General features: G+C 65.1%; 32 protein-coding genes. 23 read left to right on the top strand and 9 right to left on the bottom strand.

Going from position 1 to position 41,455, the window contains the following annotated elements; translation table 11 throughout:
* Nucleotides 1-73: 73 nt before the first annotated feature.
* Together ACN0X7_RS19645 and ACN0X7_RS19650 are read right to left on the bottom strand one after the other, a co-directional pair.
* The gene (locus ACN0X7_RS19645; RefSeq protein WP_417520177.1) at nt 74-820 is read right to left on the bottom strand and encodes a sulfite exporter TauE/SafE family protein; all 747 of its coding nucleotides are present in this window, start codon (nt 818-820) and stop codon (nt 74-76) included.
* Between the two features lie 4 nt (nt 821-824).
* Complete coding sequence (locus ACN0X7_RS19650) at nt 825-1,610, bottom strand: SDR family oxidoreductase (RefSeq protein ID WP_417520178.1); 786 nt, start codon at nt 1,608-1,610, stop codon at nt 825-827.
* Nucleotides 1,611-1,725: 115 nt separating this feature from the next.
* Here ACN0X7_RS19650 and hemH point away from each other — a divergent pair, with 115 nt between their 5' ends.
* Nucleotides 1,726-2,757 (top strand): ferrochelatase, encoded by a 1,032-nt coding sequence (gene hemH, locus ACN0X7_RS19655; protein ID WP_417520179.1) that lies wholly within the window; start codon nt 1,726-1,728, stop codon nt 2,755-2,757.
* A 24-nt stretch (nt 2,758-2,781) separates the two neighbouring features.
* Here hemH and ACN0X7_RS19660 read toward each other — a convergent pair whose 3' ends face one another.
* From ACN0X7_RS19660 to ACN0X7_RS19670, 3 genes are read right to left on the bottom strand one after another with little or no spacing between them, the layout of a single operon-like run.
* The gene (locus tag ACN0X7_RS19660) at nt 2,782-3,651 is read right to left on the bottom strand and encodes a GNAT family N-acetyltransferase (RefSeq protein WP_417520180.1); all 870 of its coding nucleotides are present in this window, start codon (nt 3,649-3,651) and stop codon (nt 2,782-2,784) included.
* The gene (locus tag ACN0X7_RS19665) at nt 3,648-4,088 is read right to left on the bottom strand and encodes a hypothetical protein (RefSeq protein ID WP_417520181.1); all 441 of its coding nucleotides are present in this window, start codon (nt 4,086-4,088) and stop codon (nt 3,648-3,650) included. The genes ACN0X7_RS19660 and ACN0X7_RS19665 overlap by 4 nt, the downstream gene beginning before the upstream one ends.
* 59 nt (nt 4,089-4,147) lie before the next feature.
* Nucleotides 4,148-4,912, bottom strand: a complete 765-nt coding sequence (locus ACN0X7_RS19670) for a polysaccharide deacetylase family protein (protein ID WP_417520182.1) — start codon at nt 4,910-4,912, stop codon at nt 4,148-4,150.
* Nucleotides 4,913-4,942: 30 nt separating this feature from the next.
* Between ACN0X7_RS19670 and ACN0X7_RS19675 the strand changes: the two genes are divergently transcribed.
* A complete protein-coding gene (locus ACN0X7_RS19675) occupies nt 4,943-5,377 on the top strand; it encodes an acyl-CoA thioesterase (protein WP_417520183.1) in 435 nt (144 codons plus the stop codon).
* A gap of 10 nt (nt 5,378-5,387) precedes the next feature.
* On the opposite strand, the gene ACN0X7_RS19680 is transcribed toward ACN0X7_RS19675, so the two are convergent.
* Nucleotides 5,388-5,957 (bottom strand): carboxymuconolactone decarboxylase family protein, encoded by a 570-nt coding sequence (locus ACN0X7_RS19680; protein ID WP_417520184.1) that lies wholly within the window; start codon nt 5,955-5,957, stop codon nt 5,388-5,390.
* 147 nt (nt 5,958-6,104) lie between these two features.
* Here ACN0X7_RS19680 and ACN0X7_RS19685 point away from each other — a divergent pair, with 147 nt between their 5' ends.
* The 14 genes from ACN0X7_RS19685 to ACN0X7_RS19750 all read left to right on the top strand — a co-directional run bounded on the left by ACN0X7_RS19685 (nt 6,105) and on the right by ACN0X7_RS19750 (nt 26,980).
* Nucleotides 6,105-6,899 carry an FAD binding domain-containing protein gene (locus ACN0X7_RS19685; protein ID WP_417520185.1) on the top strand — a complete coding sequence of 265 codons (795 nt, stop codon included), beginning with the start codon at nt 6,105-6,107 and terminating at the stop codon, nt 6,897-6,899.
* Nucleotides 6,896-9,655 (top strand): molybdopterin-dependent oxidoreductase, encoded by a 2,760-nt coding sequence (locus tag ACN0X7_RS19690; protein ID WP_417520186.1) that lies wholly within the window; start codon nt 6,896-6,898, stop codon nt 9,653-9,655. The genes ACN0X7_RS19685 and ACN0X7_RS19690 overlap by 4 nt, the downstream gene beginning before the upstream one ends.
* A 241-nt stretch (nt 9,656-9,896) precedes the next feature.
* Complete coding sequence (locus ACN0X7_RS19695; protein ID WP_417520187.1) at nt 9,897-11,333, top strand: 6-hydroxynicotinate reductase; 1,437 nt, start codon at nt 9,897-9,899, stop codon at nt 11,331-11,333.
* Nucleotides 11,333-12,292 carry a UPF0280 family protein gene (locus ACN0X7_RS19700; RefSeq protein WP_417520188.1) on the top strand — a complete coding sequence of 320 codons (960 nt, stop codon included), beginning with the start codon at nt 11,333-11,335 and terminating at the stop codon, nt 12,290-12,292. Before ACN0X7_RS19695 ends, ACN0X7_RS19700 begins: the two co-directional genes overlap by 1 nt.
* A complete protein-coding gene (locus tag ACN0X7_RS19705; protein ID WP_417520189.1) occupies nt 12,279-13,331 on the top strand; it encodes a Rieske 2Fe-2S domain-containing protein in 1,053 nt (350 codons plus the stop codon). The genes ACN0X7_RS19700 and ACN0X7_RS19705 overlap by 14 nt, the downstream gene beginning before the upstream one ends.
* Nucleotides 13,328-13,753 (top strand): MarR family winged helix-turn-helix transcriptional regulator, encoded by a 426-nt coding sequence (locus ACN0X7_RS19710; RefSeq protein ID WP_417520190.1) that lies wholly within the window; start codon nt 13,328-13,330, stop codon nt 13,751-13,753. Before ACN0X7_RS19705 ends, ACN0X7_RS19710 begins: the two co-directional genes overlap by 4 nt.
* Nucleotides 13,754-13,868: 115 nt before the next feature.
* Nucleotides 13,869-15,902, top strand: coding sequence for a hydantoinase/oxoprolinase family protein (locus ACN0X7_RS19715; protein ID WP_417520191.1), 2,034 nt, complete (start codon nt 13,869-13,871; stop codon nt 15,900-15,902).
* A 239-nt stretch (nt 15,903-16,141) separates the two neighbouring features.
* Nucleotides 16,142-17,917, top strand: coding sequence for a hydantoinase B/oxoprolinase family protein (locus ACN0X7_RS19720; protein WP_417520192.1), 1,776 nt, complete (start codon nt 16,142-16,144; stop codon nt 17,915-17,917).
* Nucleotides 17,918-18,003: 86 nt separating this feature from the next.
* Nucleotides 18,004-18,273: a 30S ribosomal protein S20 gene (gene rpsT / locus ACN0X7_RS19725; protein WP_417520193.1), complete on the top strand. Its 270-nt coding sequence runs from the start codon at nt 18,004-18,006 to the stop codon at nt 18,271-18,273.
* 520 nt (nt 18,274-18,793) lie between these two features.
* Nucleotides 18,794-20,146 carry a chromosomal replication initiator protein DnaA gene (gene dnaA, locus ACN0X7_RS19730; RefSeq protein WP_417520208.1) on the top strand — a complete coding sequence of 451 codons (1,353 nt, stop codon included), beginning with the start codon at nt 18,794-18,796 and terminating at the stop codon, nt 20,144-20,146.
* Nucleotides 20,147-20,295: 149 nt separating this feature from the next.
* The gene (gene dnaN, locus ACN0X7_RS19735) at nt 20,296-21,408 is read left to right on the top strand and encodes a DNA polymerase III subunit beta (protein WP_417520194.1); all 1,113 of its coding nucleotides are present in this window, start codon (nt 20,296-20,298) and stop codon (nt 21,406-21,408) included.
* A gap of 10 nt (nt 21,409-21,418) precedes the next feature.
* Entirely contained in the window at nt 21,419-22,570 is a 1,152-nt protein-coding gene (recF, locus tag ACN0X7_RS19740; protein ID WP_417520195.1) for a DNA replication/repair protein RecF, read from the top strand.
* 18 nt (nt 22,571-22,588) lie between these two features.
* Complete coding sequence (gene gyrB / locus ACN0X7_RS19745) at nt 22,589-25,027, top strand: DNA topoisomerase (ATP-hydrolyzing) subunit B (RefSeq protein WP_417520196.1); 2,439 nt, start codon at nt 22,589-22,591, stop codon at nt 25,025-25,027.
* A gap of 45 nt (nt 25,028-25,072) precedes the next feature.
* Nucleotides 25,073-26,980 carry a transglycosylase domain-containing protein gene (locus ACN0X7_RS19750; protein WP_417520197.1) on the top strand — a complete coding sequence of 636 codons (1,908 nt, stop codon included), beginning with the start codon at nt 25,073-25,075 and terminating at the stop codon, nt 26,978-26,980.
* Nucleotides 26,981-27,070: 90 nt separating this feature from the next.
* Here ACN0X7_RS19750 and ACN0X7_RS19755 read toward each other — a convergent pair whose 3' ends face one another.
* Together ACN0X7_RS19755 and ACN0X7_RS19760 are read right to left on the bottom strand one after the other, a co-directional pair.
* Nucleotides 27,071-28,429, bottom strand: a complete 1,359-nt coding sequence (locus ACN0X7_RS19755; protein ID WP_417520198.1) for a PleD family two-component system response regulator — start codon at nt 28,427-28,429, stop codon at nt 27,071-27,073.
* Nucleotides 28,430-28,447: 18 nt separating this feature from the next.
* Nucleotides 28,448-28,813 carry a response regulator gene (locus tag ACN0X7_RS19760; RefSeq protein WP_417520199.1) on the bottom strand — a complete coding sequence of 122 codons (366 nt, stop codon included), beginning with the start codon at nt 28,811-28,813 and terminating at the stop codon, nt 28,448-28,450.
* Between the two features lie 162 nt (nt 28,814-28,975).
* Between ACN0X7_RS19760 and ACN0X7_RS19765 the strand changes: the two genes are divergently transcribed.
* The 5 genes from ACN0X7_RS19765 to ACN0X7_RS19785 are packed head-to-tail and all read left to right on the top strand — an operon-like array spanning nt 28,976 to nt 33,244.
* Nucleotides 28,976-29,248 (top strand): DUF3572 domain-containing protein, encoded by a 273-nt coding sequence (locus tag ACN0X7_RS19765; protein ID WP_417520200.1) that lies wholly within the window; start codon nt 28,976-28,978, stop codon nt 29,246-29,248.
* Between the two features lie 16 nt (nt 29,249-29,264).
* Nucleotides 29,265-30,431, top strand: a complete 1,167-nt coding sequence (locus ACN0X7_RS19770; RefSeq protein WP_417520201.1) for a serine hydrolase domain-containing protein — start codon at nt 29,265-29,267, stop codon at nt 30,429-30,431.
* Between the two features lie 21 nt (nt 30,432-30,452).
* A complete protein-coding gene (locus tag ACN0X7_RS19775; RefSeq protein ID WP_417520202.1) occupies nt 30,453-31,106 on the top strand; it encodes a hypothetical protein in 654 nt (217 codons plus the stop codon).
* A 3-nt stretch (nt 31,107-31,109) separates the two neighbouring features.
* Nucleotides 31,110-31,982: an ROK family protein gene (locus ACN0X7_RS19780; RefSeq protein WP_417520203.1), complete on the top strand. Its 873-nt coding sequence runs from the start codon at nt 31,110-31,112 to the stop codon at nt 31,980-31,982.
* On the top strand, nt 31,982-33,244 hold the full coding sequence (locus ACN0X7_RS19785; RefSeq protein WP_417520204.1) for a DNA polymerase IV: 1,263 nt from the start codon (nt 31,982-31,984) through the stop codon (nt 33,242-33,244). Before ACN0X7_RS19780 ends, ACN0X7_RS19785 begins: the two co-directional genes overlap by 1 nt.
* Nucleotides 33,245-33,268: 24 nt before the next feature.
* Here the strand turns inward: ACN0X7_RS19785 and ACN0X7_RS19790 are convergent, their stop codons facing one another.
* Entirely contained in the window at nt 33,269-38,068 is a 4,800-nt protein-coding gene (locus ACN0X7_RS19790; protein ID WP_417520205.1) for an NAD-glutamate dehydrogenase, read from the bottom strand.
* A gap of 289 nt (nt 38,069-38,357) precedes the next feature.
* Here ACN0X7_RS19790 and gdhA point away from each other — a divergent pair, with 289 nt between their 5' ends.
* Nucleotides 38,358-39,716: an NADP-specific glutamate dehydrogenase gene (gdhA, locus tag ACN0X7_RS19795; RefSeq protein ID WP_417520206.1), complete on the top strand. Its 1,359-nt coding sequence runs from the start codon at nt 38,358-38,360 to the stop codon at nt 39,714-39,716.
* Nucleotides 39,717-39,795: 79 nt separating this feature from the next.
* Nucleotides 39,796-41,268 (top strand): adenylate/guanylate cyclase domain-containing protein, encoded by a 1,473-nt coding sequence (locus tag ACN0X7_RS19800; RefSeq protein ID WP_417520207.1) that lies wholly within the window; start codon nt 39,796-39,798, stop codon nt 41,266-41,268.
* Nucleotides 41,269-41,455 lie beyond the last annotated feature (187 nt).

Raw genomic sequence — 41,455 nt, forward strand, 5'->3', positions numbered from 1 at the left:
CATGATTCGTCCTCCTCCCAGAGAATGAATCACGCTTCCTCATAAATGGGAATCCATTTAATGAGTTCATGACCTAGCGCAGCGAGCCGGCCAGTCCATAGACGGCGATGATCGCCAGCAGGATCAGCGCGATGCGGCGATAGAGATGTTCGGAGGACTCCCGGAACAGGCGGCTGCCGAGCCACGCACCCGCCAGATAGGTCGGGCAGAAGAACGCGCCCATCAGGAAATACTCCATGTCGAACAGGCCGCGCACCCACAGCGCGATCAGCACCGCGATCTCGATCACGGCAAAATAGACGATGATGTTGGCGCGCACCTGTCTCGCCGTCTGCGATCCGGCCATCATGTAGATCAGCAGGGGCGGTCCGCCGACCGACGTGCTGGCGATCAGCGCGCCCGACAGGCCGCCGATGCCGATCGTGATGGGCAGCCGCTTCGGCCCGGCATAGCGCCAGCCGGTGGCCAGCACGATCACGAACGCCAGCACCATCAGCGAAATGAAGGCGGAAATGATGTTGCCGTCGATGGCCGACAGCGCCCAGATGCCAAGCGGAATGCACAGGATCGCGGCGATGATGACGGGACGCAGGAACGGCCATTCGACGTCCTTGAGCGCCTTCGGCACGAGCTGGATGCTGACCACGATTTCCATGATGCCGATGATCAGCACGGCGGCCAGCGGGCTGTAATACAGCGACAGCAGCGGCGAGAGCATCATCGCCGAGCCGAAGCCCGCGAAACCGCGCATCAGTCCGGCACCCGCCGACATGGCCAGCATGATCCAGAACAGAGTGTCGAGTTCGGGCATGAATTCCATGCTGTCAGTTCCCTTCAGGTGCGGCGGCGGAACCGGCCAGCAGGCCGCCGTCGACGGTCAGTTCCGCGCCGGTCATGTAGGCCGCCTCGTCGGATGCCAGCAACAGTGCGACCGAGGCGATTTCCTCGGGGTGTCCGAACCGGCGCATCGGCGTGTCCGCAACCAGCGCGGCCATCCGCGCCGCCCGGTCTTCGCCGTTGCCCAGCATCGGTTCCCACATGGGCGTCAGCACGGCGGCCGGGTGGATCGAGTTGCAGCGGATATTCAGGCCCTGCTCTGCGCAATACAGCGCCACGGTCTTGGTGTGATTGCGCACGGCGGCCTTCGATGCGGCATAGGCCGCGGCGGCGGGAATGCCGACCATTCCCGACCGTGACGAGATGTTGATGATGGACCCGCTGCCCCGCGCCCGCATCGCCCGGATGGCATAGCGGCACCCCAGGAAGGTGCCGTCCAGGTTCACCGCGTGCACATCCCGCCAGTCCTGAAGCGTCGCGTTCTCCGGGTCGTGGGCGACCGCGCCGGCCTCGAAACCGGTGATGCCGGCGTTGTTCACCAGCACATCGATGGCCGGATGCGCTTCGGCAAGATTCTGCCAGTCCCGCTCGGACGTGACATCCAGCGGCAGGAACTCTGCCGAAAGAGCCTCGGCGGTTGCCCGTCCCGCCTCGACGTCGATATCCGTGACGATCACGACCGCGCCTTCGCGATGGAAGGTCTCGGCGATGGCCTTGCCGATGCCGCGCGCGGCACCGGTGATGACACAGGTGCGACCGGCAAGCCTGTTCATGAGCGGATCTTTCGTTTTGTCTACGCGCTGAACCCTTTTGCCTTTCCCGGCGTAGGAACAGGCTGTAGGGCAAGAGACACCTGACCCCATGACCGATGATCACGGAACTGAAGACATGAAGACAGACACCACGCATATGCCCGACGGGCACCCGAAGATCAATCAGGGCCGTGTCGGCGTGGTACTGATCAATCTGGGTACGCCCGACAGCACCAGCGTGTCCGATGTGCGCCGCTACCTGCGCGAGTTCCTGGGCGACCCCCGCGTGATCGAGGTGCCGCGCCTGATCTGGTTCTTCATTCTCAACCTGATCATCCTGACCTTCCGCCCGCCCAAGACGGCGAAGGCCTACGAAAAGGTCTGGAACACCGAGACCGGCGAAGGCCCGCTGCTGGAATACACCCGCAAGATGACCGAGGCGACCGCAACGCGGTTTGCGAACGACGACAGGGTGATGGTCGATTTCGCCATGCGCTACGGCAATCCGTCGATCCCGTCGGTGCTGGCACGGATGCAGCAGCAGGGCGCGGATCGTATCCTGATCCTGCCGCTCTATCCGCAGTACAGCGCCACCACGACGGCGACGGTGGTCGACAAGGTCGGCGACGCCCTGCGCGGGATGCGCTGGCAGCCGACGATCCGCACGGTGCCGCCCTATTACGACGACCCCGCGCACATCGAGGCGGTGGCGAAGTCGGTCGAGGCCGACATCGAGGCCCACGGCCGGCCGGACACGATCATCGCCTCGTTTCACGGTCTGCCGCAGGACTATTTCGAGAAGGGCGATCCCTATCACTGTCATTGCGTGAAGACCGCGCGTCTGGTGCGCGAACGGCTGGGTCTGGGCGAACATGAGTTCCGGCAGACCTTCCAGAGCCGCTTCGGCCCGCGCGCATGGTTGCAGCCCTATACCGACAAGACGCTGGAGGCCCTGCCGGGCGAAGGGGTGAAGTCCGTGGCGGTCGTGACCCCGGGATTTCCCGCAGACTGTGTCGAGACGCTGGAAGAGATCGCCATCGAGGGAAAGAAGTCGTTCATCGAATCGGGCGGCGAGAACTTCCGCACGATCCCCTGCCTGAACGATCAGCCGGTCCATATCGACATGCTGGAAACCATCATCCGCCGCGAACTGGGCGGCTGGATCTGAGGCCTGCGGGGCGCGTCCGCAGGCTCACCCCAGCTTCAGATCGATCAGCAGGGTTTCCGTGTACAGGTGGTCCACCCGCCAGTCGGGCAGGGCCGGTGTCGCGCGCCGGACCATGCGGCGATAGGTCAGCGGCGTGACCGTGCCGCCGGTCGGATGACCGTCGAAGAAGCGCTCGTCCGCCATCAGGCGCGCGCGCGGATCATCGCCCAGGATACGCGGTGCCGCGGCATCGATCATTGCCGCCAGCTTCGCCGGATCGCCGGTATAGATCAGGTCGTGGCACAGACCCTGGTCGCCCCGGTCCTGCTGCAGGAAGAAGGTCAGCACCTCGCCCGCATCGCCTGACAGCAGCACCGGAAAGGCCTTCATGTCCCGGTGATCGTGCAGATAGCGCTGTTCCTCCGCCGAGACGCGGGGCGCGATCCGGTCGGGGTCGCGCACGATCTCGACGTCACCGGCCCTGCCGCCCTGCGCCCAGACGACCCGGTTCATATCCAGATCCCGGAAGCCGCAGTCTTCCAGAATGCCGTGCACACGCTTCGACGGATCGAACACGGTATAGGTGATGTCGGGCCGGTCCTCGTAGGTGTGCATCATGCGATAGCCCAGGTTGGCCCCGCGCCAGTCGCGATGGATGTACAGCGAGGTGAAACTGCCCATCACGTGCGGCACACCGTCGAAGAAGCGGGTGGAGTAGACATTGCCGTGGAAGCCGACGATCTGCCCGTCCGCCTCGACGATCATGCCGATGTGGGGCTTTTCCCCGGCCCAGTCGTAATCCATCAGCCGCCGGAAGGTCGCTGCAGGCACCTTGCGGTTCATGTGCCGGTGCAGCAGTTCCGAGACCTGATCGATGTCGGCGTCGGTGCCGGGCCTGAAGACCGCTTCCGTCACGCGCGGTTGTCACCGCAGCGCTTGCGGTTCTGCTGCACCCACGGATTCGCGATCACGCCGGTGCCGTCGCGGCCGATCCGGTCGTTCAACTCCACCGACTGCTTTTTCACGCGCTCGGTATAGTTCTCGAAGGTCTCCTTGAACGCTTCGGCGCGGCTGGTGCCTTCGGCGGCCATGCGCATCTGGACGGCGCGATCCATCAGGAACTCGGCGCGTTTCCTGAACTCACCGGCGCGCGGTGCTTCCTCTGACAGGGCGTGGACCGAAGATGACAGGTTCGCCGACACCGCCATGTTGAAGGCGGCGCATTCCTCATAGTTCGAGACGGCCTCCATCTCCTTGCTCTCGATGCCGAACACCTCGCCCACGGACGAAAGGGAAGAACAGCCCGAAACGGCGAACAATATTGCGACGATGGCACCCTGGTGGATCTTCATGGAATTCCTCTACCGAAATCTGGAACGCTTCGAACCAGAGGCTTATCGCGAACCGGTCGTCAGGAACAGGATTCAATGCCGTCGCGATCCAGCCACGTCCCGGCAGGGTGTGCGTTCACGACCCCGATCACGGCTTCGATGGCGGCCCAGGCCGGTTCGTCGTTGATCCAGACATGGGTCAGCAGGCCCGTCGGCTCATCCTCGACCTGACCGGCGCGGCGCGCGGCGAGATGCTCGACCAGCCGGTTCGCGGTCTTTTCCGCACCGATGAAGCTGCGGTCCCGCTTCCACGAAATGATGTCGCAATGCCCGTTCACCTGGCGCAGGCCGGGCGCGGCCATCGGTGCCGGGCGCGGCGCGAAGGTGGACAGGATCTCGAACCCGATGCCGGGCAGGTCGTCGTAGAGGCCGGGATCGATGCGGTTCCACGGCGGGCCGAGCATGGGCTGGAACCGGTCGCCGAACAGGTCGGTCATGCGGGTCCAGCCCCGGCGCAGCTCGTCCAGAATCTCCCCCTTCGGGCGGTGCAGCCCCAGTTCCCATTTGCCCTTCACGTCGGCGGGCGAATGGTCCTGATGCGCGAAACCGTGCTGGAACGGCACGGCGGTCGCGCAGTCCAGCATCGGCTGGCTCAGCGCATCGACCGCGCGGTCGGGAACGACGGCAATGAACACCGGCGCGCCTGTCTTCGCCGACAGGTCCAGCATCCGCATGACCGGACCGTCGGGGGCTTCGGCATCATCGTCGCGCCACCAGAAGGTGGCCACGCGATCCGCCTCGGCCCACAGGTCGAGTTCGGCCCGGAGGCCATTGAGTTCTTTCATCCGTCTACGCCCTTGTCTATCTAGTCGCGCATGACCGAACCAAAGCCCGATCTGACCACGCCGTCCATCTTTCATCACTGGTCCGAGGACACCATACGTTTCGGCGATATGGACGCGACCGGCCACGTGAACAATGTCGCGTTTGCCCGCTATGTGGAAACCGGCCGCGTGCCTTTCATGCGATCCGGGCTGCTGCCTGCCTATGATGACCGGCAGCGGTTCGTGGTCGGTAACCTGTCGATCCGCTTCCGGGCGCAGGCGTATTATCCCGGCACGGTGCGGATCGGGACGGGCGTGTGCGCCCTTGGCCGGACCTCGATGACGCTCGGGCACGGTCTCTTTTCCGGCGAGGACTGCATCGCCACGGCGGAAACCGTCATGGTCTACATCGTCGGGGGCAGGGCGCAGGCTCTCACGGACGACATGCGGACGGCGCTTCAGCCGATGCTTCTGGCGGCGCCCTGACCGTACGGCATCATTCTGCGGCTACCATCTCGTCCTTCGACCAGGCGTACTGTTCCGAGCGGGCGTCGACCGGCGTCTGCACGATGTGGTTGGTGTAGTTGCTGATCACCTTGTGCGCGATCACGCCAACGATCTCGATCACGTTGCGTCTGGTGAAACCCGCCGCGATGAAGGTGTCGATGTCCGCCGGTTCGACCCAGCCGCGCTGTTCGATCATCTTCAGCGTGAAGTCGCGCAAAACGTTCAGCCTGTCGTCCGCGAATGGCCGACCGCTGCGCGATGCGTCGATCACGTCCTGCGGCACCTTCTCGCGATGCGCGATGCCGGTGTGGCCCGCCATGCAGTAGGTGCAGTTGTGATAGCTGTTGGCGGTGAACCAGACGACGTGCCGCTCGGTCGGCGTGAAGGACATCTTCATCACGGCCCTGCTGAGCGCCATGTAGGCTTCCGTCGTGGCCGGGGCCTCGATCATGCCGCCGATCAGGTTGGGCACGATGCCGTAACTCTTTTTCGCCTGCGCCATCAGTTCCTTGCCGTCTTCCGGTGCGGTCTCGATGGTGTGAATGGTGAACTGGGTCATGATTGCCTCCGCTGACTCCCTGAACGACCTGAACTGTCGCGCGATGGCGGCAAATCAAACGCCGGGGTTGCGACACAGGGTTGCGCAACGGAAGGCACGCTCATAGAGTTTGTTTGTACACAAACAAGTTTGCGGAGCTGCCTGACCGTGTATGCCCGGCCGGCCACCCTGGAAAGCGCGCTTGAGCACCTCGCCGAAGGTGACTGGTCGCTGCTGGCCGGCGGGACCGATTTCTATCCCGCGCGGGTGGGCAGGCCGCTGAACGAGCCGGTCCTCGATATCTCCGGTGTCGCGGGATTGCGCGGCATCGATCGTACGGATGAGGGCTTCTCGATCGGTGCGCTGACGACCTGGACCGATGTGATCCGCGCGGACCTGCCCCCCGCGTTCGACGCCCTGAAGCTGGCGGCGCGCGAGGTGGGATCGATCCAGGTCCAGAACGCGGGCACCGTCGCGGGCAACCTCTGCAACGCCTCGCCCGCCGCTGACGGTGTGCCGCCCCTGCTGGTCCTGGACGCCGAGGTGGAGGCGATGTCGGGCCAGGGCGTCCGCCGCCTGCCGTTGACGGCCTTTATCCGGGGCAACCGGCAGACCGCGCTCGGGGCCGGTGAGATGGTCACGCGCATCCTGATTCCCGGCAGCGCCCTGAAGGGGCATTCGACCTTTCTCAAGCTGGGTGCCCGGAAATATCTGGTCATCTCCATCGTCATGGTGGCGGCTCGTCTGGGAGAGGGTGACGCCGCTGTCGCAGTGGGGTCCTGCTCGGCGGTCGCGCAGCGGTTGCGCGCGCTGGAAGCCGACCTGCGGGGCGGCGTGATCGGGGTGCGGCCCGAACATCTGTCGCCGCTTTCGCCGATTGATGACATGCGCGCGGATGCAACCTATCGCGGCGAGGCAGCGGCGGCGCTGGTGCAGCGCGCCGTGGATGCGGTGCGCGCATGAACCGTCCGGAGCAGATCGCCGTGCCGTCCCGTATAACGTTCAGGGTGAATGGCCAGGCTGTCGAACTGAACCTGCCCCCGGCCACCCGCCTCACCGAAGCCCTGCGCGAGGGACTGGGCCTGAAAGGTACCAAGGTCGGTTGCGACGCGGGGGATTGCGGTGCCTGTACGGTCCTGCTGGACGGCGAGGCGGTCTGCGCCTGCATGACGGCGCTGGGGCAGACCGACGGACGGGCTGTCGAAACGGTCGAATCGCTCGCCGACGGACCCGAGATGTCGGCGCTGCAGCGCTCCTTTCTGGATCATGGCGCCGCGCAGTGCGGCATCTGCACGCCGGGCATGCTGGTCAGCGCGACGGCCCTGCTGCGCCGGAACCCGCGCCCGGACGCGACCGAGGTCGCCGATGCGCTGGGGGGCGTGCTGTGCCGCTGCACCGGCTACCGCAAGATCATCGATGCCGTCATCGGGGCGGGCCACGAAGGCCCCTTGGTGGAACCGCGTGGCGATGGCGGCCCGGTCGGCCAGCCGGTGCCGCGCCTTGACGGCGCCGCGAAAGTGCTGGGCACCGATCGCTTCGGCGATGATGTGGCACCTGTGGATGCACTGGTCATGCGCATCGTCCGCAGTCCCTGTCACGCGGGCGGGTTCAGATTTGGCGATCTGGAGGAATTCAGGTCCGCCGCCGGTCTGTCCGCCGTGTTCACCGCGCGCGATATCCCCGGCATCAACTGTTTCGGCGTGATACCGCCGTTTGCCGACCAGCCGGTTCTGGCCGGCGATGGTCGAGTGCGTTTCCGGGGCGAGGCCGTGGCCGCCCTTGTCGGCCCACACGATGTCATGGCGGCGCTCGACCTTGACAGCTTTCCGGTCGAATGGACCGAGACACCGGCTGCCATGTCGCCGGATGCGGCGCAGTCCGCTGATCTGATCCACCCGACGCGCTCCGGCAATGTGCTGGTGCGCGGGTATGTCGAACGTGGCGACGTCCGGCACGGACTGGCGCAGGCGGCGCATGTTGTCGAAGACAGGTTCCTCACATCCTTCGTCGAGCATGGCTACATCGAACCCGAGGCCGGTTTTGCGACCGTGGACGGCGACAGGATCGTCATTCACGCCTGCACCCAGGCCCCGCACATGGACCGGGAAGCGGTCGCCGCCGTGCTGGAACTGCCGGAGGAGAAGATCGTCATCGTGCCCACGTCGGTCGGCGGCGGCTTCGGATCCAAGATCGATGTCTCGATCCAGCCGATGCTGGCACTGGCGGCACAGCGTCTCGGCAGGCCGGTGCGGATCACCTACACAAGGCCCGAGACCATGGCGTCGACGACCAAGCGCCACCCGGCCGACATGACCGTGCAGATCGGTGCCGATGCCGGCGGAAAGATCACGGGCCTGCGTTTCGACGGTGTTTTCGATACCGGTGCCTATGCCTCCTGGGGGCCGACAGTCGCGAACCGGGTGCCGGTGCACGCGTCCGGACCCTATCTGACGCCGAATTACCGGGCCGAGGCGCTGGCCGTGCACACCAACGGGCCGGTTGCGGGCGCGTTTCGCGGCTTCGGCGTGCCCCAGGCCGCCATCGCGCAGGAAACGCTCTACGACCGGCTGGCGGATGCCTGCGGCATCGACCGTCTGGAATTCCGCATCCTGAACGCGCTGGACAACGGACAGCCGACGGTCACCGGGCAGACCTTCGCGACCGGCGTCGGCATCCGGCCCTGTCTGGAGGCGTTGCGCGATGACTGGACGCGCGCGACGCAGCAGGCGCGAGACTGGAATGCGGCCCATCCGGGTTCGCCCGTCCGGAAGGGCGCCGGTCTGGGCACCTGCTGGTACGGCTGCGGCAACACTTCGCTGCCGAATCCCTCAACCATCAAGGCCGGGATCATGGCCGACGGACGCATCCGGCTGCATCAGGGCGCGGTCGATATCGGGCAGGGATCCAATACCGTGATCGCCCAGATATTTGCCGAAGCTCTGGGCGTGGATATCGATGCGGTAGAGCTGTTTATCGGCGATACATCGGTCACGCCGGACGCGGGCAAGACGTCGGCGTCGCGCCAGACTTTCGTGTCCGGCAACGCGGCACTGCGTACCGGACGCGTGCTCCGCGCAAGCCTGCTGCGTCATGCCAATGTCGCTGAAGATGCTGCCATCTCGATCGAGGGAGGGAGGCTGATCCTGACCGATCAGGGGGTCGGTCATCCGGTCGACTTCTCGGCGTTGGAAGCGGACGCCGACGGCTTCGTGCTGATGGCCGAGGAAACCTACGACCCGCCGACCGCGCCACTGGATGCCGAAGGGCAGGGCAGTCCCTATGCCATCTATGGCTATGGCGCGCAGCTCGTGGAACTGGATGTCGATACGGCGCTGGGCACGGTGAAGGTCCAAAACATCGTTGCCGCGCACGATGTGGGTCGCGCGATCAATCCCGTGCTGGTCGAGGGCCAGATCGAGGGCGGCATTGCCCAGGGCCTCGGCATGGCGCTGATGGAGGAATATGTGCCCGGGATCACCGAGGATCTGCACAATTACCTGATCCCCACCATCGGTGACATGCCGCCGGTCAAATCCATCATCGTCGAGGAAGCCGATCCCGAGGGGCCGTACGGTGCCAAGGGTCTGGGCGAGCACGTCCTGATCCCCACCGCGCCCGCCATCCTGAACGCGATCCGCGATGCGACCGGCGCGATTGTCCGGCACATACCTGCGACGCCACCGCGCGTGCTGAAGGCGATCAGGGAGGCGGGGCAGTGAACGACTATTGCGATACTTGGAGCGCATTGGAGCCCTTCCGCACATATCCCAATCGATGGCAACGCTCAGGCATGGGCACCGGGATCAAGTCCCGCTGCCGGTGGTGGTTTCATGACCAGTTCTTCCGCCCACTCGGCCTGTCCCGGGACTTGATCCCGGGACCCATGCCTGAGTGGGGAAGTCTGGTTGGCGCTTGCGGAAAGTTTCGAGCGATCCGTTCCCGCAGAGAAGGAATGGCACCATGACTGACATGCCCGTCATCAAGGACGGCAAGATTCGCTGCGATGCCTGCCCGGTCATGTGCTTCATCGCCGAGGGCAAGTCGGGGGCGTGCGACCGCTACGCCGTCGAGGACGGTGCGCTGATCCGGCTCGATCCGCTGACCATCGTCAGTTCCGTCGCGGCACAGGGTGGCCGGATGGTGCCCTTTCTGGACGGCGCTGACGGTTGGGACGGCCAACTGGTCCACCCGGAGGACGCCTTCATCACCGCCGTCGGCGCAGGCACGACCTATCCCGACTACAAGCCCGCGCCCTTCATCGTCTCCGCCGAGCGTGACGGTGTGGACACGGTGACTGTCGTGACCGAGGGCATCTTCAGCTATTGCGGCGTCAAGGTGAAGATCGACACCGACCGCTATCTCGGCCCGGAGACCAACACGGTGCGGGCGGATGGCGAGGCCGTCGGCCACGTCACCACCGGCGAATATGGCTCGCAGATGCTGTCGCTGGGCGGCGTGCATCACCTGACCGGCGGGTCGAAGAAGGAAGGCCGCATCACCTGCCGGACCCTGATGGACCTGTGCAACCGCAAGCCCGTCGAACTGACCGTGGATGATGGCGCAACCGTCGTGGTCGAGGCCGGCAGGCCCCCCATCGTCAACGGCGAGGTCGAGCATCGGATGCGCGTCGGCTGCGGATCGGCCACCATCGGCATGTTCGCGACCCAGTGGCAGGGACTGGTGGACGAGGTCGTCGTCGTCGATGACCACATCACCGGCGTTGTTTCCGAACATCAGGCGGGCAAGGTGATCGGCTGGGAAGATACCGGCATCCGCATCCGTGGCCGCAAGTCGACGCCGGGCCGATATTTCCAGGTGGCCGAGCCGGGCACGGGCTGGGGCGGGACCGACATCGAGGATCCGCTGGCGATCATCGAGACGTTCAATCCGAAGATCGCAAAGCCCGGTCAGTCGATGCTGATGGTCTCCACGACCGGCGAGCATGCGGCCTATTTCACGCTGGATGATCATCTGAAGCCGGTGCAGTCCGACATGCCCGACGTGCTGGTCCCTTCGGTCGAACTGATCGCCGAGAATTGCGAACCGGCGCTCTGCACGGTGCTGTTCATGGGCGGTGCGGGGGGATCGCTGCGCGCCGGCGTGACGCAGAACCCGGTGCGGCTCACGCGCTCGGTGCAGCAGGCGCTGACCAGCGTCACCTGCGGCGGGGCCGAGGTGTACCGCTGGCCGGGCGGCGGCATCACCGTCATGTGCGATGTGACCCGGATGCCGGCGAATTCTTTCGGCTATGTGCCCACGCCCGCCATCGTCGCGCCCATCGAGTTCACCATGTCCCGCGCAGACTACCTGGCCCTCGGCGGCCACGAAGGCGCGATCCGGCCCGCTGCGGACGTCATCGCCCGCGGCGGCTACCGGCTGGAAGGTCGCAAGGGCTGATGGGTCCAATCGCCGCCATACTGCCGGGCAACCGGCTGCATCTGCAGCACGGGCCGATCGATCTCGTGATCGGCGCGGATGGCCCGGTGGATCAGGTGAAGGCGACCTGTCTGGCGGCGCGCGCCCGCTTTCAGACCATTCTGCCGGTGCTGGTCGGGGAACTCCCCGCACTCCGCCGTCCGGTTCAGCCGGGACAGCGTTTCGACGGCCCCGTCGCCCAGCGCATGGCGGAAGCGGTGTTGCGTAACACCGATGTCTTTGTCACGCCCATGGCCGCCGTGGCGGGGTCTGTCGCCGACGAGGTGCTCGCGGCCATGCGCACCGCCGCGCCCGCCCTGCCGAAGATCTGGGTGAACAATGGCGGCGACATTGCCGTTCATCTGGCCGGCGATGCGACCTTCGAAGCCGCCATGATCGCCGACCCGGCGACCGGTCGGGAGGCAGGCCGGCTTACGCTTCGCGCCTGCGACGGCATCGGTGGCGTGGCCACCAGCGGACGGCATGGGCGCAGTCTGTCGCTCGGCATCGCCGATGCGGTGACGGTGCTGGCACGGAACGCCGCGTCCGCCGATGTGGCCGCCACCCTGATCGCGAACGCTGTCGACCTGCCCGGCCACCCGGCCATCCATCGCACGCCTGCACAAGAGATCGACCCGGACAGCGATCTGGGCGAGCGGCTGGTGGTGATTGATGTGGGAGAGCTTTTGGACTGTGAGATCGCTGAGGCGCTGGCGGGCGGTCTGACTGTCGCTGAGAGGATGATCAGCAAGGGGCTGATCCACTCGGCCAACCTCTGTCTCGCTGGCCAGACCGGCACCACTCACCCTGTCATCCCCGCCTTGAGCGGGGATCCAGGCAAGCGACCTCGCAGATCATTCAACTCATCACTCGGACATCACGCCTGGACCCCCGGTCAAGCCGGGGGCGACGGTCGGGAGTTTTCTCATGCCCTCACCTGATACACCCTACATCCGCAATCACTGGTACGTCGCGGGCTGGTCGTCCGAATTCGGCGAGGGCTTCACGACGGCGACGATCCTGGAGCAGGACATCGTGCTCTATCGCACGGACGGCGATGTCGTGGCGTTTCAGGACCGCTGCCCGCACCGCGCGCTGCCGCTCAGCATGGGCAAGCGCATCGGGGATGCGATCCAGTGCGGCTATCACGGGCTGACCTTTGGGCCGGACGGTGGCTGCATCCGTGTGCCGGGACAGAAGTCGATCCCGCCGCAGGCCTGGGTCCGGCGCTATCCGACGCACGAGCGGCACGGCATCGTCTGGATCTGGATGGGCGAGGACGATCTGGCCGACCCGGCGGATATCTTCGACTTGTCACAGCTTTCAGATTCCGCCTGGGCCGCCGTGCAGGGCGATGCGCTCAAGTTCCGGTCGAACTACCTGAACGTCGCCGACAATCTGTGCGATCCTGCACATGTTTCCTTCGTGCATCCGACGACGCTGGGCAATGCCTCCAGCGAGGATGTGCCGGTGAAGGCGAAACGCAATGGCCGGACGGTCGAGGTCTCGCGCTGGATCCGGGATGGCGAACCCATCGGGTTCTTCCGGGCGTATGGCGGCTTCGAGGGGCATGTGGACCGCTGGCATTATTACTATCTGCACAGCCCCTGCATCGCGGTGATCGATTTCGGCAGCGCCGATGCGGCGCTGGCCCTGCCGCCGGAACGCCGGTCGGAAGGCGTGCAGATCTTCGCGCTGCATTTCATGACGCCCGTGGATGCGACCACGACCATCGACCGCTGGATGCACATCCGCAACACGGCGATCGACGATGCATCTGCGGGGGCGAAGATATCGGACCTGCTGCGCATCGCCTTCGCCGAGGACAAGGCCATTCTGGAGGCCGTCCAGCGCACGGAACTGAAACCCAGTGACCGGGAGCCGGTGCGGGTCGCCATCGACAGTGGCGCGAACATCTATCGCCGGATCATCCGCGAGATGCTGGCCGAGGAAACACCGCACGCCGAGGCAGCGGAATGAGTACCGTGATAACAGACTATCGCCTCGACGCCCAGGTCGGCTTCCTGCTGCGGAAGGCACAGCAGCGGCATACGGCGATCTTCGCGGACCGGATGATCGAAGACCTGACGCCGACCCAGTTCGCGGCCATGGCGAAACTGCATGAACTCGGTGCGGTGACACAGAACCGGCTGGGACGGCTGACGGCGATGGACGCGGCCACCATCAAGGGCGTCATCGACCGCCTGCGGGAACGCGGCTTCGCCGCGACCCGGCGTGATCCGTCCGACGGGCGGCGGCTGCTGGTCGATCTGACCATCGCAGGACGCTCTGCGGCCGAAGCGGCGATGGAGGCCGGGACCGGCATCACCGAAGCGACTCTGGCCCCCCTGACGTCGGCGGAACGGAAACGGTTTCTGGAACTGCTGGAGAAGATAGCGTGAACTTCCTTCGTATCGAGGCAGCGCGCGCCTTTTTCCCTTCCCCCTTGAGGCGCTGCCTGGCAGTGGTTTGCTCGCAAACCGCGAGAAGGCGGGAAGGAAAATACGGGGTCGCCCCATGACCTCATCCAATACCATTGCCGGCGTCGATGTCGGCGGCACCTTCACCGATATCCTGCTGGTCGACGGTACGGGCGTGCGTGTGGCCAAGGTACCGACGACGGTCGACAATCAGGCCGGCGGCGTAATGGCGGCGCTTGAAGCAGTGCAGGCCGATCTGCCGACGGTTGATCTGATCGTGCACGGCACGACCACCACGACGAACGCGATCCTGGAACGCAAGCTGGCCCGGACCGGCATGATCACCACGCAGGGCTTTCGCGACGTGATCGAGGTCGGGCGGCGCACCCGGCCCAACCCCTATGGCATGACGGGCACCTTCGTTCCCGTCATTCCGCGCGAGCTGCGGCTGGAAGTGGCCGAACGATCGGATGCGGAAGGCAACGTGCTCACCCCGCTGGATGAGGACGGGGTGCGGCAGGCCGCGCAGGCGCTGCTGGATGCGGGCTGCGTCTCGCTGGTGATCCATTTCCTGCACGCCTACGCCAACCCCGCCCACGAACGCCGCGCGGCGGAAATCGCCGCCGGGATCTGGCCCAACGATCACATCACCATGGGGCATGCGCTGCTGTCGGAGTTTCGCGAGTACGAACGCGGTGTGACCGCATCGGTGAATGCCGCCGTGCAACCGATCCTGCACCGCTACGTCAGCCGCCTGCAGGACGATCTGGCCGCCATGGGGTTTCGGCACGATCTGAAGGTGATGAACGGCAACGGCGGCATGGCGTCGGCGCGGACCGTGGCGGCGGAGGCGGCGAAGACGGTGATGTCCGGCCCGGCCTCCGGCGTGATGGCGGCGGCCTATACCGGACGCCGTGCCGGGTTTCCGGACCTGATCACCTGTGACATGGGCGGTACCTCGACCGATGTGGCGCTGATCCGCAACGCGTCGCCGACGGTCAGCCACGAACTGGAAGTCGAGTACGCCCTGCCGATCCATGTGCCGATGGTGGATGTGCAGACCATTGGCTCGGGGGGTGGCTCGATCGCGCGGATCGACGATGCCGGCCTGCTGCATGTGGGACCGGAGAGCGCGGGCGCGATACCGGGACCGATCTGCTTCGGCAGGGGCGGGACCGACCCGACCATCGCCGATGCGCACTTCCTGCTGGGCCGCATCGACCCGACGCGGCTGATGGCCGACAGCGCCGTCACCCGTGACCAGGTCGCGGCCCTTTTTCAGGACAGGCTGGGCGACGCGCTGGGACTGGACGCCGATGCCGCCGCCGCCGCGGTGCTGACCATCGCCAACATGCAGATGTCGGGCGCGATGCGGATGGTCTCGCTGGCGCGCGGCCATGATCCGCGCGACTTCGCCCTGCTGGCGTTTGGCGGCGGCGGCCCGCTGCACGCGGTCGCGCTGGCGCGGGAACTGTCGATCCCGAAGGTGCTGATCCCGGCGCGGCCCGGTATCACCAACGCGCTGGGCTGCGTCGTCGCCGACGTCCGCCATGATTTCGTGAACACCATCAACCGTCCGCTGGACGGCGCGGATATCGACGCGGCGCGGGCGATCCTGTCGCGACAGATCGCGGCGGGAAAGGGCCTGATCGATGCCGAGCCGGTGGAGATCGTCGAGACAACCATCAGCCACAGCGCCGACATGCAGTTCATCGGCCAGACCCATATCCTGTCGGTCCCGCTGCCCGACGCGCACGTCACGCGCGACGATCTGCAGGCCCGTTTCGAAGCCGCCTACTTTGCGCGCTTCCGTGTCGAACTGCCCGAGATCCGCGCGAACCTGGTCAATCTGAACACGACGGTCGTCGGCCGGCGCAGGGAACTGGACCTGTCCGGCCTGATCGACGCTGCGGGACGGGCCACCGATGCCGCCGGCGCGCAAACCGGTGAACGTCCGGTCTATTTCGACGGCACTTGGACGGACTGCCCGGTCTACTGGCGCGAGCGGCTGCCGGTCGGCGCGTCGCTCACGGGCCCTGCCATTCTGGAACAGGCCGACACGACAACCGTTCTCGATCCCGGCGCGACCGCAACGGTCGATGCCGAGGGCAACCTGATCATCGAGGTATAAAATGGTCCTGAAGCGGCAGCATGATGTATTCCCTTCCCCCCTTGAGGCGCCGGCGGGCAGTTGTTTGCTGGCAAACGACGAAAGGCGGGAAGTGGCCGCCGCAGGCGGTCGATGGGGGGAAAAGCCGAAGGCTTGTTGGTCGCAACCCGCAATAATTTCGGCTCCGCCGAACCGACCCCCACCCCGACCCTCCCCCCTCAAGGGGGAGGGAGATGAAGCGTCGAGCATGGAGATCTCTCATGGCTGACACGATCTCTTCCACCATCGACCCGATCACGCTGACGGTCATTCAGGCCGGGCTGCAGCAGGTCTGCGACGAGATGGACATGACCTTCTCGCGGGCCGCCTTCTCGCCGGTGATCGCCGAGGCCAACGACCGATCCGACGGTATCTACGACCCGACCGACGGATCGCTGATCGCGCAGGGACTGCTGGGGCTGCCGGTCTTCGTGGGTACGATGCAGGAATCGACCCGCACCCTGATCGACTTCATCCGGGATGGTCGCGCGCTGCCGCCGGAAGAAGGTGACATCTACATCGTCAATGATCCCTACCTGGGCGGCACCCATCTGATGGATGTGCGCTTTGCCATGCCGTTCTACCGGGACGGCGAGATCTTCGCATGGCTGTCCAACACCGGGCACTGGCCCGACATCGGGGGATCGGTGCCCGGCGGCTTTTCGGCGAATGCCACCGCCGTCGAGCAGGAAGGTCTGCGCCTGCCGCCGGTGAAGCTGTTCAAGCGCGGCACGATGGATCCGGAGATCTATGCCATCATCTGTTCCAACATCCGCATCGCCGACCAGCGCATCGGCGACGTGAAGGCGCAGGCCGCCGCGCTGCTGGTCGGGCGGGACCGGCTGAACGACCTGCTGGACCGCTTCGGCGATGCAACGGTGAAACAGGCCATCGCGGAACTGCGCGTGCGCGGTGCCGAACAGATGCGCGCCCGGATCGCCGAGATTCCCGAAGGGACCTATACCGCCGAGGCCTATGTCGATTCCGATGGCGTGGTCGACGAACCGCTGACCATCGCCCTGTCCGTTGAGAAACGGGGCGGCGAGCTGTTCTTCGACTTCGAGGGCTCCAGCCCGCCCTGTCAGGGACCGATGAACTCGGTGATCGCCACGACCCGCTCGTCGGTCTATCTGGCCATGCGCCATATCTTCCCCGACGTGCCGATCAATGCGGGCGCGTTCGAACCGCTGAACATCCGGGACCCGGAAGGCACGTTCCTGTATGCACGCTATCCCCGGCCCGTCTCCGGCTGCGCGGCGGAAGTCAGTCAGCGCATCGCCGAGGCGGTCTTCGCCGCGCTGGTGCAGGCGATGCCGGGCAAGGTGACGGCTGCGCCCGCCGGGTCGAGCGGCAACTTCGCGCTGGGCGGATACGATCCGGACCGCGACCGCTCCTACGTGATGTACCAGATCTCGGGCGGTGGCTATGGCGGCAATGCCGATCATGACGGGCTGACCAACGGGTGTTCCACCATCGGCATATCGAAAACGCCGCCCATCGAGGTGATGGAGCAGTTCTTTCCCGTCCTGTACACGCAGTTCGGCCTGCGCGAGGGCTCCGGCGGCGCGGGCGAGAAGCGCGGCGGTTTCGGGCTCAGCTATACCGTCGAGCTGCGGCGTGGCGAAGCGACGGCATCCTTCGTGATGGATCACGGGCGCACCGGCCCGCTGGGGGCACTGGGCGGGCGCAACGGCGAACCCAACCGCGTGACCGTCTGGCGCGACGGCCAGGCCCATGTGCCCGAGCATCTGTCCAAGGAACAGGACATCCGCATCCGGGCGGGCGACCGGGTCGAGGTCGGCACCCCGGGCGGCGGCGGCTACGGCGATCCGTTCGCGCGGCCGTCCGGGCTGGTCCAGCGCGATGTGACGCGCGGATACTATACGGTCGCGCAAGCCCGTGATCTGTTCGGTGTCGTGCTTGATGAGGACGGACTGTCCATCGATACGGCGGCGACGGAAAAACTGCGGCAGCGCGCCGCCATCGCCGCGGAATAGCTGTGCTTGACGCATCGGGACGCCAAAGCTATAAGCGCGCCTCTCATCAGATTTAATCCCAGATACAAGCGGGTTTTCGGACAGTCATGGCGAACATCAAATCAGCCCAGAAGCGCATTCGTCAGGATGCCAAGCGCACCGAGCGCAACATGGCGCGGCGCAGCCGCATGCGGACCTATGTGAAGCGCGTGGAAACAGCGATCGAGACGGGCGATCAGGCTGCCGCCAACGAAGCCCTGAAGCGGGCACAGATCGAACTCGACAGCGCCGCCCAGAAGGGCATTCTGAAGCGCAACACGGCATCGCGGAAGGTTTCGCGCCTGAACGCCCGCGTGAAGGCGATCGCTTCGGCCTGATCGAACGCGGCGGGCCGGAACGCCCGCCGTGCGACCGGCTTCATCGAAGCAGGAAATGTGACGTTCCGGCATCAGTCCGGGGCGTCATTTTTTTTGTGAAATTTTTTTTACACAGGGTTGCTTTCGTGATTCGCAAGGATTCCAACAGGCAGCCAAATCGCTCTGGAATATTTTCCTCGACGCCGGTTTTGAGTCGCATTTCATGGCTTGCAAGGGACCTCTGAGGCGATCTATTGTCCCCTTCGTCGGGACGCGCAGGGCGCTCTCTTTTTTCCCAAGAAATTGCCCGACATCAGGAAATGTGATGCGTGTTACTGGTTCATGCGGGCCGGTGTCATGTAAAGTTAAAATAGAAGCGCTGAAAGATCAGAGAGGTTTAGATCTCTTTTATTTTGGTGCGGGGGTTCTGTTCATCATTTTTCGGAATGAATGAACGGCAAGGAGGGGTGAGTTGACGCTTGGTGGCGGTGATAGGTCCGAAGACGGGGACCAGCATGACGATCAGGCTTCCGATCCGGCGATGGATGCGCTCTGGGCGCGAGTCAGTGAACGTCTGTGCAAACAGATTGGCGCCGCATCCTTCAACAGCTGGCTGAAGCCGCTCCGGGTTGCCCAGCTTCACGAAGACCGTGTCATACTGCTGGCATCCACGGGTTTCCTGCGCGACTGGATTCGCGGCAACTATCAGTCGGTTCTGTTGCGTGAATTCCAGAAGGACATGCCGCACCTCCGGTCGGTCGTGATCGAACAGTCGCTGCAGGCGGATGTGCCGAAGCCCCGTGCCGGACGCGCGCCGGAAGTTCCCGGGGTCCTGAAGGCCGATCCGGCACCGAAGAGCGTGGACATGGCGCCCGGCATGCTGGATGACAATCTGACCTTCGACAATTTCGTGGTCGGCAAGGCGAACGAACTGGCCTATGCCGCCGCGCGCCGGGTGGCCGAGGCCGACGGCGTCGCCTTCAATCCGCTCTATCTCTATTCCGGCGTCGGTTTGGGGAAGACTCATCTGATGCAGGCGATCGCACAGCACATCCGTCAGACCCGGCCGGAGCGGAAGGTGATGTATCTGTCGGCAGAGAAGTTCATGTACCAGTTCATCCGGGCGGTGCGCTACAAGGACACGATGGCCTTCAAGGAGCAGTTCCGCTCGGTCGATGTGCTGATGATCGACGATCTCCAGTTCTTCTCCGACAAGGACTCCACGCAGGAGGAGTTCTTCCACACGTTCAACGAACTGGTCGACCGCAAGCATCAGGTGGTGATCTCCGCCGACCGGTCGCCGTCGGACCTGGACGGCATGGAGGAGCGCATCCGTTCGCGCCTCGGCTGGGGACTGGTCGCCGACATCCACCCGACCGATTTCGAACTGCGTGTCGGCATTCTGGAGCAGAAGGCGGCGATGAGCCCGGCGGCCAATGTGCCCGACGACGTCATCCGCTTCCTGGCGCACCGCATCACCTCGAACGTGCGGGAGCTGGAAGGCGCCCTGAAACGCGTGATCGCCCATCACGAACTGATGGGGCGGGCGGTGACGCTGGAGCTTGCGCAGGAAGTGCTGACCGACCTGCTGCGGTCGAACGCGCGCAAGGTGACCATCGACGAGATCCAGAAGAAGGTGGCTGAACACTACTCGATCAAGATGACCGAGATGTCGTCCAGCCGCCGCGCCCGCGCCGTGGCCCGGCCGCGTCAGGTGGCCATGTATCTGTCGAAGAAGCTGACCACGCGCAGCTTCCCCGAGATCGGGCGCAAGTTCGGCAATCGCGACCATACGACCGTGCTGCACGGCGTCCGCCGCATCGAGGAACTGATGCACGACGATGCCAGTCTGGCCGAGGATGTGAGGCTTCTGGAGGCCGCGCTCTCGAACTGAACGGACATCGGCGGAAACGCGATGGCGTCCGCTGCCGGAAAGTCGCGGAATCGTTGGCGAATCAAAACCAATACGTGCTATAAAATCCGACCCTGAGGGCGGCTTTGCCATCGGGGATTGTTCGCATCCAATTTGGCAAGATTTTCCCTATGAAACTGACCATTGAACGCGCAGCGCTTCTGACCTCGCTTGGCCATGTTCAGAGTGTTGTCGAGCGCCGCAACACCATCCCCATTCTCAGCCATGTCCAGATCGAGGCTTCGGGCGCATCGGTCAAGTTTCGCGCCACCGATCTGGAACTTGCCGTTGTCGAGGAAAACGAGGCGAACGTCGATACGCCGGGCACCGCCACGGCGCCCGCCCACACGCTCTACGATATCGTCCGCAAACTGCCGGACGGGGCGGATGTCGAACTGACGCTGGAACAGGAACGGCGGCGTCTGACCCTGCAGTCGGGCCGCTCGCGGTTCGCGCTGGCCTGTCTGCCGAACGAGGATTTCCCGACCATCGAGGATGACGACCTGCCGCACAGGTTCTCGATGCCGACCGATCAGCTCCGCCGCCTGGTGGAGCGGACCCGCTTCGCGATCTCCACCGAAGAGACCCGCTATTACCTGAACGGCGTCTATCTGCACGCCACTGACGACGGGGCGATGCTGCGTGCGGTCGCGACGGACGGGCACCGTCTCGCGAAGTTCGAGATTGCCGCGCCGGACGGCGCGCAGAAGCTGCCGGGCGTGATCGTGCCGCGCAAGGCCATCGGCGAGATTCACCGGCTGCTGGGCGACGCGGACGCGGATGTCGGCGTTTCGGTCAGCGACACGAAAATACGCTTCAATGTCGGACGGACGGTGCTGACATCGAAACTGATCGACGGTTCGTTCCCGGATTACGAACGGGTCATCCCGTCGGGCAACGACAAGATGCTGGAAGTCGATTCCAGGGTGCTGTCCAGCGCGGTGGACCGGGTGTCGACCATTTCCACCGAGAAGTCCCGCGCGGTGAAGCTGGCGATGGAGAGCGAGCGGCTGACCCTGTCCGCCAACAGTCCCGACGCCGGCAGCGCCTCCGAGGAGATCGCCGTCAGCTATGACGCGCCCGCGATGGAGATCGGTTTCAACTCACGCTATCTGATGGAGATCGCCAGCCAGATCGACGGGGCGAACGCCCGGTTCGAGCTGTCGGACTCGGCGGCACCGACCATCATTCGCGATCCGGAAGATGCAACGGCGCTGTATGTGCTGATGCCGATGCGGGTCTGAGCGGACGTCGGTGCCATCGCCCGCCATCGCCGAAAGACCGCGCATGATCCCGGTGGCCGTGCATCGTCTGCGGGCCAGTGATTTCCGGTCGTACAGTTCGGTGACCGTCGATCTGGATGCGCGCCCGGTCGTGCTGACGGGGGCGAACGGCGCGGGCAAGACAAACCTGCTGGAGGCGGTGTCGATGCTGTCGCCCGGCACGGGGCTGCGCCGGGCCAGGCTGACGGAGCTGACGCGGCACGGTGCGGCACGCTGGGCGGTATCGGCCCGGGTCGGCAATCGCGACGGCGAGACCGCTGTCGGTACCGGCCTGACCGGCGAGGCGGGGGCCGAGAAGCGGACGGCGCGGCTGGACGGCGAGACCGTCGGCCCCATGAAGCTGGGGGCGATCGCGCCGGTCAGCTGGCTGACGCCCCAGATGGACCGCCTGTTTCTGGACGGTGCGTCGGTGCGCCGACGCTTCATGGACCGGCTCATTCTGGGGTTCGATCCGGAGCACGGCCCGCGCGCCAGCCGTTACGAGCGTGCGATGCGGGAGCGGCTGCGGCTGCTGAAGGACGGACGGCGGGACGCGGAATGGCTGAACGCGCTGGAAGCGCAGATGGTCGAGAACGGCATCGCCATGGCGGCGGCGCGCCGGGCCTGGGCGGGTCGGACGGCGCAGGCGCTGACGGCCGGCGTCGGCCCTTTCCCGGCGGCGGAGATCGCGCTGGAAGGCACGCTGGAAGAAGCGCTGGCGCACCGGTCGGCGGCGGATGTCGAGGACGGGTTCGCGGAAACGCTGGCCCGGGATCGCACGCTGGATGCACAGACCGGGCGCACGAGCGCCGGACCGCATCGCAGCGATCTGGCCGTGCGCCACGTGGCCAGGGATGCGCCCGCCGCGCTGTGCTCGACCGGCGAACAGAAGGCGCTGCTGATCGCGCTGATCCTGGCCGATGCGCGGATGCAGTCGGTCGAGCGCGGACAGACGCCGATCCTGCTGCTGGACGAGGTGGCCGCCCACCTGGATCCGGACCGCAGGGCGGCGCTTTACGACGAGATTTGCGGGCTTGGTGCACAGGCCTGGCTGACGGGGACAGAACCCCACCTGTTTGAGGCCCTGGGTGACAGGGCGCAGCGCTTCGATGTTCGGGACTCCGAACTGACGGCCGCTGGCTAGCGAAGACCGAGGTAGACAATGAGCGATCAGGAAAACGAGAACGGCCCGTCGGCCGGTGGCGATTACGACGCGGATTCGATCAAGGTCCTGAAGGGGCTGGATGCCGTGCGCAAGCGTCCGGGCATGTACATCGGCGATACCGAGGACGGGTCCGGCCTGCACCACATGGTCTTCGAGGTCGTGGACAATGCGATTGACGAGGCGCTTGCCGGTCACGCCGACACCGTCGAGGTGATTCTGGACGGCGACGGCTCGTGCTTCGTGTCGGACAATGGGCGCGGCATCCCCGTCGATATCCACGAGGAGGAGGGCGTCTCCGCAGCGCAGGTGATCATGACCCAGCTGCATGCGGGCGGCAAGTTCGACCAGAACTCCTACAAGGTCTCCGGCGGGCTGCACGGCGTGGGCGTATCGGTGGTGAATGCGCTGTCGAGCTGGCTGGAACTGTCGGTACGGCGCAATGGCAAGACCCACGCCATGCGGTTCGAACATGGCGAGCCCATCGGCGATCTGGAGGTCGTCGGCACCTATGAGGGTCGGTCGGGCACGACGGTCCGCTTCCTGCCCAGCATCGAGACCTTCAAGAACATCGACTTCGATTTCGGCGTGCTGGAGCATCGCCTGCGCGAGCTGGCGTTCCTGAACTCCGGTGTGCGGATCGTGCTGGAGGACCGCCGCCATGTCGAGGTGAAAAAGACGGAACTGTACTACGAAGGCGGCACCGAAGCCTTCGTGAAGTATCTGGACCGGAACCGGACCGCGGTCATCAAGAACACGATCATGATGCAGAACGAACGCGACGGCATCACGGTCGAGGCGGCGCTGCAGTGGAACGACGGCTTCCATGAGAACGTGCTGTGTTTCACCAACAACATCCCGCAGAAGGACGGCGGTACCCACATGGCGGGGTTCCGCGCGGCCCTGACGCGCTGCGTCAACAGCTTCGCCGCCAACAGCGGTCTCGCCAAGAAGGAGAAGGTGACGATCACCGGCGACGACGCCCGCGAAGGGCTGACCTGCGTGCTGTCGGTGAAGCTGCCGGACCCGAAGTTCTCGTCCCAGACCAAGGAGAAGCTGGTGTCCTCGGAAGCCCGTCCCGCGGTCGAGAATGTCGTCGGCGATGGTCTGAACCAGTGGTTCGAGGAGAACCCCGGAGAGGCGCGGCAGGTGGTCCAGAAGATCGCGGAAGCCGCGGCCGCGCGCGAGGCGGCGCGCAAGGCGCGCGATCTGACCCGGCGCAAATCGACGCTCGACCTGGGCGGACTGCCCGGCAAGCTGGCCGACTGCCAGTCGCGCGATCCGGCTGAATCCGAGCTCTATCTGGTTGAGGGCGACTCGGCGGGCGGTTCCGCCAAACAGGCACGGGACCGGCGCACACAGGCGGTGCTGCCCCTGCGCGGCAAGATCCTGAACGTCGAGCGCGCGCGGTTCGACAAGATGCTGTCGTCGGGGGAGATCACGGCACTGATCACCGCGCTGGGAACCGGGATCGGACGCGACGATTTCGACATCGAGAAGCTGCGTTATCACCGCATCATCATCATGACGGACGCCGATGTGGACGGCGCGCATATCCGCACGCTGCTGCTGACCTTCTTCTACCGGCAGATGCCGGAACTGCTGGAGCGCGGCAATCTCTACATCGCCCAGCCGCCGCTGTTCAAGATCACCAAGGGGCGGTCTTCGGTCTATCGCAAGGGGCAGCGGGAGTACGAGGATTACCTGATCGAGAACGGTCTGAGCGAGACCATCTTCACCGATTTCAACGATGTGCAGCACGGTGGCGGCGAACTCGCCGAGCTGGTCGGACGCGCACGCCGCGTGGATCGCCTGCTGGATGCCGTTGGCCAGAAGTATCCGGCCTGGATCGTCGAGCAGCTTGCGATCGCCGGCGGGCTGTCGCCCGACGTCTACAACGACGACGAGAAGGCGCGCGAGACCGGCGCCTATGTCGCCCGCAGGCTCGATACGCTGTTCCCCGACTACGAGCAGGGCTGGATGGCCACACGTGCCAATGACGGATCGATGGTGTTCGAGCGTGAGCTGCGCGGCGTGAGAGAAGCCTATGTCATCGACGAGCGGCTGATCGCAAGCGGCGAGGCGCGCCGCCTCGATGAGATGACCGCAGAACTGCAGGCGCTCTACGCCAGGCCCGGCAAGCTGGTGATCAAGGACAAGGAGATCGAGGTGCATGGCCCGGCCAGCCTGCTGAAGGCGGTGCTGGATGCCGGACAGCGCGGACTTTCGGTCCAGCGCTACAAGGGTCTGGGCGAGATGAATCCCGACCAGCTCTGGGAGACCACGCTGGATCCGAACGCGCGGACCCTGCTGCAGGTCAAGGTCGATCATCTGGAGGAGGCCGACGAGGTGTTCTCCACCCTGATGGGCGATGTCGTCGAGCCGCGCCGTGACTTCATTCGCGACAACGCCCTGTCCGTGGTCAATCTGGACGTCTGATCCTTTGTCACCGCGCCGTCACAGCCGATATGCGATCAGGACCGCATGCTGAAACGTCTGCTGAAATGGGGCCTGATGATCGGTCTGGCCTGTGTCGCCGTGCTCGCGGTAATCCTGCTGCACGATCTCCCGGCCCCGAAACAGCCGGTCAGTGGCGGCACGATCACGATCCTGGATCGCGACGGGGCGGAACTGGCCGTCTATGGTGCCGCCGGTGCGCGCGCAGTGCCGCTGGAACGGTTGCCCGAACATCTGAAGGACGCGGTCATCGCCATCGAGGACCGGCGCTTCTATTACCATTTCGGCATCGATCCCATCGGCATCGTGCGGGCGGTATACACCAACCTGACCTCGGGACGTGTGGTGCAGGGCGGCTCGACCCTGACCCAGCAGCTTGCCAAGAACCTGTATCTGGGGGCGGAACGGACGCTGAAGCGGAAGGCGCAGGAGGCCGTACTGGCGCTGATCCTGGAGATGCGCTTCTCGAAAGACGAGATCCTCGAACTCTATCTGAACCGGGTCTATCTGGGGGCGGGCACCTATGGCGTCGAGGCGGCGGCGGCGCGTTATTTCGCCAAGCCCGCATCGGAACTGGGGCTGCGTGAATCCGCCATGCTGGCAGGTCTGCTGAAGGCTCCCAGCCGCTATGACCCGACCCGCAATCCGAAGGGGGCCGAGGCCCGCATGCAACTGGTCGTGCAGGCGATGGTGGATTCGGGACGACTGGACGAGGATGCCGCGGCGCAGGCCCTGGCCTCGCCGGCGCTGCCCGTCGGCCGTCCGCGCGACGAGGGCGTGCGCTACGCCACCGACTTCGCACGCGATCAGGTGGCCGTCATCCTGGGCAACAGCGACGAGGACCTGAAGGTGTTCACCAGCATCGACCAGGATCTGCAGAACCGCGCGGCATCCATTCTGGGGCGCCGCCTGTCCGGCAATCCGGCGCAGGGGGCGGTCGTGGTCATGGCGCCTGACGGTGAGGTGCGCGCGCTCGTGGGTGGCGCGAACTACGGCGAAAGCCAGTACAACCGCGCGGTCAGGTCGAAGCGTCAGCCGGGTTCCGCCTTCAAGCCCTTCGTCTATCTGGCGGCGCTTGAGGCCGGGTGGCGGCCGAACGACATCATCAACGACGCGCCGATCGCCGTGGGGAACTGGCGGCCCGGCAACTATCGCGACCGCTATCTGGGACGGGTGACCCTGACCGAGGCGCTGGCGCGGTCCGCGAACGCGGCCGCGGTGCGCCTGTCGGAAGAGATCGGGCGGGGACGCGGTATCGAGGTGGCGCGGCGGCTGGGCATCAATGCGGACATGCCGGACCATCCGTCGGTCGTGCTCGGGACGGCGGAGGTGACCGTGCTGGAACTCACCGCGGCCTACGCGCCGTTCGGCAACGGCGGGCGCGGGGTGACGCCCCACATCATCCGGCGGATCGAGAACGAGCGTGGCCGCGAACTTTACCGGTTGCGCGGCGACGGGCCGGGCCGCGTGATCAACCGGGACACGGCGGGCGACATGGCCCAGATGCTGCGCGCGGTGATCGAACGCGGCAGCGGCAGGGCCGCGCGCCTGAAACGCGAAGCCGGCGGCAAGACGGGCACGACCCAGGACAGCCGCGACGCCTGGTTCGCCGGGGTGACGGCGGACTATACCGCTGTAGTCTGGGTGGGCCGCGATGACAACAGGCCCATGAACGGGGCCTCCGGCGCCGGCCTGCCCGCACAGATCTGGCAGGATGTTATGGAGGTGGCGCATCGCGGGCTGCCCGCGCGTCCGCTGCCTGAAGGAGGGCGTGGCGAGGTGCTGGTCAGCCATTCCGAAAAGGAGGGGACGACGAAGGGCGAGGAACTGGTGAGCGGTCTGTGGAACCGCATACGGAGCTTTCTCGACGGCGCTGAAGCCGAAAAGGAAAGCAGCCGCGACCGGCCCTCCTACGAGGTCGAACCCGCGCGATAGCATCGTTTCCGGTCACACTCGAAGCGATCGCCAGCGGCATCGAAGACGCCTGGTGTGCCATGCCTGAAGATCCCGTCGGAGCGGTCCGCCCTATGCCGCGATGACGACCTTGTTGCGTCCGGCTTCCTTGGCCCGATAGAGGCACTCGTCAGCGCGTTTCAGGATGCTCGCACGGTCATCTCCCACGCGCGCCTCGGCGACGCCCAGCGAGCAGGTGACCGCAATCGCACCGGCCTCCTCGCCCGTGTCGAAGGGCTTGTCCTCGACCATCGTGCGCAGCCGCTCGGCGACGACTTCGGCCAGCTTCATGTCCGCGTCGGGCAGAATGACGACGAATTCCTCACCGCCGTAGCGGGCGGCCAGGTCGAATCCCCGCGTTCCGTCGGTGATCCGGTTGGCGAAATCCTTCAGGATGCGGTCGCCCGCCGGATGGCCGTGTGTATCGTTGACCGCCTTGAAGTGGTCGATGTCCATCATGATCAGGCTGAAACCCTTGCCGTCGCCGTTGATGCGGCCCAGCGCGGATTCGAGGTGCTGGTCGAAATAGCCCCGGTTGTGCAGGCCCGTGAGTGGATCGGTCATCGCCATGGCGATGGAATTCTCGACGTCCTGGCGCAGCATGTCCTGATAGCGTTTGCGGCGGATCTGCGTCTTGGCGCGGGCGACGAGCTCGTTCGCCTCGATCGGGCGCAGGATGTAGTCGTTTACGCCCATCTCCAGCGCCTTGGCGACACGCTCGGCGTCGCTCTCCTCGCCGACCAGCAGGATCGGCACCTGCCGCGATGACGGCGTGTTGCGAATCCCCGATACCAGGCGCAGCGGATCGGCACCCCGGTGGTCCAGCGAAACGACGATCAGGTCATAGGCGAACGATCCCGCCATCGCCATGGCCGCATCGGGATCGGCCTCGAACGCCATCTGGAAGCGGTCGCCCATGTGGCGCGCCATGTGACTGGTGTCGGACGGATTGTCGTCGATGACCAGCACGGTCGCGCCGTCCACATCCATGTCGCCCTCGGACTGGGACTGACCGAAATGCTCTCCGGTCTGGCGGCGCAGCTTCAGTTCGTCCATCGTCATCTTCAGCCGGACCAGCGAGCGGACACGCGAGAACAGCGCCAGATCGTTGACCGGCTTGGTCAGGAAATCGTCCGCGCCGGCTTCCAGTCCCTGAATACGGTCCGACATGTCGGACAGGGCGGTCACCATGACGACGGGAATGTGCGAGACGTCGGGATTCGCCTTCAGGCGACGGCAGACCTCGAAGCCATCCATTTCCGGCATCATCACGTCCAGCAGGATGATGTCGGGATTGTCCCGCTCAGCCGCTTCCAGCGCTTCCAGACCGTTCGTCGCGGTCAGAACGTTGTAATATTCCGTCGAAAGCTTGGCTTCCAGGATGCGGATGTTGGGCGCCACATCGTCGACAACCAGTACGCGGGCGGACATGCCCTGCTCCCCTTGCTACTAGTCGAGAAACTTCTTCACGGTATCGATGAAGGTGCCGACCGAGATCGGCTTCGAGATATAGGCCTCGCAGCCGCCCTCGCGAATCTTCTCCTCATCGCCCTTCATGGCGAAGGCCGTGACCGCAATCACGGGGATTTTCTGCAGATCATCGTCTTCCTTGATCCACTTCGTGACCTCCAGACCGGAGACCTCGGGCAGCTGGATATCCATCAGGATCAGGTCGGGATGATGATCGCGTGCAAGCTTCAACGCTTCCATGCCATCCTTGGTCTGAACGGTGGCATACCCGTGTGCGTCGAGCAGGTCGTGAAAGAGCTTCATGTTGAGATCATTGTCTTCAACGATGAGAACGGTTTTTGTCATCTCTACCTCTGGCGGCCTTCTGCCACTAATCTGACCACCCTATCCGCAGTCGATCCCTTTGGGAACCGTCAGCGGAGCGGGTGGTACCCCTTCATGGAGCAGCTCTGCAATGGCAACCCGATCATGCGCCGCAGCCCGTAAAGCATTGGTTAATTCGGATCGATGAACGAGACCGCGCATGTGATGGCCCTGAACGCCATCCAGCACATCGCCGGCGACGAGCGGTTGCTGTCGCTGTTCATGCAGCAGGCCGGCATGACACCGGATCTGATCCGCGACCGGATCATGGAACCGGAGTTCCAGGGCGGCGTGCTCGACTTCATCATGAGCGACGATCGGATCGCGCTGGATTTCTGCGCGGCCTTCGGCCACCGGCCTGATACGCTGCAGCGTGTGCGGCGCGCCCTGCCCGGTGCGCCGGACGAATATTACTGACGGGGAGAGAGACGCCATGGCGTTGAAAGAGACAGTGGACGAACTGCTGCGGCAGGGTGTCGAGAGCGGGGCCGTGCCGGGCGTCGTCGCGATCGCGACCGACGCCAACGGCAATTTCTATGAAGGCGCTTTCGGCAGCCTTTCCCTTTCAAATGGCGGGACGATGGCTCTCGACAGCGTGTTCTGGATCGCCTCCCTGACCAAGTCGATCACCGGCGTCGCCGCCATGATGCTGGTGGAGCAGGGAAAACTCGATCTGGATGCACCGGCCTCGGATGTCCTGCCCGAGCTGGCGGACGTGCAGGTGCTCGACGGCTTCGATGATGCGGGCGAGCCGGTATTGCGCCCGCCGAAGTCACCCGTGACCCTTCGGCATCTGCTGACGCACACCTCCGGGTTCGGCTATGCCTTCTGGAGCGCGGACATCGACCGCTATGTGAAGGCCGTGGATATCCCGCCGATCAGCAGCCGCACCCGCGCGGCGCTGCGGCTGCCGCTGCTGTTCGATCCGGGCACCGACTGGATCTACGGGGTCGGCATCGACTGGGCCGGTCTGATGGTCGAACAGGTCAGCGGCCAGAAACTGGGCCGGTTCATGTCGCAGAACCTTTTCGAGCCGCTGGGCATGGACAGCACCGCCTTCGGCCAGACGGCCGACATGAAGGGCCGGGTCGCCGCCATGCATCATCGCAAGGGCGAGGGCCTTACCGAACCCGAGCCCGCGCCGCCCGCGGGTGCGCCGGAGATCGAGATGGGCGGCGGCGGACTGGTATCGACCATGCCCGACTACGCCCGCTTCGCCCGCCTGATCCTGAACCGGGGACGCGCCGGCGGACATCAGTACCTGAAGCCCGAGACCTTCGAGATGATGCGGGTGAACCAGATGGGGGACAACCGCGTCCGGATGCTGAAGTCGACGGACCGCACGATGACCAACGACGCCGAGTTCTTCCCCGGCATCGAGAAGACCTGGGGCCTCAGCTTCATGATCAACGAACAGGAAGCGCCGACGGGCCGCTCCGCCGGCAGCCTCGCCTGGGCGGGCATGGCCAACAGCTATTTCTGGGCCGATCCGGACAAGGGTGTCGCGGGGGCATTCTCGACGCAGATCCTGCCGTTCGCCGATCACAGGGCGTTGCCGCTCTACCTGCAGTTCGAGAAGGCGGTATATGACAGTCTCTGATTCTCAACCGGGAAGAAATCCATGATCCCTGAACCCATTCGCGCGCAGTTGGATGCGATCCACATCGAACCCGGCCGTCCGCTGATCATCAGCGACGCGGACGAGGTACTGTTCGCCTTCATGGCCGGGCTGGAGACCTATCTGCAGGGTGAGGGCCTGTCGTTCGACTTCTCGTCGTTTGCCATCACCGGCAATGTGAAGGACAGCGACGGCAGGGCGCTGGACCAGGCGGCGGTCCGCACCCATCTGGGCACGTTCTTCGAGCGTCATACCGGGGAACTGCACCCGGTCGATGGCGCGGCGGAGGCACTGGCCGAGCTGTCGGAAGAGGCCCAGGTGGTCGTGCTGTCGAACATCCCGTTGGCCCGGCGGGCGGCGCGCGCCAGCGCGCTGGCGCGGCACGGCATGGATTATCCGCTGATCGCCAACGAAGGGGCCAAGGGTCCGGCGGTCAGCGCGCTGTTCGCCCGGGCCAGGGCACCGGCGGTCTTCATCGATGACATTCCGCACAATCACGCATCCGTCCGCGAACATGCCGATGATGTGCACCGGCTGCATTTCGTGGCCGACACGCGGCTGGCGAAGCTGATCCCCAAGGCCGACGACAGCCACGCCAGGGCCGACACATGGCCCGAGGCCCGACCGATCATCGAGCGGCATCTGTTCGGAGGGTGACCCGTGCGCATCGGCATAGATCTGGGGGGAACCAAGATCGAGGGTGTGGCGCTCGGACCGTCGGGCGGGGAACTGCTGCGCCGCCGCGTGCCGACACCACAGGGCGATTATCCGGCGACCCTCGAAGCGGTCGCCCGGCTGGTCGGCGATATCGAGGCTGAAACGGGACAGCGTGGATCCGTCGGTATCGGGACGCCGGGCGCGATTTCGCCGGCGACGGGACTGATCAAGAACGCCAATTCCACCTGTCTGAACGGTCAGCGGCTGGACCGGGATCTGGCGGCGGCGCTGGACCGGCCTGTCCGGCTGGCCAACGATGCCGACTGTTTTGCACTGTCGGAAGCGACAGACGGGGCCGGTCAGGGGGCCGCCCTCGTCTTCGGCGTTATTCTCGGCACGGGTGTCGGCGGTGGCATCGTGCACCACGGGCACCTGCTGAAAGGCCCCAATGCGATTGCCGGTGAGTGGGGCCACAATCCGCTGCCCTGGCCGCGGGATGACGAGCGCCCGGGGCCTGCCTGTTACTGCGGCAAACGGGGCTGCATCGAGGCATTTCTGTCCGGGCCCGCCCTGGAGAAGCAGCATCTGGCGCGGTCCGGGGAAGGCTTGCCCGCCGCGCAGATCGAGGATCCGGCACTCTGGTCGGTTTATCAGGACCGGCTGGCGCGGGCGCTGGCGCATGTCATCAACATCGTGGATCCGGATGTGATCGTGCTGGGCGGCGGCCTGTCGAAGCGGGCGCGCCTCTATGCGCCGGTCAGGGCGCGGCTGCCGGATCATGTCTTCTCGGATCATGTCGCGACCGAGCTGCGCCCGCCTGTCCACGGCGACAGCGGCGGCGTGCGCGGCGCGGCCTGGCTCTGGCCGGACGGCTGATGGGCGCGCTCTGCCGGGACTGTTTCGCCATCGACCGGGAGGGCCGGACCTGCCCGGCGTGCGGCTCGCCGCGTGTGATCCGCCATCCGGAACTGCACGATATCGCCATCGCGCATATCGATTGCGACGCGTTCTATGCCTCGGTCGAGAAACGCGACGATCCCAGCCTGGCGGACAAGCCGCTGATCATCGGCGGTGGACGCAGGGGGGTCGTCTCGACCTGCTGCTACGTCGCGCGCATGTACGGCGTCCGCTCTGCCATGCCGATGTTCAAGGCGTTGAAGGCCTGCCCCGACGCCGTGGTGATGAAGCCGCAGATGAGCAAGTATGTCGCCGTCAGCAAGCAGATCCGGGCCCTGATGCTGGATCTGACGCCGATGGTCGAACCGCTGTCCATCGACGAGGCGTTTCTGGATCTCGGCGGCACGCAGAAGGTGCACAGGTCCAGCCCGGCCACGTCGCTGGCGCGGCTGGCAAAGCGCATCCAGGACGAGATCGGCGTCACGATTTCGATCGGCCTGTCCTACAACAAGTTCCTGGCCAAGCTTTCTTCCGACCTTGACAAGCCGCGCGGCTTTGCGATCGTCGGCAGGGCGGAAGCGGTTTCGTTCCTCGGGCCGCGTCCGGTCTCCGACATCTACGGCGTCGGCAAGGCGTTTCAGGCACGGCTGACGGCGGACGGCATCCGGACGTTCAACGACCTGCGCCAGTACGATGAAGCCACGCTGATGAAGCGCTATGGCAGCATTGCCAAGCGACTGCGGTCGTTCGCCGACGGGCGCGACACGCGGTCGGTCAACCCCGACGGTGAACGCAAGAGCGTCTCCTCGGAGACCACCTTCAACGACGACCTGAGCGCGTTCGAGGACCTGAACCGCATCCTGTGGCGGTTGAGCGAGGACGTCTCGGCCACGCTGAAGGAAAAACGGATCGCCGGGCGCACCATCACCATGAAGCTGCGCACCGCCGACTTCCGCATTCGCACACGCTCGGTCACGCTGGATGACCTGACCCAGCTCGCGGGGGTCATCCATGGTGCCGCCGCACCGCTGCTGAAGAAGGAAGCGGACGGCAGGACGCGGTTCCGGCTGATCGGCGTGGGGGTCAGTGCGCTGGACGGCGACGATGACGCGGACCCGCCGGACCTGCTGAACCAGGGCCGCCAGCAGCGCCGGCGGATCGAGGCGACGCTGGACGACATCCGCGCGCGGTTCGGCAAGGCGGCGATCGGTGAAGGCCGCGGCATGAAGGACAAGCCGTAGGTTCGGACCCGGAGCAGGCGGTTCCTACAGCAGCCTTCCGATCTGCCGGTTCACCAGCACCAGGCGGCCCAGGTCGATGGCCCCTGCCGCGCGCACGTCTGTCATGATCTGGTCGACGCGCGCCAGTTCCCGATCGCTGCCCTTCTCCAGGGTCTGCAGGGCGTCTTCGGCGGAACCGGCGCCCTGTTCGAAGGCGCGGACGACAAGCTGTCGCTGCTGCACGTAACTGTCTTCCAGCAGCATCTGCACCGCCTGCCGTTCCCAGGTGTTCTCGGGCACCAGCCCGGCGGCCTGCGCGCGCAGCCAGTCGAGACCGAGGCGGCTGCCGAAGGCGAAATAGGCTTCCGCCGCCACGGCCACGTCCTGCCCGGCCTTGCCGGCGGCATCGACCACATCCAGCGTCGTCGCCAGCGGTTGCAGGCTGGCGATGCGGTCGGCCAGATCGGTATCGACCCCGCTGTCGGTCAGGATCTGCGCGCGGTGCGCCCAGGTCGCCAGATCGGTCTCGCTCAGATAGTCGCGCAGTTTCCGGCGCAGGTCGGCGATGGCCGGTCCGAATCTCTCGACCAGCGCCGCCCGGTCCACGCCGGGCGCGGCGCTGCGCAGGAACCAGAGCGAGGCCCGTCCCATCAGGTTCTGCAGGATCGTCAGCATCCGGGTCTGCACGGCGGCATCGACCTGATTGTCCAGCGCGTCGATGGCGTCCCAGACAGGTCCCAGTTCGAAGATCTCGGCGACCGCCAGGGCCGCGCGTCCGACATCCGATGCATCGATGCCCAGGTCGTCCTGCGCCAGGCGGCTGAAGGTCGGCCCGCACCGGTTGACGATGAAGTTCGCGGCAATCGTCGCGATGATCTCCCGCCGCAGCCGGTGACCGGCGATCTCGGCGGGGAAACGCTGCTGCAGGACCGCGGGGAAATAGCTCATCAGAGCGGCTTCCTGCCCCGGATCATCGGGCAGGCTGCCCTGCATCAGTTCCGTCTTCAGCGACATCTTCGCGTAGGACAGCATCACGCTGATCTCCGGGCGCGTCAGCCCGTCGGCCCGCTCGGCCAGTTCCTCGTCGTCGGGCAGGAACTCGACATGCCGGTTCAGCAGGCCCTGCTGACCGAACGACCGCATCAGCCGCTGCATCGCGCCCAGCCCGGACGCACCCGCCGCTTCGGCGACCGTGATCGCCTGTCCCTGAACGTAATTGTCGCGCAGCACCAGTTCGGCGACTTCATCGGTCATCTCGGCCAGCAGGGTGTCGCGCTGCTTGCGGGTCATGTCGCCCGACGCCTCGACGGCACCCAGCAGGATCTTCAGGTTCACCTCGTGGTCCGAACAGTCCACGCCCGCGGAATTGTCGACGAAGTCGGTATTGATCCGTCCGCCCGACTGCGCGAATTCAATCCGGCCCAGCTGGGTGATGCCCAGATTGGCCCCTTCACCGATCACCTTCGCGCGGACGTCCTCGCCGTTGATGCGGATGGCGTCGTTTGCCCGGTCGCCCGCATCGGCATTGGATTCGGCGTCCGACTTGATGTAGGTGCCGATGCCACCGAACCAGAGCAGGTCGGCCGGCGCCTTCAGCACCGCCTGCAGGATCTGCTGCGGGGCCAGTTCGCCCGCCGGAATGTCCAGTGCCGCCGCCGCCTCGGGCGTCAGCTTCACCTTCTTGGCGGAACGGTCGATGATCATGCCGCCCTTCGACATCAGGTCGCGGTTGTAATCGTCCCAGCTTGACCGGCCCAGATCGAACAGGCGCTTGCGTTCGGCAAAGCTGGTCGCGGGATCGGGATCGGGATCCAGGAAGATGTGGCGGTGATCGAAGGCCCCGATCAGCCGGATCTGCTCCGACAGCAGCATGCCGTTGCCGAACACATCGCCCGACATGTCGCCGACGCCGACCACCGAGAACGGTTGCGTCTGGATATCGATGCCCATCTCGCGGAAGTGCCGTTTCACGCACTCCCAGGCGCCGCGCGCCGTGATCCCCATGCCCTTGTGGTCATAGCCCGCGGCCCCGCCGGACGCGAAGGCATCGCCCAGCCAGAAGCCGTAGTCGATGGCCACCTGATTGGCGAAATCGGAGAAGGTCGCCGTGCCCTTGTCGGCGGCGACCACCAGATAGGGATCGTCGCCGTCGCGGCGCACGCAGTCCGGCGGCGGTACGACCGCGCCCTCGACGATGTTGTCGGTGATGTCCAGCAGACCGGAGATGAAGGCGCGATAGCAGGCGATGCCTTCGGCCATGATGGCTTCGCGCCCGCCGTCCAGCGGGGGCCGCTTGGGCACGAACCCGCCTTTTGAGCCGACCGGCACGATGACCGCGTTCTTCACCATCTGCGCCTTCACCAGGCCCAGAACCTCGGTGCGGAAGTCCTCGCGCCGGTCGGACCAGCGCAGGCCGCCGCGCGCGACGGGACCGCCGCGCAGATGCACGCCCTCGAACCGCGGCGAATAGACGAAGATTTCCCGGTGCGGCCGCGGCAGGGGCAGATCGTCCAGCAGTTCGCTGTTGAACTTGATCGATACGTAGGGATTGCCGTCGGCGTCGCGCCGGTTCTGGAAGTGGTTGGTCCTGAGCGTGCACTGCACGGCGTTCAGATAACGCCTCAGGATGCGGTCCTCGTCCAGGCTGCTGACATCTTCCAGCATGACCTGGATGGATTCGGCGATGGTGGCACCGGTTTCCTCGGCACCGTCCGTGGTCGCCGGATTCATCAGGCAGAAGAAGAGTTCCAGGATCAGGCTGGTGATCTGTCCGTTCCGCGCCAGCGTGTCCTCCATGTAGGACTGGCTGAACCCGACGCCGGCCTGACGCAGGAACTTGCAGTAGGCGCGCAGCAGCACGATTTCCGCAGGCTCGAGGCCCTCGCCGACGATCAGGCCGTTGAAACCGTCGTTCTCCATCTCGCCGGAGAAGATCTTCAGGAAGCCTTCCTCGAACGGTTCCTTGATGCTGCTGAGCGACAGCGCATCGCCGTCCGCCGTCCGCATCTCGAAATCATGCACCCAGCACTGCGGAGAGACCGGGTCGCCCACGGGATAGGTCTGCTCGGCCAGTACCCGCAGGCCCATGTTCTCCAGCATCGGCAGCACGTCCGAAAGCGCCAGTGCCTCACCGCGCTTGAACAGTTTCAGGCGCAGCGTGTTCTCACCGTCCTCCAGCCGCCGGTAGAGATTCAGCTGCGGCAGGTCATCGCCGGTCTGTTCGATATGTTCGATGTCCAGCGCGGCCATCGGCGCCGAGAAGGTTTCGCGGTAGGCGGCGGTGAAGGCACCTGCATAGCGGCGCAGGAGGGCACCGGCCTGCTCTTCGCCGTGCGCGCCTTCCAGCGCTTCCTGCAGCCCGTCTTCCCAGGACCGCGCCGCGGCGATCAGACGGGCCTCCAGGTCGGCGACATCGACGTCGCGCGCGGTGGGTCCGCCGCCGACGATGACATGCAGGCGGGCCAGCGCCAGATCGCCGATCTGGGTGTAGAAGGCCGAGATCCGTCCGCCCAGCGCCTCGGCCAGGATGCTCTCGAACTTCCGGCGCAGTTCCGAATCGTAGCGCTCCCGCGGGACATAGACCAGGCAGGAGAAGAACCGCTCAAACCGGTCGCGGCGCAGGAAAAGCTTGATGCGCGGGCGGTCGAGCAGGCCCATGATGCCCATCGCCGTGCTGTAGAGCTCGTTCTCGGTGATCTGGAACAGTTCGTCGCGCGGAAAGGTGTCCAGCACGTTGACCAGCGCCTTGCCGGCGTGGCCGCGCGGATCGAAACCCGAGCGCTCGACAACCTTGGCGGCCTTGCGCCGGATGTAGGGAATGTCGCGCGGGGTGCGGTTGTAGGCGGCGGATGTGAACAGCCCGACGAAGCGCCGTTCGCCGACGATCTCGCCCTTGTCGTTGAAACGCTTGACACCGATGTAGTCGAGATGGACGGGCCGGTGCACGGTCGACCGCTTGTTGGCCTTGGTGACGATGATCAGTTCCGGGCGCTGCAGGAATTCGCGCACTTCCGGCGAGAGGGACGGTTCACCGCCAGCGCGTTCCATCACCCTCCGGCTGGGGCTGCGCAGCAGGCCAAGTCCCGAATCGGGCACGATTTCCAGCCGCTCGCTCTCCATGCTCGCCAGGTAGTCGTATTCGCGGTAGCCCAGGAACGTGAAGTGATTGTCGATCATCCATTCCAGCAGCGCGCGCCCCTCGTTCACATCCGCCGAAGGCAGCGGCGGCGGGTTGCTGTTCAGGTCGGCGATGATCGCCCGGGCCTGCTCCATCATGGCGGGCCAGTCCTCGACCGCCAGCCGCACGTCGCCCATGACCTCGGTAACGGTACTCTCGATGGCGGCCAGATCGGCCGGATCGGTGTGGGTGCTGAATTCGATCTGGATGATGGATTCGCGGGCGCCGTCCTCGTCCTTTCCGACACAGTCCAGAAGGCGGCCGTCCGCATCCCGCTTCAGCGTCACCACCGGATGCAGCAACTGATAGATCTGGCCGTCGAAGCTGTTCAGCGCCGATACGATGGAATCGACGATGAAGGGCATGTCGTTGGTGACGGTCTCGATGATCGTGTGCGGGGAGGTCCAGCCGTGCTCGTCCAGTTTCGGATTGTAGACCCGGACGCAGTGGCCGCCGGGCTTGCGCTGCTGCGCCAGCTTCCACAGCGACAGCAGCGCGCCATAGGCCTGCTCGACCGTCCTGTCCGCGGCATCATCGCTTGAGATGTCGCGCATGACCTGTGCCGCGAAGGCAGAGACCGACCGCGCCTCATCGGGGGGCAGGCGATCCACGCACCGTTCGACAATGGCTTTCAGAAGATGGTCATTCGGCTCGGCGATGGCGTCCATTGAGGGCCCTCCCTGGCGACTTTTTTCGGAGGCGATCGACCTCCATTGGATGAAACTATGCACCGAAATGCGATGCTTTGGTTAATCAAACAACATGAAACCGGCGATTTACGCTCAAATACTCAAAAATAAGCCGCCATCACACGAAGACAGGTTGACCGGGGAGGCCCCTGTTGGAACAGTGGTTTCGAATGGAGTGCCATGTTGGGGGACAAGGGTGCGCAAGCTGCCTGTGACTCCATCGGCCATGCACGCCATTTCCAGTCAATCTGAGGAGGGGGCCTAGACAATGGCGTCGGCAAACGAACAACTGAATAATTTCATGGAAGGCCTGGAAAAACGCAATCCGGGCGAACCCGAGTTCCATCAGGCTGTGATGGAGGTGGCGGCGACCATCATTCCGTTCCTGGACAATAATCCGAAATACCGGGAAATGCAGATCCTGGAGCGCATGGCCGAACCGGACCGCGTGGTCTCCTTCCGCGTCTGCTGGCAGGACGATGAGGGCAACATTCGCGTCAACCGCGGCCATCGCGTGCAGATGAACAATGCCATCGGCCCCTACAAGGGTGGCCTGCGGTTCCATCCGTCGGTCAACACGTCGGTTCTGAAGTTCCTGGCCTTCGAGCAGACGTTCAAGAACAGCTTGACCGGCCTGCCCATGGGCGCGGGCAAGGGTGGTGCGAACTTCAATCCGAAGGGCAAGTCCACTAACGAGATCATGCGCTTCTGCCAGTCCTTCATGACCGAACTCTACCGCCACATCGGCGCGGACATCGACGTGCCCGCGGGCGATATCGGCGTCGGCGGCCGCGAGATCGGCTACATGTTCGGCCAGTACAAGCGGATCACGAACTCCTTCGAGGGCGTTCTGACCGGCAAGGGCCTCGAATTCGGCGGCTCGCTGGTGCGCACCGAGGCGACCGGATACGGCGCGGTCTACTTCCTTCAGAACATGCTGAAGGCCGCCGGCAAGGACGTCGAAGGCATGTCCGCCGCGGTTTCGGGTTCGGGCAACGTGGCGACCCACGCAGCCGAGAAGCTTTTGCAACTGGGTGCCAAGCCGATGACCATGTCGGATTCCGGTGGCTTCATCCACGATCCCGAAGGGTTCACCCAGGAGAAGATCGACTGGATCAAGGATCTCAAGAACAACCGTCGTGGCCGCATCAGCGAATATGCCGACCATTTCACCGGCGCCACCTTCCATGAGGGCAAGCGTCCGTGGAGCGTTGACTGCGATATCGCCATGCCGTGCGCCACGCAGAACGAGATCACCGAAGAAGACGCGAAGATGCTGATCAGCAACGGCGTCAAGGCCGTCTCGGAAGGCGCGAACATGCCGACCGTCAACGAAGGCGTCGAGGCATTCCAGGATGCCAAGGTGATCTTCGGCCCGGCCAAGGCAGCCAACGCCGGTGGCGTTGCGGTCTCCGGTCTGGAGATGAGCCAGAACTCGGCACGCATTTCCTGGGGCGTCGATCAGCTTCAGGAGCAGCTGCGCCAGATCATGGAAGACATCCATGGCCGCTGCGAGAAGTACGGCAAGGACTATGGCCGCGACGACCAGATCGACTATGTCGCCGGTGCGAACATCGCCGGCTTCGCCAAGGTCGCCGACGGCATGATGGCGTTCGGCGTGGTGTAGGCCACACCGATACCATCGGTTACACAATGCGCCCGGTCTTCTTCTGGAAGGCCGGGCGTTTCCGTTTATGGTGCGCGCGATGAAGCCATTTGCGCGATACGCCCTGACGCTTTCGATCCCCGCCGGGATCGACATGTTCTCGAATGCGATTTTCTCGGTGCTGACGCGGGAGCCCGGGTATTTCATATGGACCCAGGCGTATGACGCCGTCTTTCTGATCGCGTTGAACATATTTCTGGCGCACCGGTTCTTCTGGCGTCCAATTGCGGCGATCATCGATGGCGACGACAGTCCCGGAAACCGGCGGGCGTTGAATCGCTTCGCCAGACGCAGCGCGATCTGGGTCGGCTGCTATTTCATGGTGGTCTACCCGGTCGGTTTCTTTCTCAGTCCGTTGGCAGGCTCCTACGGCGGGGATTTCGCCCTGCCGCTGGACTACATCTATTTCATCGCCATCATTCTGGCGTTCACCTCGTCCTATCTGGTGTTCTACCTGACCAGCGGACAGGTGACGCAGATCAAGCTGGACCTGTTTGCATCGCGCGGGATCATCATTCCCGCAGCCGGGGCGAAGATCCGATCACGGATCGTGTTCGCGGTCGGGCTGATTGCCATTCTGCCGATGGTGATATTCGCCGCCGAACTGTTCTGGTTCACGCGCTATCGCGGGGCCGGGCTGGATCTGCCGCTTGAGGATGCGCTGTTGATCGATTTCGCCGTCGCGGCGGTTCTGGTGATCCTGACGCTCAGTTTCCTGCCCCGCACCATCACGCGCCCGATCGAGGTGCTGAACGAGGCCGTCGAGAAGGTGGCTGGCGGCGACCTGACGACCCGCGCGCCGGTGACCTCCGATGACGAGATCGGGCTGGTGACGACGCGTTTCAACACCATGGTCGAAGGGCTTCAGGAGCGGCGCGCGATCCGGGAGACCTTCGGCAAGTATGTGCCGGAAGCGGTCGCCGAACGCCTGATCCGGGACCCCGCCATCATGCAGGGCGAGGAGCGCACGGCAACGATCCTGTTCACCGATATTTCCGGCTTCACGGGTATTTCGGAACGGCTGACGCCCGCCGAGACCATCGCCATGCTGAACGAATATTTCGAGGTCGTGCTGGACCCGATCCAGCGCCGCAACGGTACCGTCAACGCCTTCATCGGCGATGCGGTGTTTGCGAGTTTCAATGTGCCCGCGCCCGATCCGGATCATGCCGCAACGGCGGTCGCCGCGGCGCTGGAGATCGAGGACCGCCTCAAGGGCCGACTGTTCGGTCCCGAAGGCGACATCCGGCTCGACACGCGCATCGGCATCAACACGGGCACGGTCGCGGCGGGCGCGGTCGGCGCGGGCGGACGGCTCGGCTATACCATCCTGGGGGACGCGGTGAACATCGCCGCCCGACTGGAGGCGCTGGTGAAGGAGAAGGGCGGTCCCATACTGGTCAGTGCTGCAACCCGGGAAGCGGCGGGCGACCGTTTCCGGTTCGAAAGCGTCGGCGCGATCACGATGCGGGGCCGGGCGCACACGACCGGGGTCTGGCGCGTGCTGGTCTAGGGCGGAAACAGTCTGAATGGAACCATTCAGACTGTTTTCAAGAATGGCAACTACCTTTGCGAGTTGCGTTATTTCGTTTTCATGGTGATTCCATGAAAACGAAAAACGCTCTAGGTCATGAACTCATTAAATGGATTCCCATTTATGAGGAAGCGTGATTCATTCTCTGGGAGGAGGACGAATCATG

This window comes from Minwuia sp. (assembly GCF_048263705.1).
GTDB lineage: Bacteria > Pseudomonadota > Alphaproteobacteria > Minwuiales > Minwuiaceae > Minwuia.

Bases quoted from the DNA above. Each gene is read 5' to 3' on its own strand.
- ACN0X7_RS19645 (WP_417520177.1), bottom strand. From the start codon at position 820: ATGGAATTCATGCCCGAACTCGACACTCTGTTCTGGATCATGCTGGCC.
- ACN0X7_RS19650 (WP_417520178.1), bottom strand. From the start codon at position 1,610: ATGAACAGGCTTGCCGGTCGCACCTGTGTCATCACCGGTGCCGCGCGC.
- hemH (WP_417520179.1), top strand. From the start codon at position 1,726: ATGAAGACAGACACCACGCATATGCCCGACGGGCACCCGAAGATCAAT.
- ACN0X7_RS19665 (WP_417520181.1), bottom strand. From the start codon at position 4,088: ATGAAGATCCACCAGGGTGCCATCGTCGCAATATTGTTCGCCGTTTCG.
- ACN0X7_RS19670 (WP_417520182.1), bottom strand. From the start codon at position 4,912: ATGAAAGAACTCAATGGCCTCCGGGCCGAACTCGACCTGTGGGCCGAG.
- ACN0X7_RS19675 (WP_417520183.1), top strand. From the start codon at position 4,943: ATGACCGAACCAAAGCCCGATCTGACCACGCCGTCCATCTTTCATCAC.
- ACN0X7_RS19680 (WP_417520184.1), bottom strand. From the start codon at position 5,957: ATGACCCAGTTCACCATTCACACCATCGAGACCGCACCGGAAGACGGC.
- ACN0X7_RS19690 (WP_417520186.1), top strand. From the start codon at position 6,896: ATGAACCGTCCGGAGCAGATCGCCGTGCCGTCCCGTATAACGTTCAGG.
- ACN0X7_RS19695 (WP_417520187.1), top strand. From the start codon at position 9,897: ATGACTGACATGCCCGTCATCAAGGACGGCAAGATTCGCTGCGATGCC.
- ACN0X7_RS19700 (WP_417520188.1), top strand. From the start codon at position 11,333: ATGGGTCCAATCGCCGCCATACTGCCGGGCAACCGGCTGCATCTGCAG.
- ACN0X7_RS19705 (WP_417520189.1), top strand. From the start codon at position 12,279: ATGCCCTCACCTGATACACCCTACATCCGCAATCACTGGTACGTCGCG.
- ACN0X7_RS19710 (WP_417520190.1), top strand. From the start codon at position 13,328: ATGAGTACCGTGATAACAGACTATCGCCTCGACGCCCAGGTCGGCTTC.
- ACN0X7_RS19715 (WP_417520191.1), top strand. From the start codon at position 13,869: ATGACCTCATCCAATACCATTGCCGGCGTCGATGTCGGCGGCACCTTC.
- ACN0X7_RS19720 (WP_417520192.1), top strand. From the start codon at position 16,142: ATGGCTGACACGATCTCTTCCACCATCGACCCGATCACGCTGACGGTC.
- rpsT (WP_417520193.1), top strand. From the start codon at position 18,004: ATGGCGAACATCAAATCAGCCCAGAAGCGCATTCGTCAGGATGCCAAG.
- dnaA (WP_417520208.1), top strand. From the start codon at position 18,794: ATGGATGCGCTCTGGGCGCGAGTCAGTGAACGTCTGTGCAAACAGATT.
- dnaN (WP_417520194.1), top strand. From the start codon at position 20,296: ATGAAACTGACCATTGAACGCGCAGCGCTTCTGACCTCGCTTGGCCAT.
- gyrB (WP_417520196.1), top strand. From the start codon at position 22,589: ATGAGCGATCAGGAAAACGAGAACGGCCCGTCGGCCGGTGGCGATTAC.
- ACN0X7_RS19750 (WP_417520197.1), top strand. From the start codon at position 25,073: ATGCTGAAACGTCTGCTGAAATGGGGCCTGATGATCGGTCTGGCCTGT.
- ACN0X7_RS19755 (WP_417520198.1), bottom strand. From the start codon at position 28,429: ATGTCCGCCCGCGTACTGGTTGTCGACGATGTGGCGCCCAACATCCGC.
- ACN0X7_RS19760 (WP_417520199.1), bottom strand. From the start codon at position 28,813: ATGACAAAAACCGTTCTCATCGTTGAAGACAATGATCTCAACATGAAG.
- ACN0X7_RS19765 (WP_417520200.1), top strand. From the start codon at position 28,976: ATGAACGAGACCGCGCATGTGATGGCCCTGAACGCCATCCAGCACATC.
- ACN0X7_RS19770 (WP_417520201.1), top strand. From the start codon at position 29,265: ATGGCGTTGAAAGAGACAGTGGACGAACTGCTGCGGCAGGGTGTCGAG.
- ACN0X7_RS19775 (WP_417520202.1), top strand. From the start codon at position 30,453: ATGATCCCTGAACCCATTCGCGCGCAGTTGGATGCGATCCACATCGAA.
- ACN0X7_RS19785 (WP_417520204.1), top strand. From the start codon at position 31,982: ATGGGCGCGCTCTGCCGGGACTGTTTCGCCATCGACCGGGAGGGCCGG.
- ACN0X7_RS19790 (WP_417520205.1), bottom strand. From the start codon at position 38,068: ATGGACGCCATCGCCGAGCCGAATGACCATCTTCTGAAAGCCATTGTC.
- gdhA (WP_417520206.1), top strand. From the start codon at position 38,358: ATGGCGTCGGCAAACGAACAACTGAATAATTTCATGGAAGGCCTGGAA.
- ACN0X7_RS19800 (WP_417520207.1), top strand. From the start codon at position 39,796: ATGAAGCCATTTGCGCGATACGCCCTGACGCTTTCGATCCCCGCCGGG.